At 71.2% G+C, this 57,671-nt stretch carries 45 protein-coding genes, 2 pseudogenes and 1 riboswitch (1 of these 48 running past the window's edge); of the genes and pseudogenes, 28 read left to right on the forward strand and 19 right to left on the reverse strand.

The window, feature by feature from the left end; genetic code table 11:
* Together ACIQU6_RS31120 and ACIQU6_RS31125 are read right to left on the reverse strand one after the other, a co-directional pair.
* Positions 1-875 (reverse strand): annotated as a pseudogene (locus tag ACIQU6_RS31120) (non-ribosomal peptide synthetase); the annotation flags it as partial.
* A 106-nt stretch (positions 876-981) separates the two neighbouring features.
* Entirely contained in the window at positions 982-3,612 is a 2,631-nt protein-coding gene (locus tag ACIQU6_RS31125) for a Pls/PosA family non-ribosomal peptide synthetase (RefSeq protein WP_403485050.1), read from the reverse strand.
* Positions 3,613-4,888: 1,276 nt separating this feature from the next.
* Between ACIQU6_RS31125 and ACIQU6_RS31130 the strand changes: the two genes are divergently transcribed.
* Positions 4,889-5,806 (forward strand): LysR family transcriptional regulator, encoded by a 918-nt coding sequence (locus tag ACIQU6_RS31130; RefSeq protein WP_403485051.1) that lies wholly within the window; start codon positions 4,889-4,891, stop codon positions 5,804-5,806.
* 176 nt (positions 5,807-5,982) lie between these two features.
* Here the strand turns inward: ACIQU6_RS31130 and ACIQU6_RS31135 are convergent, their stop codons facing one another.
* Positions 5,983-6,642: a hypothetical protein gene (locus ACIQU6_RS31135; protein ID WP_403485052.1), complete on the reverse strand. Its 660-nt coding sequence runs from the start codon at positions 6,640-6,642 to the stop codon at positions 5,983-5,985.
* 336 nt (positions 6,643-6,978) lie between these two features.
* On the opposite strand from ACIQU6_RS31135, the pseudogene ACIQU6_RS31140 reads away from it, so the two are divergent.
* Together ACIQU6_RS31140 and ACIQU6_RS31145 are read left to right on the forward strand one after the other, a co-directional pair.
* Positions 6,979-7,949 (forward strand): annotated as a pseudogene (locus ACIQU6_RS31140) (GlxA family transcriptional regulator).
* Positions 7,946-8,602: a DJ-1/PfpI family protein gene (locus tag ACIQU6_RS31145; RefSeq protein WP_403485053.1), complete on the forward strand. Its 657-nt coding sequence runs from the start codon at positions 7,946-7,948 to the stop codon at positions 8,600-8,602. The pseudogene ACIQU6_RS31140 and the gene ACIQU6_RS31145 overlap by 4 nt, the downstream one beginning before the upstream one ends.
* 168 nt (positions 8,603-8,770) lie before the next feature.
* Here the strand turns inward: ACIQU6_RS31145 and lgt are convergent, their stop codons facing one another.
* A complete protein-coding gene (gene lgt, locus ACIQU6_RS31150) occupies positions 8,771-9,604 on the reverse strand; it encodes a prolipoprotein diacylglyceryl transferase (RefSeq protein ID WP_403485098.1) in 834 nt (277 codons plus the stop codon).
* Positions 9,605-9,721: 117 nt separating this feature from the next.
* On the opposite strand from lgt, the gene ACIQU6_RS31155 reads away from it, so the two are divergent.
* Entirely contained in the window at positions 9,722-10,219 is a 498-nt protein-coding gene (locus tag ACIQU6_RS31155; RefSeq protein WP_403485054.1) for a MarR family winged helix-turn-helix transcriptional regulator, read from the forward strand.
* A gap of 109 nt (positions 10,220-10,328) precedes the next feature.
* Here the strand turns inward: ACIQU6_RS31155 and ACIQU6_RS31160 are convergent, their stop codons facing one another.
* The 5 genes from ACIQU6_RS31160 to aceA form a co-directional block, all read right to left on the reverse strand.
* Positions 10,329-11,714: an MFS transporter gene (locus tag ACIQU6_RS31160; RefSeq protein ID WP_403485099.1), complete on the reverse strand. Its 1,386-nt coding sequence runs from the start codon at positions 11,712-11,714 to the stop codon at positions 10,329-10,331.
* 225 nt (positions 11,715-11,939) lie between these two features.
* Positions 11,940-13,232, reverse strand: a complete 1,293-nt coding sequence (locus ACIQU6_RS31165) for a polyprenyl synthetase family protein (protein WP_403485055.1) — start codon at positions 13,230-13,232, stop codon at positions 11,940-11,942.
* 526 nt (positions 13,233-13,758) lie between these two features.
* On the reverse strand, positions 13,759-14,130 hold the full coding sequence (locus tag ACIQU6_RS31170; RefSeq protein ID WP_403485056.1) for an OsmC family protein: 372 nt from the start codon (positions 14,128-14,130) through the stop codon (positions 13,759-13,761).
* 270 nt (positions 14,131-14,400) lie between these two features.
* A complete protein-coding gene (gene aceB, locus ACIQU6_RS31175; protein WP_403485057.1) occupies positions 14,401-16,008 on the reverse strand; it encodes a malate synthase A in 1,608 nt (535 codons plus the stop codon).
* A 93-nt stretch (positions 16,009-16,101) separates the two neighbouring features.
* Entirely contained in the window at positions 16,102-17,385 is a 1,284-nt protein-coding gene (gene aceA, locus ACIQU6_RS31180) for an isocitrate lyase (protein WP_403485058.1), read from the reverse strand.
* A gap of 390 nt (positions 17,386-17,775) precedes the next feature.
* Between aceA and ACIQU6_RS31185 the strand changes: the two genes are divergently transcribed.
* The 6 genes from ACIQU6_RS31185 (at position 17,776) to ACIQU6_RS31210 (ending at position 25,196) form a co-directional block, all read left to right on the forward strand.
* A complete protein-coding gene (locus ACIQU6_RS31185; protein ID WP_403485100.1) occupies positions 17,776-19,182 on the forward strand; it encodes a short-chain fatty acyl-CoA regulator family protein in 1,407 nt (468 codons plus the stop codon).
* A 101-nt stretch (positions 19,183-19,283) separates the two neighbouring features.
* On the forward strand, positions 19,284-20,075 hold the full coding sequence (cobF, locus tag ACIQU6_RS31190) for a precorrin-6A synthase (deacetylating) (RefSeq protein WP_403485059.1): 792 nt from the start codon (positions 19,284-19,286) through the stop codon (positions 20,073-20,075).
* Positions 20,076-20,179: 104 nt separating this feature from the next.
* Positions 20,180-21,241 carry a tRNA (adenosine(37)-N6)-threonylcarbamoyltransferase complex transferase subunit TsaD gene (gene tsaD, locus ACIQU6_RS31195; RefSeq protein ID WP_403485060.1) on the forward strand — a complete coding sequence of 354 codons (1,062 nt, stop codon included), beginning with the start codon at positions 20,180-20,182 and terminating at the stop codon, positions 21,239-21,241.
* An 18-nt stretch (positions 21,242-21,259) separates the two neighbouring features.
* Complete coding sequence (gene alaS, locus ACIQU6_RS31200; RefSeq protein WP_403485061.1) at positions 21,260-23,905, forward strand: alanine--tRNA ligase; 2,646 nt, start codon at positions 21,260-21,262, stop codon at positions 23,903-23,905.
* A gap of 103 nt (positions 23,906-24,008) precedes the next feature.
* A riboswitch (cobalamin riboswitch) is annotated at positions 24,009-24,162 on the forward strand.
* Between the two features lie 38 nt (positions 24,163-24,200).
* Complete coding sequence (locus tag ACIQU6_RS31205) at positions 24,201-24,422, forward strand: CbtB-domain containing protein (protein ID WP_403485062.1); 222 nt, start codon at positions 24,201-24,203, stop codon at positions 24,420-24,422.
* A 21-nt stretch (positions 24,423-24,443) separates the two neighbouring features.
* Positions 24,444-25,196 carry a CbtA family protein gene (locus ACIQU6_RS31210; protein WP_403485063.1) on the forward strand — a complete coding sequence of 251 codons (753 nt, stop codon included), beginning with the start codon at positions 24,444-24,446 and terminating at the stop codon, positions 25,194-25,196.
* An 89-nt stretch (positions 25,197-25,285) separates the two neighbouring features.
* Here ACIQU6_RS31210 and ACIQU6_RS31215 read toward each other — a convergent pair whose 3' ends face one another.
* The 5 genes from ACIQU6_RS31215 to ACIQU6_RS31235 form a co-directional block, all read right to left on the reverse strand.
* A complete protein-coding gene (locus ACIQU6_RS31215) occupies positions 25,286-25,912 on the reverse strand; it encodes a histidine phosphatase family protein (protein ID WP_403485064.1) in 627 nt (208 codons plus the stop codon).
* A 189-nt stretch (positions 25,913-26,101) separates the two neighbouring features.
* Positions 26,102-26,536 (reverse strand): hypothetical protein, encoded by a 435-nt coding sequence (locus ACIQU6_RS31220; RefSeq protein ID WP_403485065.1) that lies wholly within the window; start codon positions 26,534-26,536, stop codon positions 26,102-26,104.
* An 80-nt stretch (positions 26,537-26,616) separates the two neighbouring features.
* Positions 26,617-27,453 carry a heavy metal-binding domain-containing protein gene (locus ACIQU6_RS31225; protein ID WP_403485066.1) on the reverse strand — a complete coding sequence of 279 codons (837 nt, stop codon included), beginning with the start codon at positions 27,451-27,453 and terminating at the stop codon, positions 26,617-26,619.
* Between the two features lie 169 nt (positions 27,454-27,622).
* A complete protein-coding gene (locus ACIQU6_RS31230) occupies positions 27,623-28,567 on the reverse strand; it encodes a heavy metal-binding domain-containing protein (protein WP_403485067.1) in 945 nt (314 codons plus the stop codon).
* A 1,131-nt stretch (positions 28,568-29,698) separates the two neighbouring features.
* Positions 29,699-29,836: a hypothetical protein gene (locus tag ACIQU6_RS31235; protein WP_403485068.1), complete on the reverse strand. Its 138-nt coding sequence runs from the start codon at positions 29,834-29,836 to the stop codon at positions 29,699-29,701.
* Between the two features lie 431 nt (positions 29,837-30,267).
* On the opposite strand from ACIQU6_RS31235, the gene ACIQU6_RS31240 reads away from it, so the two are divergent.
* From ACIQU6_RS31240 to ACIQU6_RS31255, 4 genes are read left to right on the forward strand one after another with little or no spacing between them, the layout of a single operon-like run.
* The gene (locus ACIQU6_RS31240) at positions 30,268-32,160 is read left to right on the forward strand and encodes an asparagine synthase-related protein (RefSeq protein ID WP_403485069.1); all 1,893 of its coding nucleotides are present in this window, start codon (positions 30,268-30,270) and stop codon (positions 32,158-32,160) included.
* A complete protein-coding gene (locus ACIQU6_RS31245) occupies positions 32,157-32,594 on the forward strand; it encodes a lasso peptide biosynthesis B2 protein (RefSeq protein WP_403485070.1) in 438 nt (145 codons plus the stop codon). Before ACIQU6_RS31240 ends, ACIQU6_RS31245 begins: the two co-directional genes overlap by 4 nt.
* A gap of 26 nt (positions 32,595-32,620) precedes the next feature.
* Positions 32,621-32,881 (forward strand): lasso peptide biosynthesis PqqD family chaperone, encoded by a 261-nt coding sequence (locus tag ACIQU6_RS31250; RefSeq protein ID WP_403485071.1) that lies wholly within the window; start codon positions 32,621-32,623, stop codon positions 32,879-32,881.
* Between the two features lie 34 nt (positions 32,882-32,915).
* A complete protein-coding gene (locus ACIQU6_RS31255) occupies positions 32,916-34,706 on the forward strand; it encodes an ABC transporter ATP-binding protein (RefSeq protein ID WP_403485072.1) in 1,791 nt (596 codons plus the stop codon).
* An 11-nt stretch (positions 34,707-34,717) separates the two neighbouring features.
* On the opposite strand, the gene ACIQU6_RS31260 is transcribed toward ACIQU6_RS31255, so the two are convergent.
* The 3 genes from ACIQU6_RS31260 to ACIQU6_RS31270 form a co-directional block, all read right to left on the reverse strand.
* On the reverse strand, positions 34,718-35,275 hold the full coding sequence (locus tag ACIQU6_RS31260; protein WP_403485073.1) for a cysteine hydrolase family protein: 558 nt from the start codon (positions 35,273-35,275) through the stop codon (positions 34,718-34,720).
* 105 nt (positions 35,276-35,380) lie between these two features.
* The gene (locus tag ACIQU6_RS31265; protein WP_403485074.1) at positions 35,381-35,791 is read right to left on the reverse strand and encodes a VOC family protein; all 411 of its coding nucleotides are present in this window, start codon (positions 35,789-35,791) and stop codon (positions 35,381-35,383) included.
* 10 nt (positions 35,792-35,801) lie between these two features.
* The gene (locus tag ACIQU6_RS31270) at positions 35,802-36,245 is read right to left on the reverse strand and encodes a helix-turn-helix transcriptional regulator (RefSeq protein ID WP_403485075.1); all 444 of its coding nucleotides are present in this window, start codon (positions 36,243-36,245) and stop codon (positions 35,802-35,804) included.
* 179 nt (positions 36,246-36,424) lie between these two features.
* Between ACIQU6_RS31270 and ACIQU6_RS31275 the strand changes: the two genes are divergently transcribed.
* The 6 genes from ACIQU6_RS31275 to ACIQU6_RS31300 all read left to right on the forward strand — a co-directional run bounded on the left by ACIQU6_RS31275 (position 36,425) and on the right by ACIQU6_RS31300 (position 44,053).
* On the forward strand, positions 36,425-37,063 hold the full coding sequence (locus ACIQU6_RS31275; RefSeq protein ID WP_403485076.1) for a DUF1707 domain-containing protein: 639 nt from the start codon (positions 36,425-36,427) through the stop codon (positions 37,061-37,063).
* Between the two features lie 183 nt (positions 37,064-37,246).
* Positions 37,247-37,855: a GNAT family N-acetyltransferase gene (locus ACIQU6_RS31280; RefSeq protein ID WP_403485077.1), complete on the forward strand. Its 609-nt coding sequence runs from the start codon at positions 37,247-37,249 to the stop codon at positions 37,853-37,855.
* A 113-nt stretch (positions 37,856-37,968) separates the two neighbouring features.
* Positions 37,969-39,648: a sensor histidine kinase gene (locus ACIQU6_RS31285; protein WP_403485078.1), complete on the forward strand. Its 1,680-nt coding sequence runs from the start codon at positions 37,969-37,971 to the stop codon at positions 39,646-39,648.
* A complete protein-coding gene (locus ACIQU6_RS31290; protein ID WP_403485079.1) occupies positions 39,645-40,319 on the forward strand; it encodes a response regulator in 675 nt (224 codons plus the stop codon). The genes ACIQU6_RS31285 and ACIQU6_RS31290 overlap by 4 nt, the downstream gene beginning before the upstream one ends.
* 274 nt (positions 40,320-40,593) lie before the next feature.
* Positions 40,594-41,370: an ABC transporter ATP-binding protein gene (locus ACIQU6_RS31295; protein WP_403485080.1), complete on the forward strand. Its 777-nt coding sequence runs from the start codon at positions 40,594-40,596 to the stop codon at positions 41,368-41,370.
* Positions 41,371-41,488: 118 nt separating this feature from the next.
* Complete coding sequence (locus ACIQU6_RS31300) at positions 41,489-44,053, forward strand: FtsX-like permease family protein (RefSeq protein ID WP_403485081.1); 2,565 nt, start codon at positions 41,489-41,491, stop codon at positions 44,051-44,053.
* 232 nt (positions 44,054-44,285) lie between these two features.
* Here ACIQU6_RS31300 and ACIQU6_RS31305 read toward each other — a convergent pair whose 3' ends face one another.
* Positions 44,286-44,612 (reverse strand): nuclear transport factor 2 family protein, encoded by a 327-nt coding sequence (locus tag ACIQU6_RS31305; protein WP_403485082.1) that lies wholly within the window; start codon positions 44,610-44,612, stop codon positions 44,286-44,288.
* Positions 44,613-45,048: 436 nt separating this feature from the next.
* Between ACIQU6_RS31305 and ACIQU6_RS31310 the strand changes: the two genes are divergently transcribed.
* The 6 genes from ACIQU6_RS31310 (at position 45,049) to ACIQU6_RS31335 (ending at position 52,974) form a co-directional block, all read left to right on the forward strand.
* Positions 45,049-46,038, forward strand: a complete 990-nt coding sequence (locus tag ACIQU6_RS31310) for a phosphatidylserine/phosphatidylglycerophosphate/cardiolipin synthase family protein (protein ID WP_403485083.1) — start codon at positions 45,049-45,051, stop codon at positions 46,036-46,038.
* A gap of 983 nt (positions 46,039-47,021) precedes the next feature.
* A complete protein-coding gene (locus ACIQU6_RS31315; RefSeq protein ID WP_403485101.1) occupies positions 47,022-48,083 on the forward strand; it encodes a peptidase S8 in 1,062 nt (353 codons plus the stop codon).
* Positions 48,084-48,391: 308 nt separating this feature from the next.
* Positions 48,392-49,564 (forward strand): FAD-dependent oxidoreductase, encoded by a 1,173-nt coding sequence (locus ACIQU6_RS31320; protein ID WP_403485084.1) that lies wholly within the window; start codon positions 48,392-48,394, stop codon positions 49,562-49,564.
* A 364-nt stretch (positions 49,565-49,928) separates the two neighbouring features.
* Positions 49,929-50,792 (forward strand): oxaloacetate decarboxylase, encoded by an 864-nt coding sequence (locus tag ACIQU6_RS31325; RefSeq protein WP_403485085.1) that lies wholly within the window; start codon positions 49,929-49,931, stop codon positions 50,790-50,792.
* Between the two features lie 148 nt (positions 50,793-50,940).
* Positions 50,941-52,008, forward strand: coding sequence for a bile acid:sodium symporter family protein (locus ACIQU6_RS31330; protein WP_403485086.1), 1,068 nt, complete (start codon positions 50,941-50,943; stop codon positions 52,006-52,008).
* Positions 52,009-52,029: 21 nt separating this feature from the next.
* Positions 52,030-52,974 carry a phosphotransferase gene (locus ACIQU6_RS31335; RefSeq protein WP_403485087.1) on the forward strand — a complete coding sequence of 315 codons (945 nt, stop codon included), beginning with the start codon at positions 52,030-52,032 and terminating at the stop codon, positions 52,972-52,974.
* Positions 52,975-53,011: 37 nt separating this feature from the next.
* Here the strand turns inward: ACIQU6_RS31335 and ACIQU6_RS31340 are convergent, their stop codons facing one another.
* Positions 53,012-54,109 carry a methyltransferase gene (locus tag ACIQU6_RS31340; RefSeq protein WP_403485088.1) on the reverse strand — a complete coding sequence of 366 codons (1,098 nt, stop codon included), beginning with the start codon at positions 54,107-54,109 and terminating at the stop codon, positions 53,012-53,014.
* Positions 54,110-54,584: 475 nt separating this feature from the next.
* Here ACIQU6_RS31340 and ACIQU6_RS31345 point away from each other — a divergent pair, with 475 nt between their 5' ends.
* Together ACIQU6_RS31345 and fdhD are read left to right on the forward strand one after the other, a co-directional pair.
* A complete protein-coding gene (locus ACIQU6_RS31345) occupies positions 54,585-56,885 on the forward strand; it encodes an FdhF/YdeP family oxidoreductase (RefSeq protein WP_403485089.1) in 2,301 nt (766 codons plus the stop codon).
* Positions 56,886-56,958: 73 nt separating this feature from the next.
* Positions 56,959-57,671, forward strand: partial view of a formate dehydrogenase accessory sulfurtransferase FdhD gene (fdhD, locus tag ACIQU6_RS31350; RefSeq protein ID WP_403485090.1) — the 5' portion only. It continues 109 nt past the right edge of the window; the window shows 713 of its 822 coding nt (coding positions 1-713); its start codon is at positions 56,959-56,961; its stop codon lies beyond the right edge, outside the window.

Below are 57,671 nucleotides of genomic sequence, written 5' to 3' on the forward strand. Positions count from 1 at the left end.
CCCACCACACCCTCACGCCCCAACCCCTCCGCCACCAACGCCCGCCCCAACCGATTCGCCCAACCATTCAACTCCCCATACGACAACCACCCCTCACCCCACACCACCGCAACCGCCCCCGGCTCCACCCGCACCCGCTCCTCAAACAACTCATGGAACCGACGATCCGGCACCTCCCGACACGGCCCCGCCAACCCCTCCAACTGCACACCCCGCTCAGCCACAGACAACAAAGCACCCTGCACCGGCACAGCCCCCGGATCAGCAACCAACTGCACCAACGCCGCAACGTGATAACCACCAACCCTCACCACACTCTCCGCATCCAACACCTCCGACCGATAACGCAACCGCAACACCATCCGCTCACCACGCCGCACCACCACCACCCGCAATACGGTGCTCTCGGCCAGGTCTCCCCCGTTCCCGGACAGTTCGAGTTCGGTCTCGAACAGCGCTGTCCCCAGACCGAGTTCGGCACTCAGAGCGGGGACCGGATAGTTCGCGTGCGAGAGCAGCTCCGCTCTCGCCCGGGCGGACTCCTGCACCAGTCCGTACCACGTTTCGGGGGCAGTGGATACCCGGCAGGGCAGCGCGGGCCCACCATCGCCGGCGAGGTACCCGGTGGTGACCTCCTGGTCTCCGGAGAGTGCGGCGAGCACCTTGGCATGGGCGGCCAACAGCACGGCGTTCAGGGGCACTTCGACTGCAGCGGTCCACCGGTCCAGCCGTCTCACCAGGTCCTCGGGAAACGGCTGTTCGTGGACCGCGATGCCGGGCTGCGGTTCAGGCGCCCATCGCGGGATCGCGGTGCAGCCGCCCGCGGTGAGGACTTGCCGCCAGTATTCCCGGTCATCGTCCATGGACTTGGACATCGTGTTTCCTCCGTTGGTTCGTGCCGTGGCGGCGCTGCGTGCCGGCCGTGGCGAGGCGATGGTGACGGGTGTCGTGCTGGGTGAGTGACCGGTGTGTGGGTACCCGTCAGTTCGGTGCGGTCTTGGTGGCGGCCGCGTCGTGGGGTTGGGCGTTCCGCAACGGCAGGCGGCTGCCGTTCGTCGGCCCGGGCGCCGGTTCGGTGTCTGTGGGAGCCGTGCGCCGGCTGCGGTTGCCCTGCGTCTGCGCGGCCGGGTTGCCCGCCCACCGGGCGTTCCGGGGTACCTCCTCGCCCTTCATCAGGAAGGAGTCTGCGGCCAGTACAGCGCCCTCCTCCATCGTCACGCCGTAGTGCACCAGCGCACCCACCCCGACGGTGCATCCGGCGCCGAGCGTGCTGCGGTCGGACTTGAACGTGCCGTCCTCCTGCGAGTGGCACTGGATCTTGCTGCCGGCGTTCAGGGTGCAGTCGTCGCCGATGGTGGCGAGCGTGCGTTCGGTGAGGTAACAGCCGTCGTCGAAGACCCGACGGCCGAGCCGGACGCCCAACATCCGCCACAGGACGTTCTTGAACGGGGTGCCGTTGAAGGCGTTGAAGTGGGTGTCGGGCACCTTCCACAGTCGCTCCTGGTGCCAGAAGTGCGGGTCGTAGATGGAGCGCACCTGTGGTTGTAGCGGGCGGAACCGTGTCAGGCACCGTTCGACCAGCGCGTAGTAGCCGGCGGTGAAGACCATGACGCCCACCAGGAACCCGGCGTCCAGCAGGTTGCCGAGCCAGTCCTCGCGGTTGGCGGTCGCCACGCTCAGCACGGTCAGACCGAAGAAGTGCGCCCAGCGGATGAGCAGGACCAGGCCCATGGTGCGGAGGTTGTACCGGTTCTTGGCGGCCAGGCGGCGGTGCAGTTCGTCCCCGCTGCGCAGGTAGTCGAAGCGGCTGTCGCGCTCCACCGTCCGCGGGATCTCAAAGGGCGGCGAGCCCAACAGCCCCACGCCTTCCCGGATTTCACCGTCGAGCGGCACCATCACCTTGGTCGCCAACAGACAGTTGTCACCGGTCCGTCCGCCGGGCGGGTAGGCGATGAAGTTGCCGAGGAAGTTCTGCCTGCCGATGTGGGTGGGCACGACGCTGAAGGACGTACCGGAGAACTCGGCGTTCATGATGGACAGCCCGTCGGCGACCATCGTGCCGCTGCCGACGCTGTTGGAGAACGGTGACTCGTGCTGTACGGCGCTGCCGAAATTCGAACCGGTCTGCTCGACGTGGGACAGGTCGTACCCCAGGCTGCGCAGGTAGTGGACGATGTAGGAACTGTCGCCGAACAGCCAGATGAAGAACTTCAGGTTGGTCATCCGCGCGACCGAACGGTGCACCGCGTAGCGGAAGCCGTACAGCGGATACACCACGCCGGGCTTGATGACCCGGTGCATCACGCGCGGGACGGTGGTCAGCACCGCCAGTCCGACGGTGACGAAGCCGAAGAACAGTACGAGGGAGAGCAGGAGGGCGTTGAGGTAGAACACCGGTGAGGTGAGGGACTGTTCGTCCAGGTCGCCCTGGCCTCCCAGCACGGGCACGCCGCTCCAGAGCAGGGAGAAGAGCGAGATGGTCAACGGCACCGTGATCAGCAGTGTCTTGGCGAGGGTGATCATGCCGAAGGCGGCTCGTCGAAGGGTGCCGCACCGGGCCGGTGCGACGCGGACGTAGTCGAGCTCCGTGGGTTGCGCCGGCGAGCCGTGCCACCGTCGGCCGGCGGGCACTGCCTCGCCGCGCTGGAGGGTGGAAGTGTGGCCGAGCTGGGCCCCGTCACCCATCGCGGTGTCGATGTCCAACACGGTCCGCTCGCCGATGAAGACGTTGCGGCCGAGGGTGACTGTGCCGGTCTGGATCCGCCCGGCGTGGGCCCGGTAGCAGAGGAGGAACGCGTCCTTGCGGAGCACACTGCCGGTGCCGATGGTGAGCAGGTCGGTGCAGACGGGGACGTGGTGGGAGAGGATCGTGACGTGCTTGCCGATCTTCGCGCCGAGGGCCCGGAGATAGAGCACGTACGCGGGGCTGCCGATGAGCAGCACTATCGGGTTGGCGTGCACCAACACCTTGACGATCCAGAAGCGCAGATACGTCACTCCCCAGACCGGGAACTCGCGGGGCGTCCACCGTCCGATGAGGATCCACTTGACCATGACGGGAAACGAGCACAGGCCGACGAATTCGGCGCTGCCGAAGGCGATGGCCCGCCCGTAGACTCCGACCGGACCCGATCCTCTGGAAACCCAGGTGTAGCCCCTCGTGGTGGCGAGCGCGATGAGGTAGGAATACCCCAGGAAGAACGCCAACTGCGCGGCGCCACACGCCACATAGCGGGCGGTACTTCCGGGGCGCGGCGCTTCCACCGGGATCTCCGTATGAGCGGTGGACGCGGCAGCGGGCTCGGGGATGGCATCGGCCAATGCCGTCGCCAGACTTCGGATCGTGGAGTGCTTGTAGACGTCCTTCATCGATACCGACGGCAGGTCGTCGCGTTTCCTGACGCGGGCGCAGAAATGCGCCATCACCAGTGAGTCTGCGCCCAGATCGTCAAAGAAATGACCATCTACTGACACTTGTTCGACGTGCATGACTTCGACCAGCAGCGCGGAAAACTCTTTCGCCAGGTCAACCGTCGTTCCGCTGCCGCTACTTGCCGTCGACACGGTTTCGGTCGACGAGCCTGTCGCGACATCGGCGGATTCTCTACCCACCTGAGCTCCTTGAGCGCCTAATGCCCGTACCTGCGGGCTGAATTCGATTCACGCAGCACGCAACCGCAATGCGTCTTGGAGACGCAGTCGGCAGAAATCGCGCCGCGGCACGACGAGTTGGCGTGCGCGCACCCGGCCCGATCACTGGGCCGCGAGTCGGCCATCACATCCGAGCGAGAATGCCCTGGATCTCCCCCGCACGGTCGCCGGCAGCGCACCGGGCACCGGCTTCCCGATCGGCGGGCTCATGCACATCGCCCCAGGTCGCACCGACCAAGGACCAGCCCGACCGCGCGCCGCATCGAACCCCACGCCCGCCCAGCGCGGCCGTCGATGGGACCGCTCACCGTTTTCCCGGATCGCTCTCCCCGCACGGCGAAGACGCCCGGCCTTCCGCCCCTAACCGAGGCCGGAAATCCTCACGCGAGGACACAGCAACTCCCCCGCACCCACGGGAACACTGCGCTCCCAGCTTTCACCGTCCAGCCGACGACGCAACCGAGGAAACCGCACGACGATCCATCTGCGACCCACCGCACGACCTCGAACATTCATCCCGGATCAGTTCCGACAGAAGTCGAGCGCCGGACCAAGTTTCCCGCACACAGCTTCCCCCTTTCTGATCCAACTGAACGCGATCGTTGAAGAACGTAGGGTCTGCACCGTTGCCAAGCCAGCCAGGTGCAGGCCAACCAAAATTGCACACTTACGCAGAATGAAAAACGATCAAACTCGCGCCGCCAAAAATGTTTGGCCACGGCATGACGCACCATGACATAGCCCCCACCACCTGCCCTTCCACGCTCTCCCGAACTCGCCAAAGCCCAGAACGCCACCACACCGCCCACTCCCGCAAATAAGGCAAAAGGTGACCATTGGGGCATAACCCACGCGAATCAATAAATGCTCATCAATGCGCGCAATAAAGAACTCCGGGGTTGAGTTGCGCGCCCATAAATGCTCGTCCGGGCTGGCGCAAAGCAGCCGAAGCGACCGGTGTCACGAATAAAGATTCACCCCAGCTCCGGTAACGGCACTCCCGTCCCGGTAAACTCGCCACCAGGCCGCTCGGAAAATACGCTTATCGCGTTCTTTTGACATTCTTTCACCTGCCCGAGGTGCGGCCCGGGCGAGAAGCAGATCCACGTTCGGACCCGCCCACAAAGCACCCTGGCCACGCGATCCGCGGGCGGGCCAACCAGGTCCGGCAATCCGACACAAGCACCGGCATCAGCGCCCGACCGTCGGCTATGTCTGCCAACTATATGATCCAGCTATGACCGATATGATGGACGATATCAGCCTGACGAAACGACTGCTGGAGCAGTTTTTGGTGGTGGCCGAGGAGAAGCACTTCGGTCGTGCCGCGGAGCGGCTTTCCATGAGCCAACCGCCACTGAGCCAGTCGATCCAGCGCTTGGAACGCGGCCTGGACGTGCGGTTGTTCGAGCGCAGTCCGGGCGGCGTCCGGCTCACCGCGGCGGGGGAGGCCTTCGCCGTGGACGCCCGGCGACTCCTCGACGCCCAGTCCGCGGCCATCGGGCGAGCCCGACGGATCGCGAGCGGTCTGGCGGGAGACGTCCGGGTGGGGTATGTGAGCATCCTCAGTCACCACTACCTTCCGGGGCTTCTGCGCGCCGCGGCCGAGGAGTTGCCGGGGCTGCGCATCCATCTGCATCAGGACTCCTCCGCCGCCGTCGCCGAGATGGTCCGCTCCGGCACCCTGGACCTCGGGTTCCTGCGCGACCCCTCACGCCTGTCGGACGAGCTCATCCGGCATGACTTCGCCGTCGAGCGGATCATCGCCGCGGTGCCGCACGACCATCCGCTGGCCGACGTCGACGAGATCAGCCTGGGCGCGTTGGGCAACGAGGACTTCGTCCTGCCGGACGCCACGCAGCTTCCGGTGTTGGCCCAGCAGGTCCAACTCGCCTGTAGCGAAGCCGGGTTCACGCCCAGGGGCCGCGCGGTGGCCGACGACCTCACCGGCCTGTTCAGCTATGTCGCCTCCGGACTGTGCATCGCCCTGTTGCCCGAACGCCTGCGGGACTTCGCCGTTCCCGGCGTCTCCTTCGTCATGCTCCACGGCGCGTCACGGCGCCTGGAGACCGCCGTGGTCGCCGTGCGCCGCCCCGAGGCGGACGCGGCGGTCCTCCGCCTCTTGGAACTGATCAGCCACCGCATGGCCGAGTAGACCGTCAACACGGGCCTGAATCACTTTCACTTGGGCCGCGTCGCCGGTCAGCGGTGCGCACCCAGTGAGCGGCGGCCACAACCGGACTCCGGCCAGGAGGAGGTGGCGAGTTGCCCCGGTGTACGGCACCTCCCGCACCACACGTGACGCCCTTCCGCTTGTCCCGCGTGCCGGCCTCAGAAGACCAACTCTCCGATCAGCAGCACGAAGAACATCGCGAACGACAGGGCCACCGCGGCCGCCGCGGCCACGGCCAGTCTGCTGAGCACCAGGAGCAGCACGCCCCACGGCGGCGGGTTCGCCCGAAGCGGTACGCCTTTCTCGACCGTGACCCGCCGGGGCCCCACGCAGACGAAGACCAACAGCGCCGCCGCGCCGCTCACGATGCCGAAGACCACCGCGAGAATCAGGGCTGCCCGCGCCGGATCGGGCTGGGTGTACCCACCGTCGGACCGGCGCTGCAGCCTCATCGGGCCGCCGCCGGTGTCCCGGACCGCGTCGTAGAGATGCGCCGAGGTGTCGGTGAAGGTGCCGGTCAGGGCCGTGAACGTGCCGGCGCACTCGCGCTTGGTGTGCTTACCGCGGCCGGTGACATAGCAGTGGGCGGAAGTGAGGTTTCCGGGAGTGCCAGCCAGGGCCGCGTGGTAGGCGAACGCCGGCCAGGCGAAGGACATCAGCCAGGCCGCCAGTGCGAGCACGCCCGCCGTCAGGAGCACGCCGACTGCGGTGAGCGTCCAACTCGGCTTCTCGGGCACGGCCCTGGAACCGGCGGCCGCCTCGCCCGAACCTGCCTTCCCGTAGACGGCCCCGCCGCTCGCACGCCCGCTGCCAGTCACCTGTAGACGCCCCCCTCGAACGACCCGACGACGCTCCGGTCTCCGCGTTCCTTCGAACTCCCGGACCGGCGGGCGCCACCTGGCTCCCACACTCGGGCCCGTTTCCCCTCATCATCCGACACACCTGCGGGCATCACCCGGCGATTCCGCTGTTGGCAACGCGTTGCATACGGCCTCCGGGGTGGCCTCGCGCCAGGGCATCACCGCGAAGTGGGCCCTGGTTCTTGGGCGTTGTCCAGAAGGCTCGGGTGTTGTGGCGCGGGCGAGGCGCGCGATGGCGCGAATCGTGGGATGCCTGTCGTTGACGCCATTGGTCGGGACGAGCAGGCTGTGGAGGTGCACCGACGCCGCATCGTGTTCGTGATTTTCGACGGGTTCCAGGCATTGGATCTGGTGGGCCCGCATGAGGTGTTCCAGTACGCGGGGACGCTGGTGGACGGCTACGACTGCCGAGTCCTGGCGCCCGGAGCCGGCCGGTGCGGCCGTCCAGCGGGCTGTCCGTCCACGCCGGATACGGCGTGGACGATCTCGACCCGCGTGGCATCGACACCCTGGTGGTGGCGGGCGGCGACGGCGTGGACCGGGCGGTGCGGGACGGCGCGCTGGTCGAGTGGGTCGCCGCGGCCGGGGCCTCGGCCCGCCGCGTTACGTCGGTGTGCAGCGGGGTGTTCCTGCTGGCGGCCGCCGGGCTCGTCGAGGGCCGTCGGGTCACCACCCATTGGTCCCGGGCCGACCAACTCGCCCGGCAGCACCCGCAACTGCGGGTGGACTGCGACCCGATCTTCATCAGGGACGGACGGGTGTGGACCTCGGCCGGCGTGACGGCCGGCATGGATCTCGCACTGGCCCTGGTGGAGGATGACGTGGGCCGGGACATCGCCCATGCCGTCGCCCAGGAACTGGTGCTCTTCCTGCGCCGGCCCGGCGGCCAGTCACAGTTCAGCGTGCCGCTGTGGTCGCGCCAGCCGTCCAGCGATCCGATCCGGGCCGCGGTGTCGGCGATCCATGCGGATCCCGGGGCCCGGCACGGGATCGCCGATCTCGCCGGGCACGCGGACCTGAGTCCCCGTCACCTGCAGCGCCGCTTCGCCGCCGAACTCGGCATACCTCCCGCGGCGTTCGTGGAACGGGTGCGCGTGGAGGCCGCGCGCCGGGCCCTGGTCGACGGCGAGGAGTCGGTCGAGGCCATCGCCCGTCGCTGCGGCTTCGGCACCGCGGAGACGCTGCGGCGTTCCTTCCACCGCCAGCTCGGCGTCGCACCTTCGGAGTACCGGGACAGATTCCGAACCATCAAGGAGTACGCATGACGACGCGCAGGGCGCCTGGGGCGCACGGCACGACCTACGGGCTGCTGGTGTTCGACGGAGCCGAGGAACTGGACTTCGTCGGCCCCTGGGAGGTCTTCACCTCCTCTGCCATGCTCCGCGAGCAACAGGACGGCGGGCAGCGGGACACCGCCGTGTTGATCGCGGAACGGCCAGGCACCGTCCGCTGCAACAAGGGCATGCGGGTGTTGCCCGACCACACCTTCGACGACCATCCGCCGCTCGACGTGCTGCTCGTGCCCGGTGGGAACGGCACCCGCACCCAGGTGTCCAACCCCGCGCTCATCGAGTGGATCCGCCGGACCTCCGCCCGGTCCGCCTGGACCACCAGCGTGTGCACCGGTTCCCTGCTGCTGCACGAGGCGGGCCCGGCCCGTGGCCGTCGGGTGGCCACTCACCATGCGTTCGAGGACGCCCTTCAAGGGCGCGGGGACATCACCGTGGTCCGTGACGCGCGCTACGTCGTCGACGGCCAACTGGCCACCAGCCAGGGCGTGTCCGCGGGCATCGACATGGCGCTGTGGCTGATCGGTCGGCTGCACGGCCGCAACCACGCCCGCGCCGTGCGCCGCTACATCCAGTACGAGCCCGCCCCGCCCTACCTCGCCGACGAGCCGAACGGGGCGGCCGGGTAGACGGGGTCGGGCGGGTCGGCCGGATCCGAGCAACCGACGACCGCCCGAGCGACGGGGCGGTCGGGCGGAAAGCCAACGTGGCGGCCGACTTCACGTCGACCGCCACCGTCCAACCCAACACCCACGCCGACGCCGCTCCGCACGCCCGGCGCGGCGCGCCTCATGGGGTCACGCGTCGTCGCCCCCGGCCGTTTTCTCGGACGCGTCGCGCTGCCGGCGTCGGGTGGCGATCAGGTAGCCCGCCGCCGCGAGGAAGAGGGCGAGGGAGACCCAGTCGTTGAGGCGCAGGCCGAGGAAGTGGTTGGCGTGGTCGATGCGCAGCGCCTCGATCCAGGCCCGGCCGGCCGTGTAGGCCAGGACGTAGCAGGCGAACAACCGGCCGCCGCGGAGCCGGTAGCGGCCGTCCAGCCAGAGCAGCAGGGCCATCACGCCGACGTCCCACAACGACTCGTACAGGAAGGTGGGGTGGTAGAACGCGACGTTCTCGTAGCCGGGCGGCCGGTGCGCGGGGTCGATGAGCAGTTTCCACGGCAGTGAGGTGGGGCCGCCGAAGAGCTCCTGGTTGAAGTAGTTGCCCCACCGGCCCATTGCCTGGGCCAGCACCAGGCCGGGCGCGGCGGCGTCGGCGAAGTCCGCCAGTTTGATGCCGCGTCGCCGGCAGCCCAGCCAGGCACCGAACGCGCCGAGTGCGACGGCCCCGGGGATGCCCAGGCCGCCGTCCCATACGTACAGGGCGCGGATGGGCTCGCGACCGGCGCCGAAGTACAGTTCCGGGTCGGTGATGACGTGGTAGAGACGCCCACCGAGCAGGCCGAACGGCACGGCCCACACGGCGATATCGGCGATGTCGTCGGCGACGCCGCCGCGCGCGGCCCATCGGCGGCGGGTGAGCCACACCGCCGCGAAGATCCCCGCGATGATGCAGAGCGCGTAGGCCCTGATCGGCACCGGACCCAGGTGCCAGACCCCCTGCGAAGGACTCGGCAGATATGCCAGAACCATCAACTCGACCACTCTCGACGTCAGACCCGGAAATGCTCCGGTGCGGGACCGCTCGACAATACATCGGGCACCGAAGCTCTTGGCCGTCGCACCGGATTCCGCGGTTAAAGTCCTTCCATGCCACGTCAGTCCCACCCCGATTGCCCACCGGCCTCGCCCGCCGAGGGTTCCACGGATGCCCGTCTGCTCACCGAGGCCGTGACCCGACTGCGTCGCGCGCTGCGCGCCTCCATTCGCACGGACTATCCGTGGGAGCAACTGCCCATGGCCCAGGTCGAGTTGCTCCAGGTCCTCGCGGAGCACTCCCCGGCCCGGGTCAGCGATCTCGCCGCCCGTCAGCGCCTGGCCGCCAGCACGGTCAGTGGGCTGATCGGCCAGATGATCCATTCCGGGCTGGTGGCCCGGGGCGTCGATCCGTCCGATCGACGGGCCTCCGTCGTCACCCTCACCGAGGCCGGCCGGACCCAGCTCACCGCCTGGACCAACGCTCACGAACGCCGCCTCGACGACGCGCTCGGCGCGCTCGGCGAGGCGGATCGCGCAGCCGTCCGCGCCGCCCTGCCCGCCCTGCTCCGCATCGCCGGGCATCTCGAAGGCGACGAGGCCGGTACCTAGCCGGAGCTTCGGGCGCGCCGTGCGAGGGGTGCTCGCTCTGCTACTCCTCGTTGGCTCTGGAGGTCAACAGCCCTCCTTCGACGGCGAGATGACCGGTTTACCCCGCCGCTCACCTGCGGTCCGGATGCCGTTCGCCGTGGTTGGCGGTGCGGTGGGGCTCGACGGCGGGCCGTCGGGCGTTCCGGGGGCCGAGTGCGGCGGCGACGACGGAGAGCACCGCCGCGGCCAGCAGGACCAGCAGCGCCCAGCGCGCACCGTTCAGGCCGGTGACGCCGAGCGGAGCGACGTGCAGGGCGAGGGTGACCAGCGCGACGCCGAGCGCGGTACCCAGGCCGCGGGCCATGTTCACCAGGCCCCCGCCGGTGCCCGAGGAGCCCGTCGGAATCGCGCCCATGATCAGCGCGTTGTTGGCCGGGGTGAACGTCCCGAGCCCCAGGCCCAGCAGCACGAGGACGGGGGGCAGGCTCCCGGGCGTCATCGGGACGACGAGCATGGCGGCGAGCGCGCCGACACACACCAGCGCGCCGAGGAGGCAGCGTCCGCGGTCGGACATGTTGGCCGGCAGCAGGTGGTCGGCGCCGGTCGCGCCCAGGGCGAAGCCGGCGGGCAGTGCCGTGAGCACCAGTCCGGCGACCAGTTCCGACGTGCCGCCCGTCGTCAGCGCTATCGGCACCAGGACCAACGGGCCGAAGAGGACCAGGTAGCCGCACAGCGCACCGACCAGCCCGGCCGAGACCGTCCGCACCCGCAGCAGCGCCAGGTCCAGCAGCGGAGCGGCGGCGCGGCGCTGCCGGACCACGAAGCCCCATCCCGCCGCGCCCGCCACGACGAACAGCAGGGCGACGCCCCAGCCAGGCACCGGGAGTCCGGAGGCGGCCGAGACCCCCAACAGCGCGGAGGTCGTCGCCAAGGCCAACAGTCCCAACCCGGCCCAGTCGAATCCCGGGGTGCGGTGGTGGGCGCGCGTCCTGGGCAGCAGGTAGTGCCCGGCGATCAGGGCCACCAGCCCGATGGGGACGTTGACGCCGAACACCCAGCGCCAGCCCAACGTCGAGACCAGGGCACCGCCCACGGTCGGGCCCAGTGCCAGGCCGAGTGCCTGGGCCGCTGCCTGGACGCCCAGCGCGGTCCGCATGCGGTTCGGTGGTGCGCTCGTGGCCACCAGAGCAACGCTGTTGGCCTGCATCAGTGCCGCCCCGGCTGCCTGGAGCACCCGGAAGCCCACCAGTGCGCCGAGCTCGGGGGCCAGGCCGCAGGCCGCCGACGCCACCGTGAAGACCACGAATCCGTAGAGGTACATCAGCTTGCGACCGTGGGCGTCCGAGAGTCGGCCCATCGGTACGAGCAGCGCGACCAGCGTCAGCAGATAGGCCAGCGACACCCACTCCACCGCGGCCAACGAGGTGCCGAACTCGGCCCGCAGGCTGCCGTAGGTCAGCGTCACGATGCTGGCGTCGAGCTGCCCCATGAAGGCCCCGAAACAGACCGTCGCCACCGCCAGCCACCAGGCGTGGGGGTAGGCGCGGATGCGCTGCGGTCGGGGCCGTTCGCGGGCCAGTGCCTGTAGCGCGGAGCGGGATCGAGATATCGACTGGCCGGTCACGCTTCCCCCTGCTCCACGGCTTGAGGCTCTACCACCCCTCAATTGTATCGGCATCCGAACTATTTTGTTACCGTCGGGCTAGTCGTACCGGACTCAGGCGGTGCCGGGGTATCCGTTTCAGGTGTTCCACGTGCGGTGGACGACGGCGGTGGCCGCCTCGGCGAGTGCGGTGGTGTGCGGGGAGTCGGGGAGGTACGGCCGCACCGCGGTCCATGCCTGGTCCAACAGTGCGGTTGCCTGCTCCTCGCACCGCTGGACCGCTCCGCTGGCGTCGATCGTCCGGGCCGCGCGACGCACGGCACCCTCGTCCGGTTCGGCCTGCAAGGTGCGCCACAGGCTCTCCGCCTCGTCGCGCGGCAGCAGCGTCACCGTGTGGGCCAGCGGGAAGGTGACCTTGGCGTTGTGCAGGTCCTCGGCCACGCGCTTGGTGGCCCGGTCGCGATGTATCACACCGCGCAGGTCGCTCACGTCGTCGGTGATCTGGTACGCGAGTCCGACGGCCTCCCCGAACTCCCCCAGCGCGGAACGCTGTTGGGGGGTGGCGTGCCCGGCGAGGGAGGCGATCTCGCACACCGCCCGGACCTGGGCACCGGTCTTCAGTCGGTGGGTGAGCGTCAGCATGTTCAGCAACGGCTCCGGGTCGCCGGTGGCCAGCGCCGCGGTCATCTCCCTCTGGTGGCCTTGGATGTCCAGGGCCTGCCCGGCGTGGGTGGCACGCAGGTTGGCGAGGTAGGTCTCGTAGACCGCCAGGCGGAGTTCGGCGTCGCCGGGGAAGCAGCGCCGGATGGCCCGGTCGACGCTGAAGTAGGCAGCGGTTCCCGCGTTGATGGCGGTGGCCTCCCCGAAGAGCATGTGGGCCGCCGGGCTTCCGCGGCGGACCGGTGAGGTGTCCTCCACGTCGTCGACCATCAGCGAACCGGCGTGCCCCATTTCGCAGGCGGCGATGAGTTCGGCGTAGTGATGCGGGCTGACGCCGTAGATCTCCAGGACGCGGGCCATGAGATGGGCGCGCCACCGCTTGCCGCCGGCGTCGAGGAGGTGGCGCACCGGCGAGATCAGGGCCGCGTGCAGCCGGCGGTCGCGTTGCGTGGAGTCGGCGTCGTCGGAGGGAACGACCCCCTCCCGACCCATCAGTTCGGCGCTGAGTGCCGGGCCCGGGGTGTCCGGGCACAGCCGCCCGAGCCCTTCGTGCAGCGCGGCGGTCGCCTCGACCATGGCGGCGGTCCGCACCGCGCCGGCGTCAACGGGGCCGTCGCGCCTGGGGGGTTCGGCTGATGCGGCGGGCGGGTGCTGCCCGTCGTGTCGCGGGAGGTCCGCTGCGTCCCGTACGCCCGCGGGGAGCGGCTGGGGCCCGCCGACCCGCACGGCGCCGAGCCGGGGGCCAGGTAGGGAGGACATTTCGTCGGGCATGGAATGCTCGCTCCGTTGCGAGGGAAATCGTGCCGGAATACTGGCCAATTGGCCCCGGCGACCGGAATCCGGAAGCCCTTTGTCCGCGGGTTGCTGGACCTGGTCGCCGGCTGCGCCAACCGTTCGGGTCGGCTGGACGCTGTGGAGCGTATCAGCGAAATCCGTATCACAGGAGAGCAGATGCGGGGAAACCGGCTCGTTTCGGGCTCACGAAGGGTGTGAGAGTGATACGCCGCAGGTCAGCCCGTACTTCCATACGACTTAACGGCTCGGCTGGTTCATGATCGCCCACCGCCCGCGCCTTCTCGGATCGGGGTCGAAACATTGGGCTCACCGGCCCTCGCCACTTTCCAGGAACGTCATTTCATCTCCGCCCAGATGTGCCTACATCCGCCTGCGGAAGGGTGACGCGGAGAGAAATACGCAATGTGGGCGCGGAGTTCGTCGGCAGCGGGACGGGGACTTCCGCATGGCGTGCGAGGCGGCCGTTTGCGGGCCGTGGTCGGTGCGGGCGGCGCGGCCGGGGTCAGGACGGGTCGAAGGACAGCGGCTTGCTCAGGGTCGTGCGGACCGGCGAACAGGCGAGGCGTTCGAGGACCGCGGGGCGGTGCGCCTCAAGCTCCGGGGCGAGGAGGAGTTCGTAGCGGAAGCGGGTCGCGGTCTCCTCGCGCTCCAAGTGGACCCGGACGCTCACCTCGGCCTCGGTGGCGCCCAGTTCGGCCAGTGCCATCCGCGCCGAGATGGTCATGCAGGTGGCCAGGGACGCCTCCAGCAGTTCATGGGGGCGCATGCCGGTCGTGCCCCCGACGCCCCCCTTGAGCGTGTCGGCCAGGCCCTCGTTGTCGCCCGCGCGGAACCTGACCTGCCAGGGCGTCGGCAGTGCCGCTGTCTCGATCATCGTCCTGCCTCCCTGCCGGAATCCGTCGCGAAGCGACCCAAGTCAGCCCGGACCGAACCGCGTTGGCTCACGTCGGCTCGGGAAGCGTAGCGAGTGGCTCCATGTGCGCGAAGGGTTATCCGGATGGTGGGATGGGGGCGGTCCGGTGGCGCGGCGGGGCGGGCGGATCGTCGAACGCGACGGGGCGCGGGGCAGGTTGTCGCCTGCCCCGCGCCCCGTTCCACAGCAGCCGCACGGGGTCCCTCAACCCCTGCGGCGAACCCGGGCCCCTCAGCCCCGGTCGTCGGTGGGGAGTTCCCGCTGGACGAGGTGACGGCTGTAGGCGTCCGTCGTGAAGAAGGCGGGCAACTCCGTGGTCAGGGCGGTGCGTTGGAAGAGTTCCCGGACCTCTTCACGGGACGCCCAGGGGTACTCGGCGCCAAGGGAGGCGATCTCCTCGTCGAGCGTCTGCAGCACCGTCTCCCGGTCGACGACGCGGTGTCGCAGCCACTGCCAGACCTGGGCGCGGGCGATCTCGGCGGTCGCGGCGTCCTCCATCAGGCCGTTGAGGGCGACGGCGCCGCTGCCGCGGAGCCAGGCATCGAAATAGCGGACCGCGACGGCGATGTTGGTGCGCAGCCCCTCGGGGGTGGGCGGGCCGCTGATCCGGCGCACCGAGAGCAGGTCCCGCGCGGTGACCTCCACGTCGTCGCGGGTCCGCTCGATCTGGTGCGGCCGGTCCCCGAGGACTCCGTCGAAGACCTCGCGGCAGACGGGGACGAGGCCGGGGTGGGCGACCCAGGAGCCGTCGAAGCCGTCCTCGGCCTCACGCTCCTTGTCCAGTCGGACCTTGGCGAGCGCGGCCTGGTGGGCGTCCGGGTCCTTGCTCGGCACCTGTGCGGCCATGCCGCCGATGGCGTGGGCGCCGCGCCGGTGGCAGGTCTGGACGAGCCGCTCGGTGTACGCCCGCATGAAGGGGGCGGTCATGGTCACCTTGGCGCGGTCCGGCAGTTGGAAGTCGGTGCGGTGGCCGAAGGTCTTGATCATGCTGAACAGGTAGTCCCAGCGGCCCGCGTTCAACCCGGAGCTGTGCTCGCGCAGTTCGTAGAGGATCTCCTCCATCTCGAACGCGGCGGTGATCGTCTCGATGAGGACGGTGGCGCGGATGGTGCCTCGGGGGATACCGAGCAGGTCCTGGGCGGTGACGAAGATGTCGTTCCAGAGCCGGGCCTCGTAGCGGTTCTCCAGCTTCGGCAGGTAGAAGTACGGGCCGTGGCCGGCGTCGATCTGGCGCTGGCCGCAGTGGAAGAGGTAGAGGCCGAGGTCGACGAGGGCGGCGGGGACCGGGGTGCCGTCGAACTCCAGGTGTTCCTCGTCGAGGTGCCAGCCGCGCGGGCGGACGACGATGGTCGCGAGCCGGTCGGGGGCGCCGAGTCGGTACTCCTTGCCGTCGGGGCTGGTGAAGTCGATCCGGCGGTCGAGGGCGTCGCGCAGGTTCACCTGCCCGTTGATGACGTTGTCCCAGGTGGGGGCGGTGGCGTCCTCGAAGTCGGCCATCCAGACGTGGGCGCCGGAGTTGAGGGCGTTGATGGCCATCCGGCGGTCCGGCGGTCCGGTGATCTCCACCCGGCGGTCAGACAGGCCGGGGGCGGGCGGGGCCACCCGCCAGGTCGGGTCGGCGCGGACGGCGGTGGTGACGAGGGGGAAGTCGAGCGGGGAGCCGGTGGCCAGGCGCAGGGCCTGCCGGCGGCGTTCCTTCATCAGGTCCCGTCGCCGCTCGGCGAACGCCGCCGTCAACCGGCCTACGAAATCCAGTGCCTCGGGCGTGAGGACCTCGTCGTGGCGCGCCCCCGGGGCGGCGAGCACGTGGACGGATCGGGGCGGTGCGCTGAGGGACATCGGGTTCTCCTGAGGGAAGGTGGGGAGCGGGGCGGACGGGGCAGGCGTCCGCCCCGCTCGGCCGGGGTGGACCAGAGGAGTCGGAGGGCGGGCCTAGTGGAACTGCTCCTCCTCCGTGGAGCCGCTCAGGGCGGTGGTGGAGGAGGCGGGGTTGACGGCGGTGGAGACCAGGTCGAAGTAGCCGGTGCCGACCTCGCGCTGGTGCTTGACGGCGGTGAAGCCGTCGGCCTGGGCGGCGAACTCCTTCTCCTGGAGGTCGACGTAGGCGGTCATGCCGTGCTCGGCGTAGCCGTGGGCCAGGTCGAACATGCCGTGGTTGAGGGAGTGGAAGCCGGCCAGGGTGATGAACTGGAACTTGTAGCCCATCGCGCCCAGTTCGCGCTGGAACTTGGCGATCTGGTCGTCGTCCAGCGCGGCCTTCCAGTTGAAGGAGGGCGAGCAGTTGTAGGCGAGCATCTGGTCCGGGTAGCGGGCGTGGATCGCCTCGGCGAAGTCGCGGGCCTGCGCCAGGTCGGGGGTGCCGGTCTCGACCCAGATGAGGTCGGCGTAGGGGGCGTAGGCCAGGCCGCGGGCGATGACCGGGGCCATGCCGTTGCGGACCCGGTAGAAGCCCTCGGCGGTGCGCTCCCCGGTGACGAACTCGGCGTCGCGCTCGTCGACGTCACTGGTCAGCAGGTTGGCGGCGAGGGCGTCGGTGCGGGCGACGATGAGGGTCGGCACGTCGGCGAGGTCGGCGGCCAGGCGGGCCGCGTTGAGGGTGCGGATGTGCTGGGAGGTGGGCACCAGGACCTTGCCGCCGAGGTGGCCGCACTTCTTCTCGGAGGCGAGCTGGTCCTCGTAGTGGATGCCGGCGGCGCCGGCCGCGATCATCCCCTTGGTGAGTTCGAAGGCGTTGAGCGGGCCGCCGAAGCCCGCCTCCGCGTCGGCGACGATCGGCGCGAGCCAGTCGGTGGTGTCGCCGGCGTCCTCGGCGGTGGCGATCTGGTCGGCACGCAGCAGCGCGTTGTTGATCCGACGGACCACCTGCGGCACGGAGTTGACCGGGTACAGGCTCTGGTCGGGGTAGGTGTGGCCGGCCTGGTTGGCGTCGGCGGCGACCTGCCAGCCGGAGAGGTAGATGGCCTGGAGTCCGGCCTTGACCTGCTGGACGGCCTGTCCGCCGGTCAGGGCGCCCAGCGCGTGGATGTAGTCCCGCTCGTGCAGTTGGCGCCACAGGCGCTCCGCGCCGCGCCGGGCCAGGGTGTGCTCCTCGCGGACGCTGCCGGAGAGCCGGATCACGTCCTCGGCGCTGTAGGTGCGCTCGATGCCCTGCCACCGGGGGTCGGTGGCCCAGCGCCGCGCCAGTTCCTCGGCCGCCTGCTTCCTCGCGTCTGCCATGACTGTCACCGTCTCCTCGGTCTGGATGGGATGCCAACATCGCTGCCCGCGGGGGCAACTGGCGTGGCACTGTGTGTCGTCTACTCGCTCTGCTGGGATGCGGCCCGCCGTTCTGCCGGGTAGCGGAACTGAGCAATGTTGCCGGTGTGGGGCACCGCCGTGGTCGGGATCTCCGACGTCAGGGCGGTGGATCGGGCCCCGATTCCGGGCGGTGCCTGCCGGGGTCCGGCGGGCCGCACTCAGACTCTGACACTGACACTGAGTGCCAACAACCGTGGATGCTTGCCAACTTCTGCGAATCTTCCGGTGGCCGTTTGCCAACGTTGCGACATGTCCGTCGAGGGCCTGTTCGCCTACGCTGACCAGGACCTGGACAGCGGAGGAGACGCGGTGAGCAAGACGTACGCGGGAGCGCGCCTGCGGCGGCTGCGCGAGGAACGCCGGATGAACCAGGCGGAACTGGCCCGGGTGTTGGGCATCTCGCGCAGCTATCTGAACCAGATGGAGCACGATTCGCGCCCGCTCACCGTCCCGGTGCTGTTGCGGCTGTCCGAAGCCTTCGGTGTCGACCCGACGTTCTTCTCCGAGCGCGACACCACCCGGCTGGTCGCGGACCTGCGCGAGGCGCTGGCCGGCGAGCTCGCCGAGGCCCGGATCGCCACCGCCGATCTGACCGAACTCGCCGCGCGGATGCCGGCGATCGCCCAGGTCCTGCTCGACCTCGGCCGCCGCAACCACCGCCTGGCCGAGCGGCTGGTCGGCGGCGAGGGCGGCCGCGGCAACGGCCGGGAGGCGCCGATCTCGCCGCACGAGGAGATCCGGGACTTCTTCTACCGCCGGCAGAACTACCTGGACGAGCCCGACCACGAGGCCGAGCGGCTGGCCGCGGAGATCGGCATCCGGCCCGGTGACGTGCTGCGGGTCCTGACCGCGCGGCTGGCCGACCGCCACGGCATCCGGCTGTCCAACGACGCCGACGACCGGCTGCACCACTACGACGACGTGACCCGGACCCTGCACCTGTCGGCCCGCCTGCGGCCCGGTCAGCGCGCCTTCCGGATGGCCACCCAACTCGCCCTGCTGGAATACCGCGACGGGCTCGACGCCCAGGCGGCCGAGGACTTCCCGCCGGGCTCACCCGCGCACGCCCTGGCCCGCATCGGCATCGCCAACTACTTCGCCGCCGCCCTGATCCTGCCGTACACCGGCTTCCACGCCGCGGCGGAGCATGCGCGGTACGACATCGAGCGCCTCACCGACCGCTACGGCCTCGGCTACGAGACCGTCTGCCACCGCCTGAGCACCCTGCAACGCCCGCGCCTGCGCGGTGTGCCGTTCTCCTTCGTCCGCGTGGACCGCGCCGGCAACATGTCCAAACGGCAGTCCGCGACCGGCTTCCACTTCTCCCGGGCCGGCGGCACCTGCCCGCTGTGGAACGTCTACGAGGCGTTCGCCGCGCCCGGCCGCATCCACGTCCAGGTCGCCGAAATGCCGGACGGGCAGCGGTACTTGTGGACCGCCCGGGCGATCACCCGGCACCGCGGCGGCTGGGGCGAGCCGGGCAAGACCTTCGCCGTCGGCCTCGGCTGCGAGATCCGTCACGCGCACCGCCTCGTGTACTCCGACGGCCTGGACCTCGACAGCGGGGCCACCGCCACCCCGATCGGCATGGGCTGCCGGGTCTGCGAACGCCTCGACTGCCCGCAACGCGCCGCGCCGCCCCTGGGCCGCCCGCTGCACATCGACGAGCACACCAGCACCTTCGTCCCGTACCCGGTGTCGGGAGACAGGACGTGAGCGCGGGCGCCTGACCGGTGGCGCCCTGCGCAACCGTGCTTTCCGGCCATTCCCGACGGGCCCGGGCGGGGTGCGGCCCGCGGTGCGGCGAAGCTGGTGCCATGAGCACGGAACCACGCCACCTCCTCGTCATCGGCATCGGAGCCGGTGACCCCGACTACCTGACCCTCGCCGCGGTGAAGGCCATGGCCCGCACGGACGTCTTCTTCCTCGTGGGCAAGGGGCCGCAGAAGGCCCAACTGACGGATCTGCGCCAGCACATGGTGGCGCAGCACGCACGCGCTCCCTACCGGGTCGTGGCGGCGGACGACCCCTGGCGCGACCGCACCCGCGCGGACCGACCCGGTTACACGGCCGCCGTCCATGACTGGCGCAGCCGTCGCGCGGACGTCTACGAGCGGTTGGTGACCGACGAACTCGCCCCCGGGCAGACCGGCGCGTTCCTGGTGTGGGGCGATCCGGCCCTGTACGACAGCACGCTCGGCATTCTCGGCGAGATCGAGGCGCGCGGCACGGTGTCGTTCACGGTCAAGGTGGTTCCCGGCATCAGCAGCGTCTCCGCGCTGGCCGCCCGCCACCACATCACGGTGAACCAGGTCGGCCGCCCGGTGCACATCACCCCCGCCCGCAGGCTCGCGGAGCTCTCCCCCAACGACGACGGGGACGTCGTCGTCATGCTCGACGCCCACGAGTCGTTCGGCCGGTTCGAGACGGACGACGTCTGGATCTACTGGGGCGCCTATCTCGGCACGCCCGACGAGCTCCTGGTCGCCGGCCCCGTGCGCGAGGTCGCGGACCGGATCAGGCGGCTGCGGAGCGAGGCGCGGGACCGGCACGGCTGGATCATGGACACCTATCTGCTGCGCCTGGTCGACGAGGACCGCGAGGAGTGATGGCCGGGCGCGGGGCGGAGGGCGGACACGAGGGCCGCGGCTTATTGCACATCACTTGCAATTACCATTGATGGGCAATGAGTGGGTGTCGTGAGGGAGTGGCCATGCCGCAGGGCCGGATCGTGCTCGGTATCGAGTCGTCGTGCGATGAGACCGGGGCCGGGATCGTGTCGGACGGACGGCTGCTCGCGCACGCGGTGGCGTCGAGCATGTCCGAGCACGCCCGGTTCGGCGGGGTGGTGCCGGAGATCGCCGCCCGCGCCCATCTGCACTCCTTCACGCCGGTGGTGCGGGAGGCCCTGGACCAGGCGGGGCTGCGGCTGAGCGACCTCGACGCCGTCGCCGTCACCACCGGCCCCGGCCTGTCGGGGGCCCTCCAGGTGGGGCTCGCGGGAGCGAAGAGCCTGGCGTACGCGGCCGGGGTGCCCCTCTACGGGGTCCATCACCTGGCCGGCCATGTCGCGGCCGACACCCTGGAGCACGGCCCGCTGCCCGATCCGTGCCTGGTGCTGATCGTCTCCGGTGGCCACACCTCGCTGCTGCTGGTGCGGGACCTCGTCCGCGATCCGATCCTGCACCTGGGCGACACCATCGACGACGCCGCCGGCGAGTGCTTCGACAAGGCGGCCCGGATCTTCGGCCTGCCCTACCCCGGGGGCCCGGCGATCGACCGGGCGGCCCGGGACGGGAACCCCTGCGCCGTCGCCTTCCCCCGCCCGCTGACGAGCGGGAAGGGCGACCCGTACGCGTTCTCGTTCTCCGGCCTGAAGACGGCCGCGGCGCGCTGGGCCGAGTCGTACCGACTCCGGGGCGCCGAGCTCCCGTTGGCCGACGGCGCCGCCTCGCTCCAGGAGGCGGTCGCGGACGTGCTGACCCGTAAGGCGCTGGCCGCCTGCCGGGAGTACGAGGTGCGCACGCTGGTCGTGGTGGGCGGGGTGGCCGCCAACTCCCGGGTCCGGGCGCTCGCGGAGGAGCGGTGCGCGGCCGCGGGGGTGGAACTGCGGGTGCCGCCGCTGACGTTGTGCACCGACAACGGCGCGATGATCGCCGCGGTCGGCGACCTGCTGGTGCGCGCGGGCGCCGCCCCGGCCCAACTGAGCGTGTCCATCGACCCGTCCGCGCCGTTGGAGTACGCCGCGCTGCATCCCGCCCTCGTTCCCGCCTGAGTCGATTCGGAGCACACCTTGCGCACCGCCGAAATCCGTTCCCGCTTCCTCACGTTCTTCGCCGACCGCGGTCACACCGTGGTGCCCAGCGCCCCGCTGCCCACGCCGGATCCCACCCTGCTGTTCGTCAACGCCGGCATGGTCCCGTTCAAGCCCTATCTGACCGGTGAGCAGGAGGCGCCGTGGCCGCGGGCGACCAGCGTGCAGAAGTGCGTGCGCACGCTCGACATCGAGGAGGTCGGGAAGACCACCCGGCACGGCTCGTTCTTCCAGATGAACGGGAACTTCTCCTTCGGGGACTACTTCAAGGAGCAGGCCATCGCCTTCGCCTGGGAGCTGTCCACCTCCCCGGTCGCGGACGGGGGTTACGGCCTGGACCCGGCGAAGATCTGGGTGACCGTCCACCACTCCGACGACGAGGCGCGCGGCCTGTGGCGCAGGCTCGCGGGGCTGCCCGACGAGCGGATCGTGGCCCGGGGCGACGAGGACAACTTCTGGTCGATGGGCGTGCCCGGCCCGTGCGGTCCGTGCTCGGAGCTGTACTACGACCGGGGTCCGGCGCTCGGCCGCGCGGGCGGCCCGGCGGTCGACGAGGACCGCTACATGGAGTTCTGGAACCTGGTCTTCATGCAGGACGAACGCGGCGAGGGCGCCGGCAAGTCCGGCTACCCGATCCTCGGCCGGCTGCCCCGCCCCAACATCGACACCGGCATGGGCCTGGAGCGGATGGCCACCCTCCTCCAGGGCAAGGACAACCTCTACGAGATCGACGAGACCCGGCCCGTCCTCGACCGCGCCGCGGAGCTCGCCGGGGTCCGCTACGGCGCGGAGCACCAGACGGACGTCCGGCTGCGGGTGGTCGCCGACCACGTCCGCACCGCGTTGATGCTGCTCGCCGACGGCACCGCGCCCGGCAACGAGGGCCGCGGCTACGTCCTGCGCCGCATCCTGCGCCGCGCCGTCCGCTCGATGCGCCAACTCGGCTACCAGGACCCCGCCCTGCCCGCACTGCTGGCGGTGGCGCGGGACTGCATGGCCCCCAGCTATCCGGAGGTCGCGGACGCCTATGCGCGGATCTCCGACCAGGCGCGCGGGGAGGAGGACGCCTTCCGCGCCACGCTGCGGCAGGGCACCACCGTCCTGGACACCGCCGTCGCCCGGGTACGGGAGGAGGGCGGGCGCACCCTGCCGGGCCGGCAGGCGTTCCTGCTGCACGACACCTACGGGTTCCCCATCGACCTCACCCTGGAGATGGCGGCCGAACAGGGCGTCGAGGTCGACCGCGAGGGCTTCACCGCCCTGATGAACGAGCAGCGGGAGCGGGCCCGCGCCGACGCCCGGGCCCGCAAGTCCGGTGGCGCGGCCGACACTTCGGCGCTGCGCTCGCTGCTGGACGCGCACGGTCCCACCGACTGGCGGGCGTGGGAATCCCTGACCGCCGAGGCCCGGGTCCTGGGCGTGGTCGGCGCGGCCGGCCCGGTCCCGGTCGCCCGCGAGGGCGAGATCGTCACCGTCGTCCTGGACCGCTCCCCCTTCTACGCCGAGTCCGGCGGCCAGGACAGCGACGCCGGCCGCCTCTCCGGCGCCTCCACCGAGGCCGAGGTCCTCGACGTGCAGCGGGCGCTGCCGGGGCTGATCGCCCACCAGATCCGGGTCACCGCAGGCGAGTTGGCCGTCGGCGACGAGGTGGTCGCCGCGGTCGATGCCGAGTGGCGGCTGGGCGCCCGGCAGGCCCACTCCGGCACCCACGTCCTGCACGCGGCGCTGCGCGAGATCCTCGGCCCGACGGCCCTCCAGTCCGGCTCCTACAACCGGCCCGGCTATCTGCGCCTGGACTTCCCCTGGCGCGGCGCCCTCTCCCCCACCGTCCGCAGCGAGGTCGAGGAGGCCGCCAACCGGGCGTTGCGCAGGGACCTGCCGGTGGGCGTGCGGTGGATGACACTGCCCGAGGCCAAGGAGATCGGCGCGCTCGCCCTGTTCGACGAGACGTACGGGGAGCAGGTGCGGGTGGTCGAGATCGGCGGCGCCTGGTCGCGCGAACTGTGCGGCGGCACCCATGTCGAGCACGCCGCGCAGATCGGCACGGTCGCCCTGACCGGCGAGTCCTCGGTCGGCGCCGGCATGCGGCGGCTGGAGGCGGCGGTGGGCATCGAGGGCTTCGACTACCTCGCCCGCGAACGCGATCTGGTCTCCCGGATCGCCGAGCAACTGGGCTCCCCGCGCGCGGAGTTGCCCGAGAAGATCGGCGGCCTGCTGGACCGGTTGAAGGCCGCCGACCGCGAGAACGCCCGGCTGAAGGCCGTGGCCACCGCGGCGCGGGCCGCCGAGCTGGCCGCCACCGGCGTGGACGCCGACGGCACCCTGGTCGTCACCGCCACCGCGGAGGGCCCGGCCGCCGATGCGCGCGCCCTGGCCCTGGCCGTCCGCGACCGGCTCCCGACGGACCGCCCCGGCCTGGCGGCGGTCGCCGGCGACGACGGCGCGCTCGTAGTCGCCCTCAACGGCGCCGCCGCGGCCGCCGGGTTGGACGCGTCCACCGTGGTCAAGCGGCTGTTGGACGGCCGCGGTGGCGGCTCCAAGGCGGTCGCGCAGGGCGGCGGGGTGCCCGTCGAGCGGCTGCGCCGCCTCCTGGCGGAGCTGCCGCAGGTCGTCGGGCGGGGGTGAGCGGCGGCGGCTGGAGTTGCCGGACTGACCAGCGGTTCCCCGCCCGTCACCCGGCCGGTAGCCCGGCGCGAGAGGAAGATCACGTCGGGTGACCCGCATTTTGGCCATGCACCTGCCACGCGGTATCGTCAGCGCGATTATTGACGACGGCATGGCGGAAGCCGGTGGGAAACCGGCACGGTCGCGCCACTGTGAGCGGGACGTCCAACGCGTTGGGCGTCCCGTGAGTCAGACCCGCAGCCGTCGACCTGTGCACCACCGAGATGGGACGCGAACTCCCAGAGGAGGCCCTGCCATGGCGCAGTCCATCGCCCAGCCGACCGCCGGCTCCCCCGCGGTACCCACCAAACTGCCGCTCAGGGCGATAGCCCCCTGGGCGCTCTTCTTCGGCATCCTGATGCTCGTCCTGCTCTACTTCGTCGGCGCCGAGCAGGGCGCCACCTCCGTCTTCAACGGCACGGACATCCACGAGTGGGTGCACGACGGCCGCCACCTGCTCGGCTTCCCCTGCCACTGACGCGAGGGACGCCGCACGCCCATGAACTCCACAACGGTCCGAAACCTCCTCGTCCGTGGCATGCTCGCCGGCCTCGCAGCCGGTGTGCTCGCGCTGGTCGTCGCCTATCTCCTCGGTGAGCCCAACGTCGACAGCGCGATCCGGTTCGAGGCCGCCCACTCCCACGAGCACGAGAGGGAAGTCGTCTCCCGCTCCCTCCAGTCCACCGCCGGCCTCGCCACCGGTGTACTGGTCTACGGGGTCGCCTTCGGTGGCATCGCCGCCCTCGCCTTCTCCTTCGCGCTCGGCCGCGTCGGCCGCTTCGGCCCCCGGGCGACCGCGCTGCTGCTGTCCGGCTGCGCGCTGCTCGCCGTGTACGTGGTGCCGTTCCTCAAGTACCCGGCCAATCCGCCGTCCGTCGGCGAACCCGACACCATCGGCAAACGCACCGCCCTGTACTTCCTGATGATGCTGCTCAGCGTGCTGCTGGCGCTCGCGGCCACCATCCTGGGCAAGCGCCTGGCGCCGAAGTCGGGTACCTGGTACGCGACCGTCGTCGCGGTGGTCGCCTTCGCCGTCGTGATCGGTGTGGCCTATGCCGTCCTGCCCGCGATCAACGAGGTACCGACGGCCTTCCCGGCCACCCTGCTGTGGCGGTTCCGGCTCTCCGCCCTGGCCATCCAGGCCGTGCTGTGGGGTGGCTTCGGCCTCCTCTTCGGTGAGTTGGCCGAGCGGCTGCTGCATCCGCGGGCCGAGGCCGCTGCCGCCGGCCGAGCGGTCCCCGTCGAGAGCTGACGCCCGTACCGCAGACGTCCGAGAGGGCCCCGGAATCTCCGAGGGCCCTCTCTGGCGTCTGCGGTACGGGGCCGGACCGGCCGGGACGCTCAGAGCTTCGCCGCGGTGTCCGGCGGGGGCGGGGGTGATGACGGAGACGATGACGTGGGCAGGGCCTGGCCGAGCCGCAGGTTCCAGCGGCCGGCCCGACCGCTGAGTTCCGTGGCCGCCAACGGGGGCGCGTCCAGCCGCCAGAAGGCCGGCGCGGGCAGGCCGAGGACGTGTACGACCGCCGCCCGCACCACCTCCGGCTCGACGACGGCGAGCGTCCGGCCGTCCGGCGGCAGCGCGTCCAGCCAGCGCGCGACGCGTCCGCACAAGTCCTGCACCGACTCGCCACCGTGCGGCGCGCACGTCGGGTCGGCGAGCCAACGGCCCACGGCCTCCGGCTCGACGACCCCCACCTCGTCGAGGGTCCGGCCCGTCCAACGGCCCACGTCGAGACCGCTCAACTCGGCCGCGTCCGCGCCGTCGAGGCCGAGCGCGGCGGCCGTCTGACGACAGCGCGCGCTCGGGGAGACGCGCACCCGAGCGGCCCGGGGAAGCGACCCGGCGGCCGAACGGGCCCTGGCGGCGGCGCTGTCGTCGATCGCGTCACCGTCGGCGCCGCCGCCAAAACGGGCCTGCCGCAGTGACCGGCTCATCGCGGGCGTGATGAGGGTGACGCGACTGGTCACGGGGGTGCCTCCTGCTGGGTTGCGGTACGCGGGGTGTGGTGTGCGGTACGGGGTTCTGGGGACGAAGGCAAGCGATCGACATGCCACTTGGTCAGGTGTCGCCGCCGCACCCGACGCCCGACCCACGGGGTCGGCCCAGGCACCGAGGAGGCTCGACCCACCCCTCCGTCGGTGTGCCTGCGGTGGGTGTCACCCGCCCAACAGCAGCCGCTCCAGGGCTGCCCGCGCCCGGGAGTCGGACTCGGCGCGGGTGGCGATGGCCTCGGCCAGCTCCCGCACCCACTCGTCCAGGGCCACCGGGCGCCGGGAGAGGATCACTCCCCGCACCTCCCGGCACACCTCGCCGCTCGGGCGGCCGCCGGAGAGGTTCAGTACCAAGCGCTGCTCGCCCAGTGCGACGTCCAGGCACACCACCCTGCCCTCCCGGCCGGCCAGTCGATCGGCCATGCCGCGCTTGCGCTCGATCGCCACCGACCCCGGCGGCAGCGCGTCCGCCAGCGTCCCGGTGAGCACCTGGGCGTACACCTCCAGGTCGGCGGCGTCCCGGCGCAGTGCGGCGGCGAGCAGCTCGACGGAGGCGGGATCGCCGCCGGGCTCGGGCGGCACGGGGAGGTAGGAGGACATCGACAGCGGCCTTTCGTTTCGGTCTGGGTCCAACGGATCGCGTGCTACGGCCCGTCCGATGGGTCAGGGTCGGACGGGCCCTACCCGTCCAGGCTCAGCACCATCGTCGGGCGTTCGATGACGTGGTCGTCGCGCAGTGGCCGCACCGCCGTGCCGATGGCGAAGAACTCGGTGGTGTGCCCGCCCCAGCGGTGGTTGTGGGAGTTGAGTTGCACCCCCACGATGCCCTCGGCGTGCAGCTCCTCCGCCTCCCGCTGCATCCGCTCCATCGCCAACTCCCGTGCGTCGTAGAGCGCTTGGGTGAACGGCTCGATCTCCACGTTCTTGCCGATGTTGGAGAACATCGAACCGAGTTTCTGGTGGGCGATGTGGTACACGCAGGTGCCCATCACCATGCCCAGGGGGGCGTACCCGGCCCGGACCAGGGTCCAGAAGTCCTGTCCGCTCAGGTCGGAGGTGAACGGCTGCCCCTTGGCGTTGCGCCAACTGCCGTTGCCGCCGGGCGCGGGCGCGTCCGCCTTGACCGCGGTGCCGATCGCGATGAACTCGGCGATGTCGTTGCCGAACTCCCGCGCCTCGACGGAGAGTCGCACGCCCACGATGCCGTCGGCGCCGAGCTGTGCCGCCTCGGCCTCCATCCGGGTCATGGCCAACTCCCGGGCGTGGTACATGGCCTGGCTCAACGTGGTGAGCTCCTGGTTTTTTCCCCAACGCCCGAGCTGGATGCCCACGTGGTAGATCGAACTGCCCAGGACCAGGCCGAGCGGTCGGAACCCCGCCTCCCGCACGAGCAGGAACTCGTTGACCGTCAGGTCACTGGTGAAGAGCGAGCCCCCCGGTCGGCCGGGCTGGAGTTCGGCCAGCCGCCGCATCGCATCGGCCGGTACGCCCTGGGCTGTCGGGTCGGTGGCGGTCATCAGCGGTCCCCCTCGGGAAAGTGTCTGGTGGTGAGGTGATGATGGGCGGTTGGTGCCGGGTGGGTGGTGACGGCGGCGGACGGGGACCCTCGCGTCGGCGGGCGCGTCGTCACGTGGAGCGCCGTCACGTGGAGCGCCGTCACGTGGAGCGCCGTCACGTGGAGCGCCGTCACGTGGAGCGCGCACGGCGCCGGTTGGCATCCAGCGGCATCACGGTCAGGGTGCGCGGCTGCGCCTCCCGGCGAACGGTGAAGGCGGCCACCGAGGTGCCGATCAGGGTGGCCTCGGCGACGTGGTCCTTCTGGTCGGAGTCGTTGTTGCGCCGGCGCGCCCGGACGCAGTCCTCGCGCCAGACCCGCAGTCGGTTGTCGCCCAGCACCACGCCGTCCGCTCCGGACTGCCACGCCTGCTCGCCGATCCGTTGGCGGGCGTCATGACGGGTCAGCGCGACCAACTGGCTCCAGCCGGTGACCTCCTGGTTGCCGGCCGCGAACCAGTTCTGCCGCCGGGTGGTCCAGTCGTCGTGCCGGGAACCGACGGCGAGCCCCACCAGGAGGTCGACCGGCACCCAGCCCGCGTCGATCAGCTTGGCGAACCCCTGGCCGTCCAGGTGCGTGGTGAAGGGGCGCTTCGGCCGCACGTCCCCCTGTGCCCGGACGGCGGTGCCGATCACCTGGAATTCGAAACAGTGGGGCGCGGAGGGGAACGGTGCCATCGTCAGGTCCGCGGCCACCACGCCGTCCCCGCCCAGGGCCGTGCACTCCGCCGTCATCCGCGCGAGGGCCGCGTGGCGCGCCGCCATCAGCACCTCGACCAGCGCCTTGGAGGCGGCGCCCTGCCCCGATACGGCGACCGGCGCCGGCCCGGAACCGCGCCCGGACCAACCCGCGGACCGGTAGCCGCAGTCGTAGTAGCGCCAGTTGGTCCCGCCGCCCGCCACGCGGTACACGGCCGAGCCCAGCACCTGCCCGACCGGCTCGAAGCCCACCGATCTGAGCGCGGCGAACTCGCCCGTCGACAGCGCCGAGGACCACGTCCCGCTGCGCCGTGCCTCGGCCGTACGCGCCGCAGCCACCGGTGGCAACCCGCTGCCGGCAGACCACTCCCCGCTCATGGACACCCCCTCCAACTCCCCTGGAACGAGCCCTAGGAGAGCGAGTCTAGAGCGAGGGTCCGACATCGGAAGGTGCGGGGAGGGAGGAACGCACGGACGGGGGGCGTCAGTTGCCAGGCAATCCGGTGCGGTACCGGCGCAGCGCGGCACCGACTCGGCGCGGTGCTGATCTCGGCGCGGTGCAACTCGGCCGTGGCAGGGTTCGGACGCGTGGCCCAGGCGTTACCCGGCGTCCGCGAAGGACATTCACGGCACGGCATTCACATCAAACGCGCGCACCCAATCATCCGTACGACGCTCAGTTATTCGAACTCGCGAAAGCGCCCGACCCGGAGTTCGACGCGCACGCTGCCGGTCCCGCAAAACGCAGCCCGCGAAGCGCTTTCCACGAACGACCGAGCGAGACAAGCACCGTCCCGAAACAACGGGTTCGAGCCGGCGCGTGGCGCAAAGACCATGGGCGACGTTCGAATGTCGGGGGCGATTTCGAGTTGCGCATCTGCCGTGCTTTTCGTGAACCCCCAACGAAATTCGGACGTTTCGCCTCGCCCACCCCCGAAGACATCCCCCCTTGACCGCATCCCGTGAGTTCACCCAAGCGACCCGGGACCAACGAGGCCATTACGCTCCGGTGAACTCTGCGACCCTTCCGGAGCGCCGCGGGCAGCATTGACCAAGGCGGGACGACTCCGACAGAGGAACGGAAAGAGATCCGACCCGTCGGTCAACTGTCGGACTCGATAAGGGCTTTTCGGTCGCTCGGCCGAAACCTGCGGGCGGGCGGGGAAGTACCCGAGGAAGGAAGGCCGGCATCGGGCCGGCAACCAGCACCGCCCCGCCTTCAGTAGGGCGTTGACCTGTGATGGAGCTCGCGGCAGGCACACGGAAGGGCGGCCTCCGACTCCCCGTCGCGGCGCGGTGCGTCACCGTGCCGCGCGCGTCCGGGAGTTGAAGGCCGCCTTACTTCCGCCCCGTGAAGAACACAGGGAAGGAGAGTTGCCGAGCGATGCCCGGCCCCGCACCGGGGGCTTCAGCCGTCCCGTCCGGTCGCACAAGAATGCGAGGGAATGGTCCGACGCGGGGCCGGGTACGATCCTTTTCCGGCAATCAGCCAGAGACCACTACCCGTGATTACCGGGGCTTCTTGAAGCCGAGGGTCGTGGCGTCCTTCAAGGTGTAGATGGTGCCGTCGGTGTCCTTGTTGAACTGACCAACCTTGGCGGCGGCCGGCGGCATGTAACGCTCGGGAAGCTGCTTGCTCTTGGACATGACCTTCTCCTATCCATCTCGGTGGAATCCGAAGTGGCGCCGATTCATGTAAGCGGTTTCCCACCGGAGTGTCTACTCGCGTATAGCAACTCAAGCCAATGCCGGACGCTTTCTTACCTGCGGTAAGAGTTACGGCGGGTCGCGACCGCCTTCGTTCGGAGGGGCAAGGGGGCACAGCAGGACGCGCGGCTCAATAACTCCCTATACGCAGCACGGACTTGACGTATAGGGGTGACGTAGGGGGTGCGCTGCCGGCACCGAGCCGCCCGGGCCGAGGAGCGTCGGGGCCAACGCCCGTCGATCCGTTCCGTCACGCCAGTCATGGCGCGATCTCAACTGTGTGCAGTTGCGCGATCTCCATCAGTGATGGACGGTGCTGCGGCGGCCGCGCCGGCGGCGCGGAGGTCGCCCTGATACCTGGTGGTGAGGCATTGCAATCCCCCGACGACAACAACCTCGTGGTCTTTCCGGACTCCCCGGGCGGAGCCTGGGCCCACCGCCAAGTCGAGTCAGCGGCACCGCAGACGGTGGCGCACGCCTCCGGGCGGCCGTGGTTGGCCGGCTCGTGGGACCCGGCGGACCTGGTGGTGGCGGAAGCGGGCCCGGTGCGCGTTGCGGTGTTCGGCACGGTCTCCGTCACGCCGGAGCGCCTTTCCACGCTCGTCTCCCAAGTGCGCGCCCTGCCGGACCTGGACCGACTGGCCCGCCGGCTGCCCGGGAGCGCGCACCTGCTGGCGTCGGTGGACGGCCAGGTGCGGTTCCAGGGGACCGTCACCGGGTCCCGTTGCGTGTTCACCGCCTGCCTGGACGAGGTGCCGATCGCCGGTGACCGGGCCGACGTGTTGGCCGGGATCATCGGCGCGGAGCCGGACGAGGAGTTGCTCGCGGCGAGCGTGACCTCCGGCATGTTCTTCGCACCGCTGAGCGAGCGCAGTTGGTGGCGTGGTGTGGAGCAGGTGCCGGCGGACTCCTATCTGGCACTGCCCGGCAACGGCCGGGCGCGCACGGTGCGTTGGTGGCAGCCGCCGGAGCCGAACCTGCCCCTGACACAGGGGGTCGATCAGGTGCGCGAGCGGCTGCGGGAGGCGGTGGCGCTGCGGCAGCCCCGGCAGGGCAGGCTGTCGGCGGACCTGTCGGGCGGCATGGACTCCACGTCGCTGTGCTTCCTGGCCGCCGAGCACCGCCCCGACCTGTTGACCTTCCGGTGGACCGGCGGCAGCGCGATCAACGACGACCCGTTCTACGCGGAGCGGGCCGCACGCTCCCTGGAGCACGCCGAGCACCTGACCATGCCGGAGAGCAGCGCGCCGCCGGTGTTCTCCCCGCCGTACTGGACGTCCGACACGGAGGCCCCGCGGGCCACCACCCGGGGGATGAACGCCATCCGCACCGGGATCCGGCTGTTGGTGGAAAACGGTGCCACATGGCATCTGGCCGGGCACGGGGCCGACGAGTTGTTCACCGGCAGCGCCGCCTATCTGCACACGCTGTTGCGGCGCAGCCCGCTCACCGCCTGGCGTCAACTGCGCGCCCACCGGGCGCTGTCCCGCTGGCCGTTGGGGGCCAGTCTCTCCGAGCTGCTGCGCGGGGAGGACCTCGGTACGTGGTGGCGGCGGTGCGCCGACGAGCTCGTGCGCCCCGCGCCGGACAGTCCGGTCCCGGCCCTGGGATGGGGGGCGCGGCTGCCGGCGACGCCGTGGGCCACCGGGGACGCGGTGCGGACCACGCAGCAGCTCTTCCACGGCGTGGCGGCGGGGATCACGCCCCTGGCACCGGACCGCGGGCAGCACGAGGCGCTCACCGCGCTGCGCAGCGCCGGGCCCGTCTTGCGGTTGCTGTGTCGCGAGTACGCGGTCGAGGGGTTGCGCCTGGAACTGCCGTACCTGGACGACCGGGTGGTGGAGGCCGTGCTCTCGATCCGTCCCTACGAGCGCAACACCCCCTGGCGGTACAAGCCGGTGCTGGCCGAGGCGATGCGGGGTCTGGTGCCCGACGTGATCCTCGACCGGTCCACCAAGGGGGACTGCGAGGAGTCGGTCGACCGTGCCTTGCAGGACCACGTGCCGGACCTGTTGGAGCTGTTCGCGGACTCGCAGTTGGCGCACCGCGGCCTTGTCGACGTGGCGAGGTTCCGGACCACCTTGCGCACGCCGCCGCGCAGTTCCGATGTCTGGTCCGCGCAGTTGGAAGCGACGCTGGGCGCCGAGCTGTGGTTGCGGGAGATCGCGGCCCGCCCCGGCGGCCCGTCGTCGGCGACCGCCGGCCTCGTCCGGGACGGCGCCACCCCTCGTCCCCGTGTGCCCGATCCCGAGGAGGCCCTGTGACCAGTCCCCCGTGCGCCCTGCCGCCGCGTGTTCGACTTCCCCTGCACAGGCGGGTGTTGCCGCTGTTCGCGGTGGCCCTCGCCCGGCCGCTGGCCGCGCTGCCGCCCGGCTATCTGCGCATCGTGCTCCAGAGCCTGCGCGTCGGCGCCCGTCCGAGCAGCGCCGCGCAGGCCTCCGCGGCCCGCGCCGCGGTGGTCGCGGTCAGCCTGCGCTGCGCGGTCCACAACTGCCTCCAACGCTCCATCGCCGCGGCCGTGTTGTGCCGCATGAAAGGGACGTGGCCCACCTGGCAGACCGGCGTGCGCACCACGCCGTTCGCCGCCCATGCCTGGATCGAGGCCGACGGCCAGGTGATCGACGAACCGTACCCCGACGGCTACTACCGGCCGCTGCTCACCGTCGCCCCCACAACTCCCAAGCACGCGGCCCGCTAGGGCCACCTCACGGAGGAACCCGCCCCATGAAGCTGAGCCTGACCGCCCACACGCTCGCCACCGACACCGACGACGGCGCGGTGCTGATGAGCCAGCGCACCGGACACTACTGGCAGCTCAACCCGACCGGCGCCTACGCGCTCCAGCGCCTGCTCGACGGCCGCACCACCGACCAGGTGGCCGAGGAGTTCGCGGAGCGGTTCGGCATCGCGTTGGACCAGGCACGCGAGGACCTGACGGCGATGACCGACCAACTCCGGGAGTCCGGACTGGTGGAGGCGTCCTGAGCCCGGTCGGGCCGGAGAGGGAGCGGTGCGCGCCATGCTTCGACAACTGTGGACGTTGACCCGGGGGCAGCGCCGCTCGTTGAGCGCCGCCCTGCTCCTCACCCTGGTCGCGGCCGCGGTCGGCGTTGCCCAACCACTGGCCGCCAAGGGGGTGGTTGACGCCCTCACCGCGCACCGGCCGCTGTTCCTGCCGGTGGCGTGCCTGGTGCTGCTGTTGCTGTGCCAGGCACTGATCGGTTCCGGCGCCGCCTTCCTGTTGGAACGGGCCGGCGAGCGGTTCGTGTTGGACACCCGCACCAGGCTGTTCTCGCACCTGTTGCGGATTCGGATGGACGCCTTCGACCGGCTGCGCGTGGGCGACCTCATGGCGCGCGCCTCCACGGACGTGGTCGTCCTGCGGGAGGCGCTGACGCACGTCTCCGTCCAGCTCGCCACCAACCTCTGCATCGCGCTGGGCAGCGTGGGCGCGATGTTCGTGATCGATCCGGTACTGATGCTGCTCATCCTGAGCGTGCTGCTCGTCGGCAGCATCGTGATCAAGGTGCTGTCGACGCGGATCGGCCGGGTGTCGATGCAGCTCCAGACCGCCGTCGGGGCGATCTCGGCGGGGTTGGAACGCGCCCTGTCGGGCCTGCGCACGGTCCGCGCCAACCGTGCCGAACAACGCGAGATCGCCCACCTGACCGGGTTGGCCCACCACGCCTACGAGGAGGCGGTGCGCAGCGCCCGGCTCACCGCGACGATCGCGCCCGTGGCCCAGATGGCCATCAACGCGGCCTTCGTCCTGGTCCTGTTGGTCGGCGCGGCCCGCGTGGACGAGGGGGCGCTCTCGCTCGGCGCGTTGGTGGCGATCCTGCTGTACGCCAATCAACTCGGCGGCCCCGTAACCGAGTTGATCGAGGGCGTCGCCTCGGTGAGCAGGGCGAAGGGCGCCACCGAACGCATCGAGGAGGTCTACTCGTTCCCCACCGAAGACCGCGCCCTCGCACCGGCGGACCACGGCACGCCGCGTCGGCAACCGTCCCGCCACGCCCCCACGGCCCCGGCGCTGGAGCTGCGCGACCTGCGGTTCGGATACACCCCCGACACCCCGGTGCTCCGGGGGCTGTCGTTGACCGTCCCTCCGCACGCCCTCGTCGCCCTGGTCGGCCCGTCCGGAGCCGGCAAGTCCACCGCCTTCGCGCTCGTCAACCGGTTCTACGAGCCGTGGAGCGGCGACCTCCGCATCGACGGGCACGCGGCCGCGGACCTCGGGCTCGACGCCTGGCGCTCGCGGATCGGCTGGGTCGAGCAGGACTGCCCGATGTTGCACGGCACGTTGCGGGAGAACCTCTGCTACGCCGCGCCCGACACCACCACCGACGACGACGCCCTGTGGCGGGTCCTCGACCTCGTCAACCTCGCCCAGCGGGTCCGCCGGCTCCCGGCCGGGCTGGACACCGGGATCGGCGAGCGGGGCGCGCGCCTGTCGAGCGGCGAACGCCAACGGCTCGCCATCGCCCGCGCGATCCTGGCCCGCCCCCGACTGCTGCTGATGGACGAGCCCACCGCCCACCTCGACCCCGCCAACGAGGCCGCCCTGACGGTCACGCTGCACAACCTCCGGCGGGAGTGCGCCCTGCTCGTCATCGCGCACCGGATGACCACCATCGAGACGGCCGACTCCGTCGTCATGCTCGACGGCGGAACGGCCCACGCCACCGGGACGTACGACGAACTCCTGCGCACCGACGCGGGGTTCCAACGACACGTCGCCAGTGGAACGCACTCATCGCCAACTCTCGGCCAGAGCCCGGTGGTTGTCCCCGAACACCCCGCCGTCTGAGCGGCGCCGCCTCACGCGATTCCCCGCAACCAGTCATCGACGGTCACGACGTCCGCCCACCGCGGGAACAGCCTGTCGGTGAGGGCCCGGTGCAGCTCGGGGTCGGTGTCGAGACAGGCATCCGTCAGCACGGTGAGGCCGAAGTCCAGGTCGGCGGCCTGGCACAGGGTGTGCAGCACCACACCGCTGGTGGCGAGGCCGGTGAGCACCAGACTGTCGATGCCGCGCCTCCTGAGCACCAGGTCGAGGTCGCTTCCCGAGAACGCGCTCGCCCGCCTCTTGGTGACCACGGCGTCGCCTTCCCGGGGCGCGACGTCGTCATGGATCCCGGTGCCGGGGTCGCCCTCCTGGTACCGGCCGTCCCCGGCTATCGCGCTGAGCACCCGGTTACGCGGACTGACCTCCGGGTTGTCCGGGCGCAGCCCGATCACCACGTAGATCACGGGGATGTTGGCGGCCCGGGCGCCGTCGATCGCCTTGCGCAACCGCGGCAGATAACCGGGGTCGTCGACGACGACATCCACGATGTCCCGTTGAACGTCCATCACGAGGAGTGCGCTGTTCGCCATGTCCTGCCCCTGCCCTTGTGCCTTGTCCGTTGTGGACAGGAGTCTGCCTGGCTTTTCACCGCGCGTCACTGAGAAAACCTCGGCGACTCAGGCGACTTGGGGCACTCAGCGCACCTCTTTGATGCGGATCTGGTTGCCGGCCGGATCGCGGAAGGCGCAGTCGCGGACGCCGTAGGGCTGCTCGGTCGGTTCCTGGACGACCTCGGCGTCGCTGGCCTGGAGGCGCTCGAAGAGGCCGTCGAGGTCTTTGGTGGCCAGGAGGATCCAGCCGTAGGTGCCCTTGGCCATCATCTCGGTGATCGTGCGGCGCTCCTCGTCGGTGACGCCGGGGTCGGCGGCCGGCGGCGCGAGGAGGAGGCAGGTGTCGGGCTGGCCGACGGGGCCGACCGTGATCCAACGCATCGGGCCCCGTCCGACGTCGCTGCGGACCTCGAAGCCGAGGACGTCGCGGTAGAAGGCCAGCGAGGCGTCCGGGTCGGTGTGCGGGAGGACGCTCGTGTCGATGGTGATGTTCATGGCAGTCACGCTAATCGGGGTCGGCGGCCGGTGCCTCCCGGTTCCTGATCGGCCTGGTCACCTGCTTCGCCACGCACGGCGGGATGCCCTCCGTGGGCTGCGCCGCCTGGCGCCGGTAGGTGCTGGGCGGCACCCCGACGAGCTCGGTGAAGCGGGTGCTGAAGGTGCCCAACGACGCACAGCCGACCGCGAAGCAGACCTCGGTGACGCTGAGGTCGCCGCGCCGCAGCAGCGCCATCGCGCGCTCGATGCGCCGCGTCATGAGGTAGGAGTACGGCGACTCACCGTAGGCGAGCCGGAACTGGCGGCTGAGGTGCCCGGCCGACATGTGCACGCCGCGGGCCAGCGCCTCGACGTTCAGCGGGCGGTCGTACTCCCGGTCGATCCGGTCGCGGACGCGGCGCAGGCGCGCGAGATCGCTCAGGTGTTGCGCCGTGGTGGGTCTGCTGGTCACCTGCCCGATCGTGCCACGGGGCTCGTCGCCGCCCAAGGCCACCGGCTCCCCGCCCCCGGCGCAATGGCGCCCCCCTCTTGGCTCGCGACTGCAACGCGATATAACGCAAGTTCGCGAACAACGGATCACGCACCACACCTCACGCATGACGGATCACACATCACCGACCGGGGAGAGACATGCCGGGTGAGACCTTGACCACTGGTCGGCCCCAACGCCTGGGCGCGGCGCCCGCGTTGCGGGCCTCGCACGCGGACCGGGACCGCACCGTGGACCTCCTGCGCATCGCGGCGGGCGACGGCCGACTGACCGCCGCCGAGCTGGACGAGCGTCTGGAGTCCGCGTTGGGCGCGCGGACGCTCGGTGAGCTGGCCGAGCTCACGACCGACCTGCCGGCCACGACGGGCGCCGCCCGGGACGACGGCGCGGCGGGCCTGGCGGACGTGCTCCGGATCGACCAGGAGGGCGGCTCCTTCCGCCGCGACAGCCGGTGGACGGTGCCGCGACGGGTGGAGATCCTGTCGTCCTGGTCGGAGGTGACGCTCGACTTCACCGAGGCCGTGCTGACGCAGGGCACCCTGCGCATCGGCATGGACATGCGCGGCGGACTCCTGCGCCTGGTGACGCGCCCGGGTATCGCCGTGAACACCGACGCCCTCGCGGTGCGCTACGGCAAGGTCACCATTCCGCGCCAGGCCGGCCCGACGGAGTCGACCGTCCTGCACGTGGAGTTGGCCGGCCAGATGGACTTCAGTCGGGTCGCGGTGCGGGTTCCGCGCCGACCCTTCCGGCGGTGGCGGCACCGCGCGTCCGTCTGAGGCGCGGTGCCGGACGGCCGGTCACCGCGGGCACCGCCGGGCTCATCGCCACGCCCCGCCACCGGTCACGTCGCCGCGTTCGCCGCGTTCGCCCTCAACTCCCGCCACCAGCAGGCCCGATGGCCGCACGCGGAGCGGACCCCGCCGCGCCAGCGAAGATCACCCGGGTACAGAATCACCCGTATGTCGATAACGAACACCCCGACGGCGGCGACGATCGACGACGCTCCGCTGATCGGTCGCACCTTGGCCCGGGCCTTCGACGACGACCCGATGATGCGGTGGTTCTTCACCGACGACGCCTCGCGCGCGACGAGCCTGGGCCGCTACTTCACCACCCTCTTCACCCGGCAGTACGTCCGGCACTGCGTGTGCGAGCGGACCGGGGCGGCGGCCGCCTTCTGGGTCCCGCCGGAGGCGCGGGCCAAGGCCGTTCCGGACGCGGAGACCATCGCGGAGCTGGTGGAGCTCCTCGGCGACCGGGCGCCGCTGTTCCGGGACACCGTCGAGGCGGCCGCCGAACACGCGCCCCAGGAACCGCACTGGTACCTGGCGGTGATCGGTGCCGACCCGGCCGCCCAGGGCCGGGGCCACGGGGCCGCCCTGCTCCGCTCGGGGCTGGCCAAGGCCGACGCGGAGGGCCTGCCCGCCTATCTGGAGTCCTCCAAGCCGGACAATCTCTCCTTCTACGAGCACTTCGGCTTCACGGTGCGTACGGAGCTGCACCTGCCGGAGGGCGGACCGGTGTTGTGGGCGATGCGCCGCGATCCGCGCCGCCCGGCCGGGGTCTAGCAAAAACCCCGGGAGAGATACGGGAGTGGCCGGCGCGCCTCTGTCTTTCGGTAGAGCCGGGATCGCCCGTGAGGTTCACGGCGGCGCGGTCAGGGGCGCCGATACTGGGGAGCGTGTCGCTCACCAGTCGTTTCCGCCGTTTCGTCCGTTACCGGTCCGCCGCGTTGTCGCGCGAGCCGGCGGTGGAGTCGGTGGGGGCGGCGCTGGCGGCGCTGACGCTGTTCGCGGTGGTGGCGCGTCTCGACTACCTGCCACACCCCGGCTACCACCTGCTGGCGGTCCCCGCCGGTGCCGTGCTCTTCCCGCTGCGCCGTCGTTTCCCGGCCGCCGCGCTGCTGGCGCTCGCGGCGCTGACCGGGGCGCTGCCGTGCCTGGGTCCGGTCACGGCGGCGGCCGCGTACAGCGTGACCCGCCGCACGGTCCGGGCCCGTCGCCGGACCCGCCTCCTCGGTGCCGCCGGTCTGCTCTCGGTGGTCACCGCGACGGCGACGGCGCCCTGGCTGGGCCCCGGTTCGATCCCGTACGGGGTGGCGCTGGGCCTGGTCCTAGCGGTCACCGCGGTGCTCGTGCCGGGCCTGGTCGGCACCGTGTACGGCCAGCAGAACCGCCTGGTCAGGGCGTTGCGGGAGCGCGGCGACGCGGCGGAACGGGCCCGGCGGCTGGCCGACAGCGAGGCCCGGGTCCAGGAGCGGTCCCGGATCGCCGCCGAGATGCACGACATGGTGGGCCACCGGCTCAGCCTGGTCTCGCTGCACGCCGGCGGGCTGGAGCTGGCCCTCGAAAAGGCCGATCCGGAGCTGCGCGAAGAAGCGGTCCTGGTGCGCCGCACCACCGGGGACGCGATGCGCGAGTTGCGGCAGGCGCTGGGGGTGCTCGGGCCGCTCGGCCGGGACACCGGGCCGGACGCGCTCACCGATGCGACCGGTACCCGCGCGGGCGTCGAGGCGCTGGTCGCGGAGTCCCGCGACGGGGGCATCGCCGTCCAACTCGACTGGCGGGGCGCCGATCTCGCGGACCGCCCGCAGCGGGTCCGGCGCGCGGTGCACCGGGTGGTGCGGGAGGCGCTGACCAATGTGCACCGGTACGCGGCCACCGCGCATGTCACCGTCCGGGTCGTGCACGATGCCGAGACGGTGCGGGTCACGGTCCGCAACGGCGCTCCCCCCGCGCCGTCGGTCGCCGCCGGGGAGGTGGGCACCGGTCGCGGCCTCGCGGGGCTGCGGGAGCGGGTGGAGTTGCTCGGCGGCGCGTTCGACGCCACCGCGCTGCCGTCCGGCGGGTTCGAGGTGACGGCCGTCGTGCCGGCCGAGCCCGGCGAGATCGTCGCCGGTGAACGGCCCGGCGCCGCACTCGCCGCGCCCACGCCCGGTACCGGCGCGCGCGACGACTCCGTGCAGCGTGGCCGCCGGACCGCCGAGGCGCTGACGCTCGTCTTCGGGCTGGCGGGGCTGGGGCTGCTGATGATCCTCGGCATCGGGTTCGTCTTCGTGGGCCATCCCCGGGGCGTTCACCCGCCGCCCCAACCGCCCTACGTGGGAATGCCGTTCCAGGACCTGGCCAAACAGGGCGTGGCGGACTTCCCCGCCATACGGGCCGCGGCCACCGGTCACGAACCGCCCCGCCCGGCCGGCGCGGTCGGCTGCATCTACCCGCTCGGCGACGCCCACGGGGCCCGCCCCGGCAGCTTCCCGGTGACCCGCTACTGCTTCGACGCCGCGCACCGCCTCATCGCCATCGACCGCTTCACCGTCCCGTCGGTTCGGGACGCCGCACCCTGGGAGACCCCCCGATGACCGAGCCCGCCCGGCCGATCCGTGTCCTGCTCGCCGACGACGAGGCGATGGTCCGGCACGGGGTCCGGCTGATCCTCCGGCACGCCGACGACATCGACGTCGTCGCGGAGGCCGCCGACGGGCGGCAGGCCGTGGCGGAGGCCGCCGCGCACCACCCCGATGTGGCGCTGGTGGACATCCGGATGCCGGTGTGCGACGGGCTGAGCGCGATCGAGCCGCTGCTGGCCCTGGAGCCGGCGCCGCGGGTGGTGATGCTGACGACCTTCGGCGACGAGGACAACGTGGTCCGGGCGCTGGGGGCCGGCGCCTCGGGTTTCCTGCTGAAGGACGAGGGCCCGCAGGAGCTGATCCGCGCGGTGCGGGCGGCCGCGGCCGGCGATGCCGTGCTCTCCCCCGGCGTCACCGGCTCGGTGATCGCGCGGATGCTGCGCGGCGGGGCCGGGACCGTCTCCGCCACGGCCGGGGACGACCGGATCGACCGGCTCACCTCCCGGGAGCGGGAGGTCCTCGCGATGCTCGGCGAGGGGCTGTCCAACCAGGACGTCGCCCAGCGGCTCGGGATCGGGGTCGGCACCGTGAAGACGCACGTCGGCGCGATCCTGGAGAAGACCGGTTCGACGAGCCGGGTGCAGGCGGCGGTCCTCGCCCATCGGGCGGGCCTGACCTCCTGAGGGCGGGGCCGGCCTCGTCCCGCGGCCGGCTCGTCCTGCTCACCCGGCGCGGCCCGTTGGAAACCCGCTGCCGAACCGCCTCTGCCCAACGGCAGAGACGCCTCCCCCACGAGGTCTGTCCAAGGACAGGGACAAGCCCGCCGCCTCTCCCCTCCGGCAGAGCCCAACTCCCGCCTCCAGAGCGATGTTTCCCCAAGTGAGAGCGGTGAGGATGGTGGTGTTCCTCCGGTCCGCCGCGCCATCGGCGGGCCGTCACACCCCAGGCGGAGTTCTCATGTCACAGACGTTCCCCACCCCCGGCTCCCACGCCACCGAACCGGCCGCCCGCGCCACGGGCCTGACCAAGGTGTACGGAAAGGGCGAGACGGAGGTGACCGCGCTGGACTCGGTGTCCGTAGAGTTCGCGCGGGGCCGGTTCACCGCCGTGATGGGCCCCTCCGGCTCCGGCAAGTCCACGCTGATGCACTGCATGGCCGGTCTGGACAAGATCAGCTCCGGCTCGACGCGGATCGGCGGCACCGAGCTCGGCTCCCTCTCGGACAAGCAACTGACCGCGCTGCGGCGGGACAAGGTGGGGTTCGTCTTCCAGGGCTTCAATCTGCTGCCCACCCTCACCGCGCGGGAGAACATCCTGCTGCCGCTGCTGCTCGCCGGTCGCCAGCCCGAGGATGCCTGGCTGGAGGCGGTCGTCAACACGGTGGGCCTGGCCGGTCGCCTCACCCACCGCCCCAGCCAGCTCTCCGGCGGCCAACAGCAGCGGGTCGCGGTGGCCCGGGCCCTGGTCTCGCGCCCCGAGATCGTCTTCGCCGACGAGCCGACCGGCAACCTCGACTCCCGTTCCGGCGCCGAGATCCTGGGCTTCCTGCGCGACTCCGTACGGGAGTTGGGGCAGACAGTGGTGATGGTCACCCACGATCCGGTGGCCGCCGCGCACGCGGACCGGGTGGTGTTCCTGGCGGACGGCCGGCTCGTGGACGAGCTGCTCGAACCGACCGCGGACGCGGTGCTCGACCGGATGCTCCGGTTCGAGGCCCAGGGCCGCACGCGCTGAACCGACCGGGCGCCGCCGGTCGTCCGCCCCGCGCCGCGCACCGCCGCCGGCGCAACGGGACCCCGGCCCCCGCCCGTCCCTTGCCTCTCCACCTCCCAACGCCCCTGGAACTGCCTCCATGCTGCGAACAGCCCTGCGCAACGTCCTTGCGCACAAAGCCCGTCTGCTGATGACCGTGCTCGCGGTCTGCCTCGGTGTCGCCTTCGTCTCCGGCACCCTCGTCTTCGCCGACTCCTCCGCCGCCGCGTTCCGCGCCGCCGCCTCCAAGAACTTCGCCGACATCGCGGTCAGCGTGGACCCGAAGTTCGCCCCGTCGACCAACGCGACCGACCAGCGCACCACCGCCCTGGACGACGCGCTGGTGGGCAGGTTGGCCAAGGTGCCGGGCGTCGACACCGTGCGCCCGTTGGCCGACGGCTCCGCCACCCTGTCCGCCAAGGACGGCAGCCCGTTGCGGGCCGGCAGGACCTGGACGAACCTGGCCGCGGCCTACGTACCCGGCGCGGACGGCAAGGACGACCGCTATCCGCTGCTGAAGGGCCACGCCCCGCGCAGCGGTGACGAGTTGGCCGTGGACGCCGGCACCGCCGCCGCGGGCGGGTTCGGCATCGGCGACACGGTCAGGTTCGCCACCGACGGCCCGGTGCTGTCCAAGCGGCTCGTCGGCATCGTCTCCACCAAGGACCCGCGGGTGACCGCCGGCGGGACCCTCGCCCTGTTCGACAAGGCGACCGCCCAGCGGCTGTTCGCCTCCCCCGGCCACTACACGGGCATCGACCTGTCGGCCGCGCCCGGCACCAGTCAGGCCGAGCTCTCCCAGCGGGTCACGGCCGTGCTGCCGGCCGACCGCGCCGAGGCCACCACCGCCGCCGCCCAGGCCGCCCAACAGGCCACCAACGTCGACCGGTTGACCCGGGGCTACCAGAAGATGCCGATGATCTTCGCCGCGGTCTCGCTGTTCATCGGCTCGTTCCTGATCGTCAACACCTTCACGATGCTGGTGAACCGGCGCACCCGGGAGATCGCGCTGCTGCGGGCGATCGGCGCGTCCCGCCGCCAGGTGGTCCGCTCCGTCCTGTTGGAGGCCGCCCTGGTCGGCCTCGCCGCGTCGGTGGTCGGGTTCGTGCTCGGCCTGGGCATCGCCATGGTGCTGCCGCACGCCCTGAGCGCCTCGGCGGGCCCGCTGCCCAGCGGCCCGCTGGTCGTCGGCTTCCCGCCGATCGCCGCCGCGCTCGCCGTGGGCGTCGGCGTCACCGTGCTCGCCGCGTGGCTGCCGTCCCGTCAGGCGGCCAGGATCGCGCCGGTCGAGGCGCTGCGCACGGCCGAACAACCGCCCTCCACCGCTCGCTCCCGGATACGCGGCCTGGTGGGACTCGTCCTCTTGGCGCTCGGAGCGGGGCTGTTGGTGTCGCTGACCGGGGCGAAGGACGCCTCCGAGAGCAATCTCCAGGACGCGCTCCTCGGTTGCGCGCTCCTCGGCGCCGCGCTGATCGTGCTGGCGCCGCTGCTGGCCGCCCCCGTGATCCGCCTCCTCGGAGGACTGACCGGCCGCTTCGGCGTCGTCGGCCGCCTCGCACGGGAGAACGCGCTGCGTGACCCGCGACGCACCGCCGCCACCGCCTCCGCCCTGCTGATCACCACCGCACTGGTCTCCGGCCTCGCCGTCATCGGCAACTCCACCGGGCAGGCCCTCGACCGCCAGGCCGCGTCCGGCCTCGGTGCCGACTACGTGATCAGCGCCGGCACCACCACGACCACCATCGACGCGGCCGCCGCGCGACGGGTCGCCGACACCTCCGGGGTGCGCACCGCCACCGCGATCGCGGACTCCACCCTGTTCCTCGGCGGCATGACCCAGCAGATCTCCGGCGTCGACCCGGCCGCCGTGGCCGACGTCATGAAGCTCCGCTTCGTCAGCGGTTCCGCGAAGGACCTCGGACCGGGCCGCATCGCCGTGTCCCGTACCCTCGCAGAGGAGCACGGCCTCAGCGCGGGCAGCCGGCTCAACGCGAGCATCGGCCGCAGCGAGAACGTCAAGCCGTACACCGTGACCGGCGTCTACGACGACAACCCGGTCGCCGACGCCGCGCTCGGCTACCGCGCGGAGGTCCAGGCCCACAGCTTCGTGCCCGGCTCCGTCCAGCGCGTCCTGGTCCGCACCGACCACGGCACGGTGTCCAAGGAGATGGAGGACCGGCTGCGCACCGCCGTCGGCAACAACCCGCTGCTCAAGGTCCAGGACCGGAACCAGCTCGTCCATGAGGCCGCCGGCACCGTGGGCAACCTGCTCACCCTGATGTACGGGCTGCTCGCCATCGGCGTCGTGATCGCCGCGCTCGGCATCATCAACACCCTGGCCATGTCGGTGTCGGAGCGCACCCGCGAGATCGGCGTGCTGCGCGCCATCGGCATGGACCGCGTCGGCATCCGACGGATGATCCGCATCGAGGCAGTCACCGTCGCCGCGTTCGGCACGCTGCTGGGCCTGGTCAGCGGGGTGTTCGGCGCCTGGGCGGTCGGCGCCCTGGCCAACGGCGCGCTCACCACGTACTCGCTCGCGCTCCCCTGGGGAACCCTGGCCCTGGTGTGCCTGCTCTCCCTGGCGATCGGAGCGGTCGCCGCAACCCTCCCCGCCCGCCGAGCGGCCACCCTGAGCCCCCTCGAAGCCACCGCCGAACGCTAGGGCGCTTCTGACGACACCCCTCGACCCGGCCGTTGCTCCCCTCCCCCGGGGAGGCGACGGCCGGGTCGTGCCTTCTCTACGGGGAGGGCCGGGGCGCGTCTTCGAAGTGATCGACATCCAACGCTGGCACCGCCCCCTGATCCGCTTGTCGGCAACAGGGCCTCTCGCAGACGGGGTTGGCGTTGACGCCGCGAACCGAGCCGCCGCAAGGCCCGGTCGATGGGGCCTCAGGTCAGGACTTGGGTGTCGGATGGAAGGCCAGCAGCTTCCAGGTCTGGCCGTTCCGCACCCAGACGGCCAGCGTGACGTTGTTGAGCTGCTCGGCCTGCCCGTTGGAGGTGAGGTCGGCGTTCATCTCGCCGAGTACCAGCGCGGTGTCGCCGGTGACGGTGATCCGGTGTGCCGGGTGGTCGATGCGGTGGAAGGCCCCCGCCCCCTCACGCAGTTTGCGCAGATACGACTCGTAGGTGTCGGTCGCGCCGTTAGTGTGGGTGTAGAGCAATTCCCGATGACATATTTCTGACAGAGCGTCAACATCCTGCGGCGATGACCGCCGCAAACCGCTCCCGCTCCAGTCGCGCGATCGCCTCAGCGCCCCTCTCCAAGTCAGTCATGCTTCGCCGCTACCCCACCAAGATCGGCCGACCACGGGCCGCCGCCCAAGCCGTCGGCTCGACATCGCACTCCGCGGCAGTACGCGGGCGAACGGGCAAGAGCACGGCAATGCGGCCAGATAGGCAAACTGACGGTGAATCATCGCCGAACTCCCGATAGGGCACGACCCCCGCAAACTCACACCCTGCACCAGCACAAATGAAGGACGATCTCTAAACACCCGAAATTTTATGGCAGTTGCTGCGCATTCGAACACACAACGCTTTGCACAACACTGCCCTTCTCTTCACCTAACTGGGCTTCAGCGGGTCTCGGGGCTGTGCCTTACTGGGGTGCGCTACGCGCGTTGCGCCCCCCCCACTACGTCAGAGGAGAATCCGGTGAGCCCCACCCGCCGTTTGATACCCGCCCTGTGCGCAGGCGCCCTGGCCGCGGTAGGTGCCTTCGTGCCCGCCACCGCCCACGCCGCGAGCCCGTTCTCCCTGGTGATCCTCCCGGACCAAAAGGAGGGCCCGATCTACGACTTCGTCAACTCGGCGAAGAAGTCGATCGACGTGACCATCTACGAGCTCCGTGACACCACGCTCGTCAACGACCTGGTCAAGAAGCAGAAAGCGGGCGTCAAGGTCCGCGTGGTCTTCGACTCCCAGCACGCGTCCATCGACGGCGCCGCCTACAAGGCGCTGTCCGCGGCCGGCGCCGGAGTGACGTACTCGTCCTCGGACTACGTCTACACGCACCAGAAGACGATCACCGTCGACGGCGCCAAGTCCTACATCAGCACCGGCAATTTCGACACGAAGTACTACGCGACCTCGCGTGACTACGGTGTCTTCGACACCGACAAGGCCGACGTCAACGCGATCGAGAAGGTCTTCGACGCCGACTACGCGAAGACCTCCGTCACCCCGTCCGACGGCACCGACCTGGTCTGGTCGCCCACCGACTCACAAAGCCATCTCCTGGCCCTCATCAAGGGAGCGAAGCACTCCCTCGACGTCCAGCAGGAGGAGTTCGGCGACGCCGCATTGGTGAATGCCGTCGTCGCGGACGCGAAGCGCGGCGTCACCGTTCGCGTCGTCGCGGAGAACCAACGCTCGAAGTACAACAAGCAGCTCAAGAAAGTCACCGCCGCGGGCGGCAAGGTGAAGACGTATTCGAGCTCCACCGGCTACTACATCCACGCCAAGGCCATCGTCTCCGACTACGGCACCTCCGCCGCCAAGGTGTTCGCCGGCTCGGAGAACTTCTCCTCCAACTCCCTCAACCACAATCGAGAACTCGGCCTCATCGTCAGCGACACCGCGGTCATCAACGGCATCGAAAAGGCATTCAACGCCGACTTCCAGAAGGGCTCCGGCCGGGCCTGACGAATCCCGGCCGACCTCACTCCGGCGGCCGACTCGCCCACGCCCGACCCGGCGCTGACACACCAGAGGCCCGAGGCCACATACGGAAACCGCGGAATCCGCGGCAACCGCACTGGCTTCGGGCCTTTCGGTGCTTTCTGCGGCCGCAGTATGCGGACTTGACTGACGACGACCTGACGGACGACCGAACGACGACCTGTTAGTGACTCGGGGTCCGGGAGTCAGGGACGGCACGGACGGGGATCATCCGGATCGGCGCCACCCGCCACCCCGGGCCGCAGAGCGGGACCCCGACGGGAGCGCGTGCCCCAGGAGGGCGCCTCCCCCTCACGTACCGTCTCCGCGGGCCACCGCGGCCGCCACCCGCTCCCGAGTGGGACAACCGGCGAGGCAACCAGTGGGGCAACTCTCGCCCGCCCACCGGCGGTTCACCGCACCGAGGGAAAGCCTTTGCCGTAGCCCGGTGTCTCCTTGACGCAGAGTTCATTACTTTTCACATACGCCACCACTCACTGGGGTGGCATCGCTGAGTGCACGTGCGCAACTCATCACCGGCAGGCCGGTCCATCCCTGACAGGACGCCACACCTGCACGATCCGCAAGCGATTCACGCCGTGTCATATCGATGTGTCATGTCGATGCCCCTGTCGATATGTCATGTTCTTGACAGTCCCCTCCTGTGAAGAGCGCGCGGAGCAGAACCACAAAGGCGTCCCCGTCCCCAGGCACCGACCGCCGGTCCCTTCCCCACGGAGGTCATTCCCTTGCGTTCGCTACGAAAGGGCAGATCCGCACGCACGCGGGGACTGGCGCACCGCGCCGTCCCGGTCCTGCTGTCGGCAGCAACCCTGGTCATCGGCGGCATGGTCGCCGCCGCCCCGTCCAACGCCGCACCCGCGGCCCACGCGTCCCCCATAGTGGCGACGCCCCACGCCAAGGTCCCCACCCACCGGCTGTGTGCGCAGCCGACCAAGCCCGGCTACATGGCCTGCAACGCGGTGGCCCGCACGGACATCAAGCCACAGCTCTCCCTGCGCCCGAACGCCGCGCCCTCCGGCTTCGGTCCCAGTGACCTGCAGAGCGCCTACAACCTTCCCCAGTCAGGCGGCTCCGGCCAGACCGTGGCGATCGTCGACGCCAACGACGACCCCAACGCCGAGCAGGACCTGGCGACCTACCGCTCCCAGTACGGCCTGCCCGAGTGCAGCACCGCCAACGGCTGCTTCCAGAAGGTCGACCAGGACGGCGGCACCAACTACCCCGCGGCGGACTCCGGTTGGGCCGGCGAGATCTCCCTCGACGTCGACATGGTCAGCGCGGCCTGCCCCTCCTGCCACATCCTGCTCGTCGAGGCCAACAGCGCCAACATGAGCGACCTGGGCACCGCGGTGAACCGCGCCGTCACCATGGGCGCCAAGTACGTCTCCAACAGCTACGGCGGTGGCGAGGACTCCACGGACACCTCCTCCGACGAGCAGTACTTCAACCACCCCGGCGTCGCCATCACGGTCAGCTCCGGCGACAGCGGCTACGGCGTCGAGTACCCGGCGGCCTCCAAGTACGTCACCGCCGTCGGCGGCACCTCCCTCCAGCAGGACAGCAGCTCCCGCGGCTGGAGCGAGTCGGTGTGGGGCTCCAGCGCGGGCGGCAACGGCGCCGGCTCCGGCTGCTCCCAGTACGACGCCAAGCCGGCCTGGCAGAAGGACACCGGCTGCGCCAACCGCACCGTCGCCGATGTCGCCTCGGTCGCCGACCCGGCCACCGGCCTCGCGGTCTACGACAGCTACCAGGCCACCGGCTGGAACGTCTACGGCGGCACCAGCGCGTCCTCCCCGTTCATCGCCGGCGTCTACGCCCTCGCCGGTACGCCGGGCTCGGGCGACACCCCGGCCTCGTACCCGTACAGCCACGCCTCCGCGCTGAACGACGTGACCAGCGGCGCCAACGGCACCTGCTCCCCGTCGTACCTCTGCACGGCCGGCACCGGCTACGACGGCCCGACCGGCCTCGGCACCCCCAACGGCACCGCGGCCTTCACCAAGTAAGACGCCGCGGAACCGCGTGCGGCACGGTGACGACCCGGTGACGCCGTAGCCGTCCAACGGCCGTCCACCGCAAGACGATCCAACGGCACAGTGCGACCGATCGTCACAGTCCGGCCCTCTTCGAGGAGCCGGACTGTGGCGGTCTGCGGTGCGTCTCGCAGCTCGTGCACGGCCGTCTGAGCCCGGGCGAGAGGAGCCTGGCACAGGCGTCCCGTCCGCGTCCGATCCGTCCGGTCCGGGCGGGCCCGGGTCCATCATTGAGCGGGAAGGTCGCCCGACGGGACCCAGGCAGACGAGCGGAGTGGAACGTGACACGCATATTGGTCATCGGTGGCGGGATCGCCGGTTCGGCGACGGCGTTGGCCCTGCACAAGGCGGGCTTCGACGTCACCGTGCACGAGGCGCACCCCAACACCGCCGAGGACATCGGGGCGTTCCTGACCCTGGCGAGCAACGGGATGCGCGCCGTGGCGCAGCTCGACGCCTCGGACGCGGTCACCGCGATCGGCTTCCCGCTGTCCTCGATGCGCCTGCTCGACGACCGGGGCAGCGAGGTGGCGCACGCGCCCATGGGCGAGGCCGGCGACGCGCTGCTTCAGTACCGGTGCCTGCGCCGCGGCGAGTTGAACGCAACGCTGCAGGGCGAGGTGGTCCGCCGGGGTATCGAGGTCAGGCACGGTGCGCGACTGGTGTCCGTGGCGGACGGCCCCGACGAGGTGACCGCGCGGTTCGCCGACGGCAGTGCCGCGACGGGTGATCTGCTCATCGGCGCGGACGGCCTCAACTCGACCGTCCGGCGCTCCCTCGCCCCCGACGCGGAGCCCGCCTACGCGGGGCAGTGCGTCTTCTACGGCTCCACGCGCAACACCCCGGTGGTGGAGGACACCGGCCACATCACCATGGTGCGGAACAGCGCCGGAACCTTCGGTTACGCGGTCTCGCCGGACGGGGAGACATACTGGTTCGCCCGGGTCGCCGGCGAGCCGATCCCCGCCGAGGAACTGGCGCACCCCACCCCGTCACGTTGGCGCGCGCGACTCCTCGACGTGCTGCGGAAGGACGCCTCCCCGGCCGCGGAGATCGTCGCGGCCTCGACCGACGCCCTCATGGCCACCAACGCCACCGAGCTGCCGCCGGGCACCCGTTGGCGCTCCGGACGGACGCTGCTCGTCGGTGACGCCGCGCACGCGGCCTCGCCGGCGACGGGCCAGGGGGCCTCGATGGCGTTGGAGGACGCCGTCATCCTCGCCAAGTCCCTGCGGGACGCGCCCGATGCGGACGGCGCGTTCGCCCTCTACGAGGCATGCCGCCGCCCGCGCGTGGAGCACAACATCACGGTCAGCGGGCAGATCTCCCGCGGCACCCGCAATCCCGCTCGCACCGGCCAGGCACCGAGTTCCCCACGCCCGGGCGACGACACGTTGGTCAGCCAACTGGCGTGGGACGTTGACCTGCGCACGGTGGGCGACGGAGTGGGCTGACGACTGGGCCCGTCCCGGGCGTCGCGGCTCGTCGGCGCCCTGTCGGGCCACCAACGGCCCTGCTGTTCAGGGCAGTTCGGACCGGGCGAACGGCCGCGCGAGGAACGGCTCAAAAGCGACGCCCACCAGGGGTCATTGCCAATCCATGGTTGTCACATGACCTTTTCTTTTCTTAGCCTGCTCTCGCGGAGCGCGACAACCGCACTCCGCACGAGCCGGCCCAGACGTCAAAGAACCGGGGGCATGCTGCTCAGGCATGCCCCCGGTCGGTTCGGCCCGTGACGCATCGCACTGACCACCAGCTCTGGCAGGCAACGGATCAGGCGCGACGCGCAACCCACGCGACCACGCATCGGAGGGTACCGTGAACCACCCCAACCGGTTAAGAGCCGCGATCCAGGCGGACGGAACCACCCCGTTGATCGGCGTCTTCGACATGTTCTCCGCGTCTTTGGCGGCGCGTCACTACGACGGGATGTTCATCTCCGGCTTCGGCTTCGCCGCGTCCCACTACGGCCTACCGGACATCGGCTTCATCGCCTGGCCCGACATCGTCGCCTTCGTGCAGCGACTCCGACTCGCCTTCCCCCGGCAGCACTTGCTGGTCGACATCGACGACGGCTACGTCGATCCGGAGACCGCGTGCCACGTCGTCCAGCAGTTGGAGGCCGCCGGCGCCTCCGGCGTGATCCTGGAGGACCAGCAGCGTCCCCGGCGCTGCGGCCACGTCGACGGCAAACAGGTCCTGCCGCTGGAGGAGTACCTGGCCAAGCTCGACATGGTCCTCCAGGCACGGCGGGACCTGCTCGTCGTCGCCCGCACCGACGCCACCGAGGAGGAGGAGATCCTGCGCCGGGCCAAGGCACTGGCCGCGACCGACGCGGACGTGATCCTGGTGGACGGCGTCCGCAGCGTCGACTGGATCCACAAGGTGCGCCGCGTCATCGGCGACAAGCCGCTGCTGTTCAACCAGATCGCCGGCGGCAAGTCACCGCGGCTCTCGCTGACCGAGCTCGACCAACTCGGCGTCGACGTCGCCATCTACAGCACCCCCTGCCTCTTCGCCGCGCAGACCGCCATCGACCAGGCGCTGGGCGAGCTGAAGCAGGCTGACGGCCGACTGCCGGAGCACCGTTCGGGCGCGGTCGGGGTCAACGAGTGCCTGGCGCTGCTGGAGCAGAACATCAGCCGCCACCACGACCGGGTCCCGGCGAACGCCGCACACTGACGCCCGACGGAAGCACCGCACCACGGCAGCACCTGCGCAGGGGCCGTGTCGCTCCCCCGTACCGGTCGGTATCGGAAGCGGTCACGCGACACGGCCCCTGCCCCTGCCCGGCCCCGCACCGCTCCCCTCCCCTTCTGCCGGAGGAACCGTGCCGCATCCCGCTCCCGACCACGCCGCCCGCCGGGTCCTGCGCCGCGTCGACTGGTACATCGTCGCGCTGTTCTGCGTCATCGGCCTGGCCGCCCTCGTCCCGGCCGACGGCGCGGCCGCCGACGGCGTCTCGCTCGCCGCCCGCCTGGCGGTCGGGCTGCTCTTCTTCCTCTACGGCGCCCGGCTCTCCCCACAGGCCGCCCTCGACGGCGTGCGGCACTGGCGACTGCACCTCCCCGTCCTGGCCCTCACCTTCGTCGCGTTCCCGGCCGTCGGTCTGGCGGCCGGACTGCTGCCGCACGGCGTGCTCGGACCCGAACTGGCCGCCGGTGTCCTGTTCCTGACCGTGCTGCCCTCCACGGTCCAGTCCTCCATCGCCTTCACCTCGATGGCCCGCGGCAACGTGGCCGCCGCCATCTGCTCGGCGTCCTTCTCCACCGTCCTCGGCGTCCTCCTGACCCCGTTGCTGGCCGTCACGCTGCTCCGACAGACCGGCGCCAGCCCCGGCGACGCCCCCATCACGCCGTCCCAACTCACCGACATCGCCGTCCAACTCCTCCTGCCCTTCCTGGCCGGCCAGGCAGTGCGCCGCTGGATCGCCGACTGGCTCGGCAGACACCGGATGCTGACCACCCTCTGCGACCGCGGCTCGATCCTGCTCGTGGTCTACTCCGCATTCAGCCGGGGCGTCACGTCCGGAATCTGGCACCGCGTTCCGCCGACCCAACTGCTGCTCCTGGCCGTGGTCTGCGCGCTGCTGCTCGGCTTCGCGCTGTCCGCCGCCCACGGCACCGCCCGCCTGATCGGCCTGCCCCGCGCCGACCGGGTCACCGCCGTCTTCTGCGGCTCCAACAAGAGCCTGGCCAGCGGGTTGCCGATGGCCACCGTGCTGTTCCCGCCGGACCGGATCGGCATCACCGTGCTCCCCCTGATGCTCTACCACACCCTCCAACTCGTGCTCTGCGCCTATGTGGCCCGCCGTTGGCCCGCACCCGCGGACCCACCGAGCGCGCCGTCCACCCCACCCACCGCGCCCGTGTCCGCGCCCGCCGCACAGGGGAAGTGAGAGGCCCTAGAGTCGGCTCTCATGCGCTCCCGTCCCTCTTCCCTCCATGACGACGTCATCGCCGACGCGGTCGCCAGGCACTGGCCGGCCGCGAACTCGGACAGCACCGGCCACGTCCGGATCGCCGAAATCGCCTATCTGCCTTGGGGGTTCGGCGCCCATCACTGGCGGGTGACCCGCCCCGGCGGCACCCTCTTCGTGACGCTCGACCAGTTGGCGCCGCGGCACACCCGGGCGTCGTTGGAAGCGGCCTACGCGGGCGCGGCGGCACTGTCCGCGGGCGGCCTGGCGGTGGTGTGCGCGCCGCTGCCCTCGCGCACCGGCCGTTTCACCGTCGAGGTCGGGGGCGGCGCCCTCAGCGTGACTCCGTGGTCGGCGGGGCACACCCCGACCGAGGCGGAGGCCCGCGAGCCGCACCATGTCCGCGCTGTCGTCGCCGCGTTGGCCACGCTGCACGACGCCGGGCCGCCGAGCGGACTGGGTGACTGGACTCCCGTGGTCGGCCCCGCGTTCGCCGAGGAGTTGCGCGCCCGGACGGCCCGGCCGTGGGCCTCCGGCCCGCTGGGGGAAGCGGCGAGGCGCGCGATCGACGCCCGTCACGACGCGATCCGGCGCTGGACCGTCCGCTACCACGAACTGGCCGGCGCCGCGGTCGCGCACCGGGACCGTTGGGTACCGACCCACGGTGAGCCGCACTTCGCCAACCAGCTCGTCGACGCCTCCGGACTGCGGCTGGTCGACTGGGAGTCGTTGCTCCTCGCACCGCGCGAACGGGACTACGGCGATCTGCTCGCCGCCGGTGCCGAGGTGCCGCACGAGCCGGCGATGACCGAGTTGTTCGCCCTCGACTGGCGACTGTCCGAAATCGCCGCATACGCCCGGTGGTTCGCCTCGCCGCACACCGGCAACGAGGACGACCACACGGCGTTGGACGGGCTGCACGAGGAGTTGGCGACGTCGGAGTGAGGCCCGCGGAGCGTGAGGTGGGGCGAGCTCCGGCCGGTCAGGCCGGTACCGCCTCCACCACGGAGAGCACCGTGGGCGTGGGCACCACGCGGGACAGGCGCAGGCCCGCCGCCTCGAAGAGCGCGGCGAAGTCCGCCTCGGTGCGCTCCCGGCCGGTGAGCGACGCCATCATCAACAGGTCCAACGCCTTGGCCTGGTGGGGCGCGTTGCCCGACGGCACCACGGCGTCCAGGACCAGGATCCGACCGCCCGGGCGCAGCGCGCGACGGCAGTGGTCGAGGATGAGCGCGCTGCGCTCGTCGTCCCAGTCGTGCAGGATGCGCTTGATCAGGTGGACGTCGGCCGGGGGCACGGCCGCGAAGAAGTCGCCGTCCGCCAGCGTCCACCGTCCGGCGATCGCCTCCTCGGTACCCAGGCGATGCCCGGCCAGGACGTGCGGCTGGTCGTAGAGGACGCCGTCCAACCCGGGGTGGCGGCGCAGCACTTCCATGAGCAGGCCGCCGTGGCCGCCGCCCACGTCGACGACCGTGCCGGCCGTCGGGAAGTCGTAGGCGTCGGCGAGCGGGGCGTTCTCCGCGTCGGACATCGCGGCCATGCCGTCGTGGAAGACGGCGGCGGTCCGGTCGTCCTGGGCGAAGTAGTCGAAGAAGGGCATGCCGAAGATCTCGTCGAACGCGGAGCCGCCCTCGGTGAGGCAGCGGCTCATCTCGCTGCCGGGCAGCCACATCGTACGGTCGGTGAGCATCAGAACGGCGGCGCGGGCGGAGTACGGGGCGTCGCTGCGGAGTGCCTGGCCGGCTTCGGTCAGCCCGAACCGGCCCTGTTCGTCCTCCGCCACCACGCCCCTGGTGGCGAGGAGGCGCAGTACCCGGTAGAGGTTGCGGGCGTGCGTGCCGGTGGCGGCGGCGAGTTCGGTGGGGGTGCGGGGGCCGTCGGTGAGGTGGTCGGCGACTCCCACGTCGGCCGCCGCGCGGAGGGCCGCGGGGTAGAGGAACCCGAGGGCCTCATCGGCGAGGAAGGCGGCGGAGCGCCGGAAGCGGGCGTCGGTGTCGGCGCCTTGGCCGGTCCTCCCGCCTGAGCCCACCGCTGGCTCCTCCTCGCCGTTGCCGTTGACGTTGCCCGCGTCCTGCTGCACGCCGTTCTCCTCCTCGGTCGCCCCGCCGCCTGCGGGGTCTGTGACGGAACCAGGCATCGGATGCCCGGGCGGCCGGTGCCACGCGGCTTCCCGCCCGTCGGCTTCCCGCCCGTCGGTGAGGATGCCCCGCGAGGTCCGTACCGATGCACCAACATCACCCACCGGGGCGGAGCCGACGATCGATTCGGGCCAGACTCCCGCCCCCGCACCTGGCATTCCCTTCGCCCCACGGTGTCGACGGAAACGTCGATAGGCGCGATTTATCAGCTCACAGGAAACACCTCTTTGACTTCTCCCGTGGGCGCTTGGAGACTCGTCAGGGCCGGCCAGGCAGCGTCGACGTCCCGGTGCGGAATTCCGGCGCGGCGACCCCGGCGCGCGACCACGGTGCCCAACTCGGGCGCGTCCCGGCATGGTTCATCGGCCCGGTTGTGCCCGCGAGCGCGGAGAACAGCAGAAGGGGACGGAGCAGACCATGAGCAGCAACGAGGGCCCGACACAGGACCCGGTCGACGACCTGTCGGTGACTCCGCCCAAGACGTGGGCGACCGGCGTGCCCGCGGTCACCCACGCGCTGCGGTACTCGCTGTCCCAGACATCGGTACGCCGCACCGCGCTGACACTGCTGAACATCAACCAGGCCAAGGGCTTCGACTGCCCGGGCTGTGCCTGGCCGGAACCCGGGCCGGGGAAGCGGCACTTCAACGAGTACTGCGAGAACGGCGCCAAGCACGTCAACGACGAGGCCACCGGGCGGCGCATCGGGGCGGACTTCTTCCGCGCGCACTCGATCGCGGAGTTGGGGCGCGCATCGGACTACTGGCTCAACCAACAGGGTCGCCTGACCGAGCCGATGGTCAAGCGGCCCGGTGCGAGCCACTACGAGCCGATCGGCTGGGGCGAGGCGCTCGGTCTGATCGCCGACGAGCTGCGCCGGCTCGACTCCCCCGACCGGGCGCTGTTCTACACCTCGGGGCGGCTCAACAACGAGGCCGCGTTCCTGTTGCAGTTGTTCGCCCGCGCCTACGGCACCAACAACCTGCCGGACTGCTCCAACATGTGCCACGAGTCCAGCGGGTTCGCGCTCCAGGAGACGTTGGGCATCGGCAAGGGCAGCGTCTCGTTGGACGACATCCACACCGCCGACCTGGTCTTCGTCGTGGGACAGAACCCCGGCACCAACCACCCGCGGATGCTCTCCGCGCTGGAGGAGACCAAGCGCAACGGCGGCCGGGTCATCGCGGTCAACACGCTTCCCGAGGCCGGTCTGATCCGGTTCAAGCACCCGCAGAAGGCGCGGGGGGTGATCGGTCGGGGCACCTCGATCGCCGACCAGTTCCTGCACATCCGCGCCGGCGGTGACCTGGCCCTGTTCCAGGCGCTCAACCGGTTGTTGTTGGAGGCGGAGGACGCGGCGCCGGGCACCGTCCTCGACCGGGCGTTCATCGACGCCCACACCACCGGTTTCGCCGACTTCGCGGCCCAGGCACGGACGGTCTCCTGGGATGACGTCCGCACCGCCACCGGGCTGTCCCGCGAGGAGATCGAGCGGGTGCACGAGCAGGTCCTGGCGAGCGGGAAGGTCATCGTGTGTTGGGCGATGGGCCTGACCCAACACAAGCACGGCGTGCCCACCATCCGCGAGATCGTCAACTTCCTGTTGCTGCGCGGCAATGTGGGCAGGCCGGGCGCGGGGGTGTGCCCGGTGCGCGGCCACAGCAACGTGCAGGGCGACCGCACGATGGGCGTGTGGGAGCGGATGCCCAAGGAGTTCCTGGACGCCCTCGGGCACGAGTTCGACTTCACCCCGCCGGCGCGGCACGGCCTGGATTCGGTGGACGCCATCCGGGCCATGCGCGACGGTAGGGCCACGGTCTTCCTCGGCGTCGCCGGCAACTTCGTGCGGGCCACCCCGGACAGCACCGTCACCGAGGACGCGATGCGGCGGTGCCGGCTCACCGCGCACATCTCCACCAAGCTCAACCGCTCGCACGCGGTGTGCGGCGAGACCGCGCTGATCCTGCCCACGTTGGGCCGCAGCGACCGGGACGTCCAGGAGACCGGCGAGCAGTTCTACACGGTCGAGGACTCGATGAGCGAGGTGCACGCCTCCCGCGGCAAGCTGCCGCCCGCCGCACCGCGGCTGCTCAGCGAGGTCGCCATCATCTCCCGGCTGGCGCGCCGGACGTTGGGATCCGAACCCGCCATCCCCTGGGAGGAGTTCGAGGCCGACTACGGCACCGTCCGCGACCGGATCGCCCGCGTCATCCCCGGCTTCGAGGACTTCAACGCCCGGGTGGCCCGGCCCGGCGGGTTCCGCCTGCCCAACCCCGTCAACGAACGGGTCTTCCGCACCCCGAGCGGCAAGGCGGTCTTCACCCGCAACGCGTTCACCATGCCGGAGATCCCCGAGGGGCACCTGCTGTTGCAGACGCTGCGCTCCCACGACCAGTGGAACACCGTCCCGTACGCGATGAACGACCGCTACCGCGGCATCCACAACGCCCGCCGGGTCGTGCTGGTCAACCCGGACGACCTGACGGCGCTCGGCCTGGCCGAGCGGGACGTGGTGGACCTGGTGAGTGTCTGGCGCGACGGTGTGGAGCGGCGGGCGGAGCGGTTCGTGACGGTCTCCTACCCCACCACCCGCGGCTCGGCCGCCGCCTACTACCCCGAGACCAACATCCTGGTACCCCTCGACAGCGTGGCCGACTTCAGCAACACGCCCACCTCGAAGAGCGTGCTGGTCCGCCTGGAACGCGTCGAGGCGGCCTGAACGTCCCGGCCCGCGGGCCGATTCCGCACGGCCACCGACGGCGCACGCCGCACGACAGGAGGAGGAGCCGGCCATGGGCCGAGTGACGGTACGACGGCGGGTGTTGCGGGTGCGGGAGGGCGTGCCCACGCCGCGCCCGGACACCCTGGCCGCCGAGGAGCCGATGGAGATCCGGGTCGGCGGGCGGCCGCTGACCGTGACCATGCGCACCCCCGGCGACGACTTCGATCTCGCGGCCGGGTTCCTGGTGAGCGAGGGCGTGGTGCACCGGGCCGCCGACGTGGCGGGCATCCGCTACTGCGCCGGTGCCACCGCCGACGGCGGCAACACCTACAACACCGTCGACGTCGTCCTCTCCCCCGGCGTGGCCGCCCCGGACGCGTCGCTGGAACGCAACTTCTACACCACCTCCTCGTGCGGGCTGTGCGGCAAGGCCAGTCTGGACGCGGTGCGCACCACGGCGCCGTGGTCGGTGGGTGGGGACCCGCTGCGCACCTCACCGGCGGCGTTGGCGGCCCTGCCCGACCAACTGCGCGCGGCACAGCGGGTGTTCGACCGGACCGGAGGTCTGCATGCCGCCGGGTTGTTCGGGGCCGACGGTGAGCTGTTGTGCCTGCGCGAGGACGTCGGCCGGCACAACGCGGTGGACAAGGTCGTCGGCCATGCCCTGCGGGCTGGCCTGCTCCCGTTGCGCGGGACCGTGTTGATGGTGAGCGGACGGGCCTCGTTCGAACTGGTCCAGAAGGCCGTGATGGCGGGTGTCCCGCTGCTGGCCGCCGTCTCCGC

The organism is Streptomyces sp. NPDC090442, from assembly GCF_044769405.1.
Taxonomy (GTDB): Bacteria; Actinomycetota; Actinomycetes; order Streptomycetales; family Streptomycetaceae; genus Streptomyces.

Excerpts from the sequence above, each read along its gene's own strand:
- ACIQU6_RS31130 (WP_403485051.1), top strand. The coding sequence starts at position 4,889 with ATGACCGATATGATGGACGATATCAGCCTGACGAAACGACTGCTGGAG.
- ACIQU6_RS31145 (WP_403485053.1), top strand. The coding sequence starts at position 7,946 with ATGACGACGCGCAGGGCGCCTGGGGCGCACGGCACGACCTACGGGCTG.
- lgt (WP_403485098.1), bottom strand. The coding sequence starts at position 9,604 with ATGGTTCTGGCATATCTGCCGAGTCCTTCGCAGGGGGTCTGGCACCTG.
- ACIQU6_RS31155 (WP_403485054.1), top strand. The coding sequence starts at position 9,722 with ATGCCACGTCAGTCCCACCCCGATTGCCCACCGGCCTCGCCCGCCGAG.
- ACIQU6_RS31165 (WP_403485055.1), bottom strand. The coding sequence starts at position 13,232 with ATGCCCGACGAAATGTCCTCCCTACCTGGCCCCCGGCTCGGCGCCGTG.
- ACIQU6_RS31170 (WP_403485056.1), bottom strand. The coding sequence starts at position 14,130 with ATGATCGAGACAGCGGCACTGCCGACGCCCTGGCAGGTCAGGTTCCGC.
- aceB (WP_403485057.1), bottom strand. The coding sequence starts at position 16,008 with ATGTCCCTCAGCGCACCGCCCCGATCCGTCCACGTGCTCGCCGCCCCG.
- aceA (WP_403485058.1), bottom strand. The coding sequence starts at position 17,385 with ATGGCAGACGCGAGGAAGCAGGCGGCCGAGGAACTGGCGCGGCGCTGG.
- cobF (WP_403485059.1), top strand. The coding sequence starts at position 19,284 with ATGAGCACGGAACCACGCCACCTCCTCGTCATCGGCATCGGAGCCGGT.
- tsaD (WP_403485060.1), top strand. The coding sequence starts at position 20,180 with ATGCCGCAGGGCCGGATCGTGCTCGGTATCGAGTCGTCGTGCGATGAG.
- ACIQU6_RS31205 (WP_403485062.1), top strand. The coding sequence starts at position 24,201 with ATGGCGCAGTCCATCGCCCAGCCGACCGCCGGCTCCCCCGCGGTACCC.
- ACIQU6_RS31210 (WP_403485063.1), top strand. The coding sequence starts at position 24,444 with ATGAACTCCACAACGGTCCGAAACCTCCTCGTCCGTGGCATGCTCGCC.
- ACIQU6_RS31220 (WP_403485065.1), bottom strand. The coding sequence starts at position 26,536 with ATGTCCTCCTACCTCCCCGTGCCGCCCGAGCCCGGCGGCGATCCCGCC.
- ACIQU6_RS31225 (WP_403485066.1), bottom strand. The coding sequence starts at position 27,453 with ATGACCGCCACCGACCCGACAGCCCAGGGCGTACCGGCCGATGCGATG.
- ACIQU6_RS31230 (WP_403485067.1), bottom strand. The coding sequence starts at position 28,567 with ATGAGCGGGGAGTGGTCTGCCGGCAGCGGGTTGCCACCGGTGGCTGCG.
- ACIQU6_RS31235 (WP_403485068.1), bottom strand. The coding sequence starts at position 29,836 with ATGTCCAAGAGCAAGCAGCTTCCCGAGCGTTACATGCCGCCGGCCGCC.
- ACIQU6_RS31250 (WP_403485071.1), top strand. The coding sequence starts at position 32,621 with ATGAAGCTGAGCCTGACCGCCCACACGCTCGCCACCGACACCGACGAC.
- ACIQU6_RS31255 (WP_403485072.1), top strand. The coding sequence starts at position 32,916 with ATGCTTCGACAACTGTGGACGTTGACCCGGGGGCAGCGCCGCTCGTTG.
- ACIQU6_RS31260 (WP_403485073.1), bottom strand. The coding sequence starts at position 35,275 with ATGGCGAACAGCGCACTCCTCGTGATGGACGTTCAACGGGACATCGTG.
- ACIQU6_RS31265 (WP_403485074.1), bottom strand. The coding sequence starts at position 35,791 with ATGAACATCACCATCGACACGAGCGTCCTCCCGCACACCGACCCGGAC.
- ACIQU6_RS31275 (WP_403485076.1), top strand. The coding sequence starts at position 36,425 with ATGCCGGGTGAGACCTTGACCACTGGTCGGCCCCAACGCCTGGGCGCG.
- ACIQU6_RS31280 (WP_403485077.1), top strand. The coding sequence starts at position 37,247 with ATGTCGATAACGAACACCCCGACGGCGGCGACGATCGACGACGCTCCG.
- ACIQU6_RS31290 (WP_403485079.1), top strand. The coding sequence starts at position 39,645 with ATGACCGAGCCCGCCCGGCCGATCCGTGTCCTGCTCGCCGACGACGAG.
- ACIQU6_RS31295 (WP_403485080.1), top strand. The coding sequence starts at position 40,594 with ATGTCACAGACGTTCCCCACCCCCGGCTCCCACGCCACCGAACCGGCC.
- ACIQU6_RS31300 (WP_403485081.1), top strand. The coding sequence starts at position 41,489 with ATGCTGCGAACAGCCCTGCGCAACGTCCTTGCGCACAAAGCCCGTCTG.
- ACIQU6_RS31315 (WP_403485101.1), top strand. The coding sequence starts at position 47,022 with ATGGCCTGCAACGCGGTGGCCCGCACGGACATCAAGCCACAGCTCTCC.
- ACIQU6_RS31335 (WP_403485087.1), top strand. The coding sequence starts at position 52,030 with ATGCGCTCCCGTCCCTCTTCCCTCCATGACGACGTCATCGCCGACGCG.
- ACIQU6_RS31345 (WP_403485089.1), top strand. The coding sequence starts at position 54,585 with ATGAGCAGCAACGAGGGCCCGACACAGGACCCGGTCGACGACCTGTCG.